General features: G+C 61.3%; 58 protein-coding genes (2 of these 58 running past the window's edge). 20 read left to right on the top strand and 38 right to left on the bottom strand.

What is annotated here, in order from left to right; all coding sequences use genetic code 11:
• The 16 genes from trmB to NBH21_RS14725 form a co-directional block, all read right to left on the bottom strand.
• Positions 1-136: the 5' end (the start) of a tRNA (guanosine(46)-N7)-methyltransferase TrmB gene (gene trmB / locus NBH21_RS14800; RefSeq protein WP_250913945.1), read on the bottom strand. Its footprint begins 566 nt before the window's first position; 136 of the gene's 702 nt are visible here — the first part of the coding sequence; it begins with the start codon at positions 134-136; the stop codon falls past the left edge of the window.
• A 7-nt stretch (positions 137-143) separates the two neighbouring features.
• Positions 144-1,406 carry a methionine adenosyltransferase gene (gene metK, locus NBH21_RS14795; protein ID WP_250913946.1) on the bottom strand — a complete coding sequence of 421 codons (1,263 nt, stop codon included), beginning with the start codon at positions 1,404-1,406 and terminating at the stop codon, positions 144-146.
• A 163-nt stretch (positions 1,407-1,569) separates the two neighbouring features.
• On the bottom strand, positions 1,570-1,989 hold the full coding sequence (locus NBH21_RS14790) for a helix-turn-helix domain-containing protein (protein ID WP_099056392.1): 420 nt from the start codon (positions 1,987-1,989) through the stop codon (positions 1,570-1,572).
• Between the two features lie 146 nt (positions 1,990-2,135).
• Entirely contained in the window at positions 2,136-3,728 is a 1,593-nt protein-coding gene (lnt, locus tag NBH21_RS14785) for an apolipoprotein N-acyltransferase (protein ID WP_250913947.1), read from the bottom strand.
• A 90-nt stretch (positions 3,729-3,818) separates the two neighbouring features.
• The gene (locus NBH21_RS14780; protein WP_250913948.1) at positions 3,819-4,988 is read right to left on the bottom strand and encodes a hemolysin family protein; all 1,170 of its coding nucleotides are present in this window, start codon (positions 4,986-4,988) and stop codon (positions 3,819-3,821) included.
• Positions 4,989-5,000: 12 nt separating this feature from the next.
• Entirely contained in the window at positions 5,001-5,507 is a 507-nt protein-coding gene (gene ybeY, locus NBH21_RS14775; RefSeq protein WP_250913949.1) for an rRNA maturation RNase YbeY, read from the bottom strand.
• A 17-nt stretch (positions 5,508-5,524) separates the two neighbouring features.
• Complete coding sequence (locus NBH21_RS14770) at positions 5,525-6,580, bottom strand: PhoH family protein (protein ID WP_250913950.1); 1,056 nt, start codon at positions 6,578-6,580, stop codon at positions 5,525-5,527.
• Between the two features lie 40 nt (positions 6,581-6,620).
• Positions 6,621-8,027, bottom strand: coding sequence for a tRNA (N6-isopentenyl adenosine(37)-C2)-methylthiotransferase MiaB (gene miaB, locus NBH21_RS14765; protein WP_250913951.1), 1,407 nt, complete (start codon positions 8,025-8,027; stop codon positions 6,621-6,623).
• A 43-nt stretch (positions 8,028-8,070) separates the two neighbouring features.
• Positions 8,071-8,874 carry a lyso-ornithine lipid O-acyltransferase gene (gene olsA / locus NBH21_RS14760; RefSeq protein ID WP_250913952.1) on the bottom strand — a complete coding sequence of 268 codons (804 nt, stop codon included), beginning with the start codon at positions 8,872-8,874 and terminating at the stop codon, positions 8,071-8,073.
• A gap of 29 nt (positions 8,875-8,903) precedes the next feature.
• Entirely contained in the window at positions 8,904-9,332 is a 429-nt protein-coding gene (locus tag NBH21_RS14755) for a Fur family transcriptional regulator (protein ID WP_099056385.1), read from the bottom strand.
• Positions 9,333-9,478: 146 nt separating this feature from the next.
• A complete protein-coding gene (locus NBH21_RS14750) occupies positions 9,479-9,976 on the bottom strand; it encodes a GNAT family N-acetyltransferase (protein WP_250913953.1) in 498 nt (165 codons plus the stop codon).
• Positions 9,977-9,995: 19 nt separating this feature from the next.
• A complete protein-coding gene (gene tsaB / locus NBH21_RS14745) occupies positions 9,996-10,646 on the bottom strand; it encodes a tRNA (adenosine(37)-N6)-threonylcarbamoyltransferase complex dimerization subunit type 1 TsaB (RefSeq protein ID WP_250913954.1) in 651 nt (216 codons plus the stop codon).
• A 22-nt stretch (positions 10,647-10,668) separates the two neighbouring features.
• Entirely contained in the window at positions 10,669-11,232 is a 564-nt protein-coding gene (locus NBH21_RS14740) for a NifU family protein (protein WP_250913955.1), read from the bottom strand.
• Positions 11,233-11,388: 156 nt separating this feature from the next.
• Positions 11,389-11,880 carry a universal stress protein gene (locus tag NBH21_RS14735; protein ID WP_099056381.1) on the bottom strand — a complete coding sequence of 164 codons (492 nt, stop codon included), beginning with the start codon at positions 11,878-11,880 and terminating at the stop codon, positions 11,389-11,391.
• An 84-nt stretch (positions 11,881-11,964) separates the two neighbouring features.
• Complete coding sequence (gene trpS, locus NBH21_RS14730; RefSeq protein ID WP_250913956.1) at positions 11,965-13,029, bottom strand: tryptophan--tRNA ligase; 1,065 nt, start codon at positions 13,027-13,029, stop codon at positions 11,965-11,967.
• A gap of 102 nt (positions 13,030-13,131) precedes the next feature.
• A complete protein-coding gene (locus NBH21_RS14725; RefSeq protein ID WP_250913957.1) occupies positions 13,132-13,527 on the bottom strand; it encodes a VOC family protein in 396 nt (131 codons plus the stop codon).
• Between the two features lie 217 nt (positions 13,528-13,744).
• On the opposite strand from NBH21_RS14725, the gene NBH21_RS14720 reads away from it, so the two are divergent.
• Entirely contained in the window at positions 13,745-14,212 is a 468-nt protein-coding gene (locus NBH21_RS14720) for a YcbK family protein (RefSeq protein WP_250913958.1), read from the top strand.
• Between the two features lies 1 nt (position 14,213).
• On the opposite strand, the gene murJ is transcribed toward NBH21_RS14720, so the two are convergent.
• The 3 genes from murJ to mutS form a co-directional block, all read right to left on the bottom strand.
• Complete coding sequence (murJ, locus tag NBH21_RS14715; protein ID WP_250913959.1) at positions 14,214-15,803, bottom strand: murein biosynthesis integral membrane protein MurJ; 1,590 nt, start codon at positions 15,801-15,803, stop codon at positions 14,214-14,216.
• Position 15,804: 1 nt separating this feature from the next.
• Positions 15,805-18,627: a [protein-PII] uridylyltransferase gene (locus tag NBH21_RS14710; RefSeq protein ID WP_250913960.1), complete on the bottom strand. Its 2,823-nt coding sequence runs from the start codon at positions 18,625-18,627 to the stop codon at positions 15,805-15,807.
• Positions 18,628-18,723: 96 nt separating this feature from the next.
• Entirely contained in the window at positions 18,724-21,459 is a 2,736-nt protein-coding gene (gene mutS / locus NBH21_RS14705) for a DNA mismatch repair protein MutS (protein ID WP_250913961.1), read from the bottom strand.
• 115 nt (positions 21,460-21,574) lie between these two features.
• Here mutS and NBH21_RS14700 point away from each other — a divergent pair, with 115 nt between their 5' ends.
• A complete protein-coding gene (locus NBH21_RS14700; protein WP_250913962.1) occupies positions 21,575-23,857 on the top strand; it encodes an NADP-dependent malic enzyme in 2,283 nt (760 codons plus the stop codon).
• Here NBH21_RS14700 and NBH21_RS14695 read toward each other — a convergent pair.
• Positions 23,854-24,798, bottom strand: coding sequence for a LysR substrate-binding domain-containing protein (locus NBH21_RS14695; RefSeq protein ID WP_250913963.1), 945 nt, complete (start codon positions 24,796-24,798; stop codon positions 23,854-23,856). The two genes, NBH21_RS14700 and NBH21_RS14695, sit on opposite strands and share 4 nt — an antisense overlap.
• Before the next feature lie 114 nt (positions 24,799-24,912).
• Here NBH21_RS14695 and NBH21_RS14690 point away from each other — a divergent pair, with 114 nt between their 5' ends.
• Positions 24,913-25,083 (top strand): hypothetical protein, encoded by a 171-nt coding sequence (locus NBH21_RS14690; protein WP_250913964.1) that lies wholly within the window; start codon positions 24,913-24,915, stop codon positions 25,081-25,083.
• A gap of 59 nt (positions 25,084-25,142) precedes the next feature.
• Here NBH21_RS14690 and olsB read toward each other — a convergent pair whose 3' ends face one another.
• The 6 genes from olsB to NBH21_RS14660 form a co-directional block, all read right to left on the bottom strand.
• Positions 25,143-26,021, bottom strand: a complete 879-nt coding sequence (gene olsB / locus NBH21_RS14685; protein WP_250913965.1) for a l-ornithine N(alpha)-acyltransferase — start codon at positions 26,019-26,021, stop codon at positions 25,143-25,145.
• A gap of 148 nt (positions 26,022-26,169) precedes the next feature.
• A complete protein-coding gene (gene lspA, locus NBH21_RS14680; RefSeq protein WP_250913966.1) occupies positions 26,170-26,661 on the bottom strand; it encodes a signal peptidase II in 492 nt (163 codons plus the stop codon).
• On the bottom strand, positions 26,658-27,518 hold the full coding sequence (locus NBH21_RS14675; protein WP_250913967.1) for a TrmH family RNA methyltransferase: 861 nt from the start codon (positions 27,516-27,518) through the stop codon (positions 26,658-26,660). The genes lspA and NBH21_RS14675 overlap by 4 nt, the downstream gene beginning before the upstream one ends.
• A complete protein-coding gene (locus tag NBH21_RS14670; RefSeq protein WP_280925192.1) occupies positions 27,515-28,663 on the bottom strand; it encodes a class I SAM-dependent methyltransferase in 1,149 nt (382 codons plus the stop codon). The genes NBH21_RS14675 and NBH21_RS14670 overlap by 4 nt, the downstream gene beginning before the upstream one ends.
• A gap of 113 nt (positions 28,664-28,776) precedes the next feature.
• The gene (locus tag NBH21_RS14665) at positions 28,777-29,121 is read right to left on the bottom strand and encodes a DUF1049 domain-containing protein (protein ID WP_250913969.1); all 345 of its coding nucleotides are present in this window, start codon (positions 29,119-29,121) and stop codon (positions 28,777-28,779) included.
• 93 nt (positions 29,122-29,214) lie between these two features.
• Entirely contained in the window at positions 29,215-29,517 is a 303-nt protein-coding gene (locus tag NBH21_RS14660) for an integration host factor subunit beta (RefSeq protein ID WP_099056368.1), read from the bottom strand.
• A 329-nt stretch (positions 29,518-29,846) separates the two neighbouring features.
• On the opposite strand from NBH21_RS14660, the gene lptC reads away from it, so the two are divergent.
• From lptC to ptsN, 6 genes are all read left to right on the top strand, one after another.
• Positions 29,847-30,512 (top strand): LPS export ABC transporter periplasmic protein LptC, encoded by a 666-nt coding sequence (lptC, locus tag NBH21_RS14655; RefSeq protein WP_250913970.1) that lies wholly within the window; start codon positions 29,847-29,849, stop codon positions 30,510-30,512.
• A gap of 14 nt (positions 30,513-30,526) precedes the next feature.
• Complete coding sequence (locus NBH21_RS14650; RefSeq protein ID WP_425340432.1) at positions 30,527-31,090, top strand: LptA/OstA family protein; 564 nt, start codon at positions 30,527-30,529, stop codon at positions 31,088-31,090.
• 82 nt (positions 31,091-31,172) lie between these two features.
• The gene (gene lptB, locus NBH21_RS14645; protein WP_163906044.1) at positions 31,173-31,919 is read left to right on the top strand and encodes an LPS export ABC transporter ATP-binding protein; all 747 of its coding nucleotides are present in this window, start codon (positions 31,173-31,175) and stop codon (positions 31,917-31,919) included.
• 155 nt (positions 31,920-32,074) lie between these two features.
• Positions 32,075-33,628, top strand: a complete 1,554-nt coding sequence (gene rpoN, locus NBH21_RS14640; RefSeq protein ID WP_250913972.1) for an RNA polymerase factor sigma-54 — start codon at positions 32,075-32,077, stop codon at positions 33,626-33,628.
• A gap of 237 nt (positions 33,629-33,865) precedes the next feature.
• Complete coding sequence (gene hpf / locus NBH21_RS14635) at positions 33,866-34,450, top strand: ribosome hibernation-promoting factor, HPF/YfiA family (RefSeq protein WP_250913973.1); 585 nt, start codon at positions 33,866-33,868, stop codon at positions 34,448-34,450.
• A 73-nt stretch (positions 34,451-34,523) separates the two neighbouring features.
• Positions 34,524-34,988 carry a PTS IIA-like nitrogen regulatory protein PtsN gene (gene ptsN, locus NBH21_RS14630; RefSeq protein WP_099056363.1) on the top strand — a complete coding sequence of 155 codons (465 nt, stop codon included), beginning with the start codon at positions 34,524-34,526 and terminating at the stop codon, positions 34,986-34,988.
• 67 nt (positions 34,989-35,055) lie between these two features.
• Here ptsN and grpE read toward each other — a convergent pair whose 3' ends face one another.
• Both grpE and hrcA read right to left on the bottom strand, forming a co-directional pair.
• Complete coding sequence (grpE, locus tag NBH21_RS14625; RefSeq protein WP_425340431.1) at positions 35,056-35,715, bottom strand: nucleotide exchange factor GrpE; 660 nt, start codon at positions 35,713-35,715, stop codon at positions 35,056-35,058.
• A 72-nt stretch (positions 35,716-35,787) separates the two neighbouring features.
• Positions 35,788-36,876 (bottom strand): heat-inducible transcriptional repressor HrcA, encoded by a 1,089-nt coding sequence (gene hrcA, locus NBH21_RS14620; RefSeq protein WP_250913975.1) that lies wholly within the window; start codon positions 36,874-36,876, stop codon positions 35,788-35,790.
• A 171-nt stretch (positions 36,877-37,047) separates the two neighbouring features.
• Here hrcA and rph point away from each other — a divergent pair, with 171 nt between their 5' ends.
• From rph to hemW, 4 genes are read left to right on the top strand one after another with little or no spacing between them, the layout of a single operon-like run.
• Positions 37,048-37,764 carry a ribonuclease PH gene (gene rph, locus NBH21_RS14615; protein ID WP_250913976.1) on the top strand — a complete coding sequence of 239 codons (717 nt, stop codon included), beginning with the start codon at positions 37,048-37,050 and terminating at the stop codon, positions 37,762-37,764.
• A gap of 23 nt (positions 37,765-37,787) precedes the next feature.
• Positions 37,788-38,204 carry a VOC family protein gene (locus NBH21_RS14610; protein ID WP_250913977.1) on the top strand — a complete coding sequence of 139 codons (417 nt, stop codon included), beginning with the start codon at positions 37,788-37,790 and terminating at the stop codon, positions 38,202-38,204.
• 11 nt (positions 38,205-38,215) lie between these two features.
• Complete coding sequence (gene rdgB, locus NBH21_RS14605) at positions 38,216-38,860, top strand: RdgB/HAM1 family non-canonical purine NTP pyrophosphatase (RefSeq protein ID WP_250913978.1); 645 nt, start codon at positions 38,216-38,218, stop codon at positions 38,858-38,860.
• A gap of 8 nt (positions 38,861-38,868) precedes the next feature.
• Positions 38,869-40,050: a radical SAM family heme chaperone HemW gene (hemW, locus tag NBH21_RS14600; protein ID WP_250913979.1), complete on the top strand. Its 1,182-nt coding sequence runs from the start codon at positions 38,869-38,871 to the stop codon at positions 40,048-40,050.
• Between the two features lie 42 nt (positions 40,051-40,092).
• Here hemW and NBH21_RS14595 read toward each other — a convergent pair whose 3' ends face one another.
• On the bottom strand, positions 40,093-41,010 hold the full coding sequence (locus NBH21_RS14595) for a DMT family transporter (RefSeq protein WP_250913980.1): 918 nt from the start codon (positions 41,008-41,010) through the stop codon (positions 40,093-40,095).
• Positions 41,011-41,203: 193 nt separating this feature from the next.
• On the opposite strand from NBH21_RS14595, the gene gcvA reads away from it, so the two are divergent.
• Positions 41,204-42,136 (top strand): transcriptional regulator GcvA, encoded by a 933-nt coding sequence (gene gcvA / locus NBH21_RS14590; RefSeq protein ID WP_250913981.1) that lies wholly within the window; start codon positions 41,204-41,206, stop codon positions 42,134-42,136.
• Here gcvA and NBH21_RS14585 read toward each other — a convergent pair.
• From NBH21_RS14585 to mutM, 5 genes are all read right to left on the bottom strand, one after another.
• Positions 42,115-42,696 carry a class I SAM-dependent methyltransferase gene (locus NBH21_RS14585; protein WP_250913982.1) on the bottom strand — a complete coding sequence of 194 codons (582 nt, stop codon included), beginning with the start codon at positions 42,694-42,696 and terminating at the stop codon, positions 42,115-42,117. The two genes, gcvA and NBH21_RS14585, sit on opposite strands and share 22 nt — an antisense overlap.
• Before the next feature lie 68 nt (positions 42,697-42,764).
• A complete protein-coding gene (gene dnaA / locus NBH21_RS14580; protein WP_250913983.1) occupies positions 42,765-44,324 on the bottom strand; it encodes a chromosomal replication initiator protein DnaA in 1,560 nt (519 codons plus the stop codon).
• A gap of 817 nt (positions 44,325-45,141) precedes the next feature.
• Positions 45,142-45,408: a 30S ribosomal protein S20 gene (gene rpsT, locus NBH21_RS14575; RefSeq protein ID WP_099056353.1), complete on the bottom strand. Its 267-nt coding sequence runs from the start codon at positions 45,406-45,408 to the stop codon at positions 45,142-45,144.
• A gap of 191 nt (positions 45,409-45,599) precedes the next feature.
• Positions 45,600-46,373 carry an enoyl-CoA hydratase gene (locus tag NBH21_RS14570; RefSeq protein ID WP_250913984.1) on the bottom strand — a complete coding sequence of 258 codons (774 nt, stop codon included), beginning with the start codon at positions 46,371-46,373 and terminating at the stop codon, positions 45,600-45,602.
• Between the two features lie 22 nt (positions 46,374-46,395).
• Positions 46,396-47,286, bottom strand: a complete 891-nt coding sequence (mutM, locus tag NBH21_RS14565) for a bifunctional DNA-formamidopyrimidine glycosylase/DNA-(apurinic or apyrimidinic site) lyase (RefSeq protein WP_250913985.1) — start codon at positions 47,284-47,286, stop codon at positions 46,396-46,398.
• Between the two features lie 146 nt (positions 47,287-47,432).
• Between mutM and ubiE the strand changes: the two genes are divergently transcribed.
• The 4 genes from ubiE to NBH21_RS14545 all read left to right on the top strand — a co-directional run bounded on the left by ubiE (position 47,433) and on the right by NBH21_RS14545 (position 51,606).
• Positions 47,433-48,209 carry a bifunctional demethylmenaquinone methyltransferase/2-methoxy-6-polyprenyl-1,4-benzoquinol methylase UbiE gene (gene ubiE, locus NBH21_RS14560; protein WP_250913986.1) on the top strand — a complete coding sequence of 259 codons (777 nt, stop codon included), beginning with the start codon at positions 47,433-47,435 and terminating at the stop codon, positions 48,207-48,209.
• A gap of 5 nt (positions 48,210-48,214) precedes the next feature.
• A complete protein-coding gene (ubiB, locus tag NBH21_RS14555; protein WP_250913987.1) occupies positions 48,215-49,789 on the top strand; it encodes a 2-polyprenylphenol 6-hydroxylase in 1,575 nt (524 codons plus the stop codon).
• Positions 49,790-49,870: 81 nt separating this feature from the next.
• Positions 49,871-51,091: a bifunctional phosphopantothenoylcysteine decarboxylase/phosphopantothenate--cysteine ligase CoaBC gene (coaBC, locus tag NBH21_RS14550; RefSeq protein ID WP_250913988.1), complete on the top strand. Its 1,221-nt coding sequence runs from the start codon at positions 49,871-49,873 to the stop codon at positions 51,089-51,091.
• Positions 51,088-51,606, top strand: a complete 519-nt coding sequence (locus tag NBH21_RS14545; RefSeq protein WP_250913989.1) for a GNAT family N-acetyltransferase — start codon at positions 51,088-51,090, stop codon at positions 51,604-51,606. The genes coaBC and NBH21_RS14545 overlap by 4 nt, the downstream gene beginning before the upstream one ends.
• Before the next feature lie 7 nt (positions 51,607-51,613).
• Here NBH21_RS14545 and NBH21_RS14540 read toward each other — a convergent pair whose 3' ends face one another.
• Positions 51,614-52,426, bottom strand: a complete 813-nt coding sequence (locus NBH21_RS14540; protein ID WP_250913990.1) for a class II glutamine amidotransferase — start codon at positions 52,424-52,426, stop codon at positions 51,614-51,616.
• Between the two features lie 268 nt (positions 52,427-52,694).
• Between NBH21_RS14540 and NBH21_RS14535 the strand changes: the two genes are divergently transcribed.
• The gene (locus tag NBH21_RS14535) at positions 52,695-53,606 is read left to right on the top strand and encodes a pirin family protein (RefSeq protein WP_250913991.1); all 912 of its coding nucleotides are present in this window, start codon (positions 52,695-52,697) and stop codon (positions 53,604-53,606) included.
• Positions 53,607-53,757: 151 nt separating this feature from the next.
• A complete protein-coding gene (locus tag NBH21_RS14530) occupies positions 53,758-54,288 on the top strand; it encodes a flavin reductase family protein (protein ID WP_250913992.1) in 531 nt (176 codons plus the stop codon).
• Here the strand turns inward: NBH21_RS14530 and thiD are convergent.
• The 3 genes in view from thiD to thiM are tightly spaced (each overlapping or abutting the next) and all read right to left on the bottom strand, a layout consistent with a single transcriptional unit that may run on beyond the window.
• Positions 54,263-55,093, bottom strand: coding sequence for a bifunctional hydroxymethylpyrimidine kinase/phosphomethylpyrimidine kinase (gene thiD / locus NBH21_RS14525; protein ID WP_250913993.1), 831 nt, complete (start codon positions 55,091-55,093; stop codon positions 54,263-54,265). The genes NBH21_RS14530 and thiD overlap by 26 nt on opposite strands.
• Positions 55,090-55,725 carry a thiamine phosphate synthase gene (gene thiE / locus NBH21_RS14520; RefSeq protein ID WP_250913994.1) on the bottom strand — a complete coding sequence of 212 codons (636 nt, stop codon included), beginning with the start codon at positions 55,723-55,725 and terminating at the stop codon, positions 55,090-55,092. The genes thiD and thiE overlap by 4 nt, the downstream gene beginning before the upstream one ends.
• Positions 55,722-55,843, bottom strand: partial view of a hydroxyethylthiazole kinase gene (thiM, locus tag NBH21_RS14515; protein ID WP_250913995.1) — the 3' portion only. It continues 682 nt past the right edge of the window; the window shows 122 of its 804 coding nt (coding positions 683-804); the start codon falls outside the window, past its right edge; it ends in the stop codon at positions 55,722-55,724. The genes thiE and thiM overlap by 4 nt, the downstream gene beginning before the upstream one ends.

Genomic DNA, 55,843 nt, shown 5'->3' with positions numbered 1-55,843 from the left:
CTGGCCCTTCGGGGTCGACACGGAGTTCCGGCAACAGGTGCGTCATGCGCTCGACCTGAAGCTCGCGGAGAGGTTTTCCCTTGCGGCGACCGAAAAAGGCTTCGGTCGCGCGGCTGCGTCGTTCGGTCGGCGTCATTCCGAGATCAAGCCTTGATGGCGTCCTTGAGCGGCTTGACGAGGTCGAGACGCTCCCAGGAGAAGGAACCATCGCGACCCGCCTTGCGGCCGAAGTGACCATAGGCCGACGTCTTGGCGTAGATCGGACGGTTCAGGTCGAGATGACGGCGGATGCCGCTCGGCGACAGGTCCATGGTCTTGCGGATAGCGGCTTCGACTGCGTCTTCCGTCACCTTGCCGGTGCCATGCAGATCGACGTAGATCGACAGCGGCTGGGCAACGCCGATGGCGTAGGAGATCTGGATGGTGCAACGATCGGCAAGACCGGCAGCCACGACGTTCTTTGCAAGGTAGCGCGCAGCGTAGGCTGCCGAACGGTCGACCTTGGTGGTGTCCTTGCCCGAGAACGCACCGCCGCCATGGGGAGCTGCGCCGCCATAGGTGTCGACGATGATCTTGCGGCCGGTGAGGCCAGCGTCACCATCCGGGCCGCCGATGACGAACTTGCCGGTCGGGTTGACGTACCACTTGCAATCGTCGGCGATCTTGAGGTCGCCGAGAGCTTCGCGGATGTAGGGCTCGACAACCGAACGAACCTTGGCCGAATCCCAGCTTTCATCGAGATGCTGGGTGGAGAGAACGATCGAGTCGACTTCCGACGGCTTGCCGTCGACATAGCGCACAGTCACTTGGCTCTTGGCGTCAGGGCCGAGCTTGGCTGCATCACCCTCGCCCTTCTTGCGGGCAGCGGCGAGAAGCTGAAGGATCCTGTGCGAATAGTAGATCGGAGCCGGCATGAGGTCCGGAGTCTCGCGGCAGGCGTAACCGAACATGATGCCCTGGTCGCCAGCGCCTTCGCTGTTGCCGTGGTCAGCAGCCTTGTCGACGCCCTGGGCGATATCGGCCGACTGCGCGTGCAGCAGAACGTCGATCTTCACCTTCTTCCAGTGGAAACGGTCCTGCTCGTAGCCGATATCCTTGATGGCCTTGCGCGCAGCGGCCTTGAACTTCGCCGGATTCACTGCCGGATCGCCATAGGCATCCTTGGCCACGGAACCGTCCTTGTCCTTCTTCAGAAGGCTTACCGGCAGACGGACTTCTCCGGCGATCACCACACGATTGGTGGTTGCCAGGGTCTCGCATGCGATACGGACGGTCCAGGGATCGACGCCGGTCTTGGCGGCTTCGCGATAGACGAGGTCCACGATTTCATCGGAGATACGGTCACAGACCTTGTCCGGATGACCTTCGGAAACGGATTCACTGGTGAAGAGATAATTAGCGCGCATTCGGGATTCCCCTCAAAGAACAAGCCTCGATCTTGTTAGTGAGTTCGTCGCCGAAAAACAAGCGCACAACGACATAAATATATCTTTATGTGAGCAATCCGATAGCACAGACGGAAAAAAGCGGCCTCAAGGCCGCTCTCTTCAAGACGACTGAAGCTCAAGCTCAGTCGGCATCTGCTTCCGCGGCAAGCGCCTTCACCAGATCCACGATCTTGCGGCGAACCTTGGGGTCGGAAATCTTGACGAAGGCACGGTTGAGCTGGAGGCCTTCCGAGGAGGAGAGGAAGTCAACCACGTAGTTGGAGCTCGATGCTTCCGCCATGCCCGTCGGACCGGCAGACTGCTCGCCGGGGGCATCTTCGAAGAAGAAGGAAACCGGGACGTTGAGAATACTGGAAATATTCTGCAGACGGCTCGCGCCGACACGGTTGGTGCCCTTCTCGTATTTCTGAATCTGCTGGAACGTGATGCCCAGGCTTTCGCCCAGCTTTTCCTGGCTCATGCCCAGCATCGTGCGGCGAAGGCGAATCCGACTACCCACATGGATGTCGATCGGGTTCGGCTTCTTCTTATTCTCGATCATGTTTTGACCCTGATGATGTTTGCATAACGACCATAACCCTTAACATTCCCACGGCCATAACGACACGTTGTATTCGCAATCGCGGAACTGTAAGCATACGTAGAGACTTACGGCCGTTTCCACTATGCAATTTTAGGGGTTTTCGGTCAATTCTTTCCGAAAATAAAACCTGCGCGTGAAATCATTGCTACCAATGCGATTCCAAGAAACACGTACCAAAAGTTGTTTTTTGTCGAAATTCTGCCACCATCGACCGTCGATCCAACACTTATGGTTGAATCGACGATACCCCGGGAATTCAACGCCAGGCCGGAAAGGATGCGTCCATAGGGGTCAACTACCGCAGATATGCCATTATTTGCGTCCCGAACCAAGGGGAGACCGGTCTCAATGGCCCTGATCCGGGCCTGCAGGAAGTGCTGATACGGCCCGGGCGTCGAGCCGAACCAGGCGTCATTGGTGATGTTCAGCAGGACCCCTGCCTTGCCCAGATCATCCATCCATTCGTTCGGGAAGATGATCTCGTAGCAGATCAGCGGATAGAGGCTGACCCCGGAGGGCAGTGCCAGCGGGGAGCGACGGGATGCCGCCGAAAAGCCGCCCGGCAGGCTGATCAGATTGTCGAAACCGATGCGCCGCAGGATGTCCTCATAGGGCACGTATTCACCAAAGGGTGTCAGGTGCACCTTGTCGGAAGCGGCGAGGATCTGCCCCTTGTCGTCGATCATGTAGATCGAGTTGTAGTAGCGTGGGGCGTGACCGGCCCCGCCGTCCTCCGAACGGACAGCCCCCGTAATCAAAACCTGGCCGTCCTGCAGCATGTCGCCGATGCGGGCAAGTGCATCTGGATTTTCGGTCAAGATGAAAGGTATCGACGTCTCCGGCCAGACAATGATGTCCGGCCTTGGCTTTCCGGGTGCCGGGGGCTGGGCGGACAGCGCAAGATGCTCGTTGAAGATCTCGATACGCTCGCCGTTTTCGATCTTCTTCGCCTGATCGATGGCGGGCTGCACCATTCTAATGTTAAGGCTGGTCGCCGAACCGGTATCGGGCGGCAGAAGCAGGCGCCAGGCACCGTATCCCAGGTGAGCAGCAAACAGCAGACCGGCTATCGTCAGGCCCGGCACGATTCCCTTGCGCGTACCGATCAGCGCTGGAGCGGAGAAGACGAAGACGGCAAGTGTCGTGACGCCAAGCACGCCGATGACATGGGTCGACTGCATCATCACCGGGATGGGCATTGCTCCGTAGCCGATGGCATTCCATGGGAACCCCGTCGCGACGAAGCCGCGGAGCCATTCCGCAAGCCCGAAACCGGTAGCGAGGGCCGCAAGGCGGCCCCACCCTTCGGACCAGAGAAGGCGGGCGACGACCGTTGCAAAGCCATAGAAGATAGCAAGCACCGCCGGCAATCCGAGGATCGCAAGCGGAAGCGCCCAGGCAAATTCATCGGCCTCCACCAGCAGGGCGCTGCCAAGCCACCACAACCCGGCAACGAAATAGCCGAAGCCGAAAAGCCAGCCCGTCATGAAGGCGGAACGAAAGCCCCAGGAGTGGCTTTTATCAGGGTTTCCGGTGGCGCCATCCAGCAACCAGACGAGTAGCGTGAACGAGACGAAAAGCGCCGCGAAAAAACCTACAGGCGGCAAAGCCAGAGCCCCGATTGCACCGGCGAAGGCCGCCAGCAACGCTCGCCTGACACCCCAGAGCAGCATGATCCTGCCCGCCAGTCCCTCCATGGATTCTCCTTGCCTTACGCCGCGCGAATCACGACGGGGGCAGTCTTCCAAAATTCGGAGGACTTGTCCCGCGCATTGACGGCAGAAGGCTCAGGATGCGACGCTGTTGTCGGGCGCCGACGCTTCCGTGGTCTGCAGGGCACCGTTCGCCTTCACCGGCGCGGCCACTCCATCCGCATCCGCCTTGGCGCGTCGCCTTGCCTGCGGACGTTTGCGGGTGATGCGCACCCGTTTGATGCGGCGTGGGTCAGCATCGAGGATCAGGAATTCGAAGCCCGGCAAGGCCTGCACGACTTCGCCACGGACGGGTATCCGGCCAAGCGCGGAAAAGAGCAGCCCGCCGAGCGTGTCGACCTCGTCGATCTGGTCGCGCACGTCGAAGTCATCACCGATGGCCTCTGCGATTTCCTCAAGTTCGACACGCGCATCGGCGACGAAAACATCGTCGGACGTTCGGGTGAACATGGCTTCGTCGTTGTCGTGTTCGTCGTCGATGTCACCGACAACCATTTCGACGATGTCCTCGTGGGAAACGAGGCCGTCGGTGCCGCCATATTCATCGATGACCAGCGCGATCTGGGTGCGCGCCGCCTGCATGCGGCTCAAGAGATCGGAGGCCAGCATCGACGGCGGAACGAACAGGATCGAACGCACGATCCCCGCTTCGGCCACGGTCCTGGAAAGATCCACGCGGCCAAGATCGAAATCGGCCTTCGCCCCGCGCGCCGGCTTTTCGGCCTTCGCAGAGGTATCGGCAGCAATCTGCGCCGATCCGTTGCCGGTGCGCCGCTTGGCGCGGGCCTCTTTCGTTACATAGGAAAGAAGGTCGCGGATATGCACCATGCCGCGCGGATCATCCAGCGTCTCGCTATAGACCGGCATGCGCGAGCGACCGGAAACCTCGAAGATGGTCATCAGTTCGCCGATGCTCACATTCTGGTCCACGGCCTCGATATCGGCACGCGGCACCATAACGTCTTCAACGCGGACTTCCCGGAAGCGAAGGATGTTGTTCAGCATCGCCCGTTCGTCGGGGGTGAACACATCGCTGGTGGCGGCGTCTTCCTTCAACGCATCCGTCAGATCCTCTCGCAGGCTCGATGCCTGGTTCGGCTTCAGGATGCGGACGGCGCGCGCCCAGATTGAGCTACGTTGTCGGCCGGGCGTCTCCGGCCGCGAAGGACTACTGCCTTCGTCCGAAGAGGAACCCTCCGACCCTTCATCGGCCTCTGCGGCCACTTTCGTCGAAAAATCGTTCATTGGTCCTGACTATCAAAGCGGGTCCTGCCCCGCATAGGGATCAGATAAGCCAAGTGACGCCAAAATGCGAGTCTCAAGCGACTCCATTCTTTCCGCCTCCTGCACTTCCATGTGATCATAGCCGAAGAGATGCAGGAAACCATGCACCAGAAGATGCGTCAGGTGTTCCTCGAAGCTCTTGCCGAGATCGACTGCTTCCCGCGCCACGGTTTCGCGCGCAATGATGATATCGCCCAGCATCGGTCCGGGCTTGCCACCTGGCACCAGCGGGAACGCCGGGAAGGACAGAACATTGGTCGGCTTGTCCTGGTTGCGCCATTCCGCATTGATATCCTGAATGGTAGCATCATCGCAGAAGACCAGCGAGACCTCCACCGGCATGCCGGGGAAAGGCTGCTTTTCCTCGTCGCGCAGGAAATCAGCCGCCGTACCCAGCACGCGTGAGGCCATGACCTCCAGCACGTCTTCCGCCGACCAGCCTTCCGTTTCGATAGAGATCTGTATGTCCAGTAGTTGCATCGGATTTCGTTTCGACCTCAACGGTCGATCTTTTCGCTTTCCTCGTGCACCACATACTGGGCATCATAAGCCTTGACGATCCGTCCGACCAGAGGATGGCGCACGACATCGACGTCCTTGAAGCGGACGACCGAAACGCCCTCGACGCCCTTCAGGATCTGAAGGGCCTCGACCAGACCGGAGGTCACGCCACGCGGCAGGTCCACCTGGCTTGGGTCGCCCGTCACGATCATCCGGGCATTTTCGCCGAGACGGGTCAGGAACATCTTCATCTGCATCGACGTGGTGTTCTGGGCCTCGTCGAGGATGACGGCAGCGTTGGAAAGCGTACGGCCACGCATGAAGGCCAGCGGCGCGATTTCGATGACACCCGCGGTGATGGCACGTTCGACCTTGTCGCCCGGGATCATGTCATAGAGTGCATCATAGAGCGGCCGCAGATACGGATCGACCTTTTCCTTCATATCGCCGGGCAGGAAGCCCAGACGCTCGCCGGCTTCGACAGCCGGGCGCGACAGCACGATCCGGTCGACCAGGCCGCGCTCCAGCAACTGGGCGGCATGCGCCACAGCCAGATAGGTCTTGCCGGTACCGGCCGGGCCGACGCCAAAGACCAGCTCGGAGCGCTCCAGCGCCCGCATGTAGGCATCCTGAGTCGGCGTGCGAGCGGCAATGGTCTTCTTGCGCGTGGAAATCTGCGCCATTGTCAGCTTGGCCTTGCGCTCCAGCGTCGGCAGCGTCAGCTGATCGTCGGCGGCAACCGCCATGCGTATCGCACCTTCCACATCGGAGATTTCAACAGAGCCGCCGCTCTGAAGCCGGGCATAGAGGAAATCCAGAGCCCTGCGTGCCTGATTGGTGGCAACGAGATCCCCCGAAATGGATACGGAATTGCCCCGCGCCCGTGCGTCGATATGAAGACGCTGCTCCAGCAATTTGAGGTGCTGATCGAACTGCCCGAACAACTCGCTGGCAAAGCGATTGTTCTCGAACGTCAAGATGAAGTGATTGGCGTCGGTCGCAGCGGTTCGGGTATTGCGCGAAGGTGAAGAAATCACTTCTTGTGCGTTCAAGCGATAAGGCTCCTGTTCGATCAGGTATCAGGCCCTCACTCTAACCCTCTGCCACCTCGGCAAACAAGCTGTTTGGGCCGGCTGCGGTGATTCGTACATTTATAATGTCACCGATTTGCGATGACTTTGCATCAACATTCACAGACTGCAGCCATGGAGAGCGTCCTATCAACTGTCCCGGCAGCCGTCCCGGCTTCTCCAAAAGTAGGTCGATTGTCTCGCCAATCAAGGATCGAGCGAATTCCTGCTGCTGCCGAAGCAGCAATTCCTGCAATCTGGCAAGCCTTTCGGTCTTCACATCCTCCGGAACCTGATCCGGCAGATCGGCTCCGGGCGTGCCCGGACGGGTCGAATATTTGAACGAATAAGCCTGTGCATAACCCACCGCGCGGACCAGTTCGAGCGTCGCCTCGAAGTCCTCATCCGTCTCACCTGGGAAGCCGACGATGAAATCGCCTGATAGGGCGATGTCTGGACGGGCCGCACGAATGCGCTCGATCAGGGCGATGTATTCAGCAGCCTTGTGACGGCGGTTCATCGCTTTCAGGATACGGTCCGACCCCGATTGCACCGGAAGGTGCAGGTACGGCATCAGCATCCTGAGATCGCGATGCGCCTCGATCAACCGGTCGTCCATGTCGCGGGGATGGCTGGTGGTGTAGCGCAGGCGGGCAAGGCCCGGAATGTCCGCCAGCCGATAAAGAAGATCGCCAAGGCCGAGTTCCTGTCCCGCGGCATCGACGCCATGCCAGGCATTGACGTTCTGGCCGAGCAGGGTGAGTTCGCGTACACCCGTGGCAACGAGCTTTTCCGCTTCTCCAACGATCTGCGCCAGCGGCCGGGAAACCTCGGAACCGCGCGTATAGGGAACGACGCAGAAGGTGCAGAACTTGTCGCAGCCTTCCTGCACGGTCAGGAACGCGGTAACGTTGCGCGGGCCGGTCTTTGCCTTTTTCGGATCGGGAAGGTGCTCGAACTTGTCTTCCAGCGCATATTCGGTATCGACCACACGCTCGCCGGTGCGGGCGCGTTTCAGGGCCTGAGGCAACCGATGATAGGTCTGCGGCCCGATCACCACGTCTACGGCCGGTTCACGGCGGGAGATTTCCTCACCCTCGGCCTGGGCGACGCAACCGGCAACGCCGATCATGAACTCGCGGCCTTCGGCAGCACGCGCCTTCTTGGTCTCGCGCAGGCGGCCAAGCGCGGAATAGACCTTTTCCGCCGCTTTTTCGCGGATGTGGCAGGTGTTGAGCAGGACGAGGTCTGCCTCTTCCATTTCCTCGGTCGCGACATAGCCTTCGGCTGCCAGCGCATCGGTCATGCGGCCGGAGTCGTAGACGTTCATCTGACAGCCGTAGGTCTTGATGAAGACCTTGCGCGATGCTGTGGCTGCACCGGCGGCCGGCAGGTCGGATGCTGAAGAAATGGCGATGTCTTGGGTCATGCGGGCTATTTAGTGGTTTTTGAGCGCCGATTAAACCGAAAAATCACAGGTCCTTAGGAGGACGTCCGCGCAGGTGGCCGAGCAGCATCCTGCGCATGCGGCTTTCGACGAAGGCCGCTAGATGCTTGCGGTTGCTGCCCTCAGCGTAATCATAGGTCTCGCCGAAGCTCACATCCACATCAAGAGCACCCGCTTTCAATATACCCATAAGATGCGGCAGGAGCGTTATATCACCCGGCCAGCCGGCAATCGGGCGATGATAGCGTCCCATCGGCAGGCCATGGACGCGCGTATAGGCGATCGCCACGGGCTGCACGTGCACGACCCCTTCGGGCGCCAGCGGCAATGCCGCCGCAGCGGCGCCAAACAGCGAGGTCTTGACCTCGAGCACCCGGTTACCGTCGGATGTCGTGCCTTCCGGAAAAAGCACGACGATCTCGCCATCGGCCATGCGGGAGGCGATTTCGTTGACCTGGTCGCCGGTGCGTCGTCGCTCCTCGCGCACCACGAAGATGCTCTTCTGCAGTTTCGCGAGGGTTCCGAAGACCGGCCATGATGCGACCTCGGTCTTGGCGATGAAGACGACATCGGCCAGCGCGCCCAGAACCAGAATGTCCTTCCACGACGCGTGATTGGCCGCCAGCATCAGCGGCCGACGATGGTCAAGACCGCCATGCACATGGATGCGGATGCCAAGCATGCGACAGGCGACACGATGCCAGAGCCTCGGCAGGCGTCGGCGAAGCCTCCAGTCGAAGACGAGGGCGAGAACCTGAACGGGCGCAAGGAGGATCGTCACGATCGCCAGAATGGTCATGTTGACGACAATGCGCAGCCAGTTGATCAAGCCGCAGCCTCCGGAAGAGAGGTCATCGTTCAGCCTTCATCCTTGCCGATCGGAACACCATAGAGTTCCAGACGATGGCCGACGAGCTTGAAGCCGTGTTCGCGGGCGATACGTTCCTGCAGGGCCTCGATTTCGGGCGAATGAAACTCGATGACATCACCATTCTTCAGGTCGATCAGGTGATCGTGATGCTCCTCGGGAACCGTTTCATAGCGCGAGCGGCCGTCGCGAAAATCGTGACGCTCGATGATGCCGGCATCTTCGAAGAGCTTCACCGTGCGGTAAACCGTCGAGATGGAAATGCGGCTGTCGATCTTTACCGAGCGCCGATAGAGTTCCTCGACATCGGGATGATCTTCCGATTCTTCCAGAATGCGCGCAATGACGCGGCGCTGCTCGGTCATGCGCATGCCCCGCTCGGCGCACAACGCTTCCAACGATTTCGGAGTATCGGTCATGGCCCCGGCATCTCTTCAGATAAGGCTGACGCGCGTCGCGATCTTTTCGGATCAGCTCCTGCGCTTCAGATTCTTGTTCTTACGGTGTCATCGTCACAAAAGCGATGCGCAGATTTGCGCGGCGCGCTTCGGACAGTGAAACCGAACTAGCGAAGATCACGCCGCATGACAAGCGCCGACGACCGCCGCCCCTTTTCATCCGCATAATATGCCGGGCGTTCTCCCGCCTTCTCGAAGCCGAGCTTCCGATAAAGGCCAAGGGCCGGCACATTGCCGTCATCGACTTCCAGGAACATGGTTTCCCCGCCCCGGCTTCTCGCCTCGCGCATCGCGGCCTGCATCAGCCTCCATCCGAGACCGAAGCGGGCGCATTTTTCACTCACGGCAATCGTCAGGATTTCTGCCTCGCCGGCGACCTCGCGAGCCAGCACGAAGCCGGCAAGCGGCGCCTTGAAGATCAGCGTATTGGTCTGCCGCATGACGAAGCCGAAGGAGTTCGGCTGCAGAAGCAGGCTCAGGAACTCGCCGTCGTTCCACGGCCGCGCAAAGCGCAGGGTATGGAGCGCGGCCACCTCTGCGCAATGCTCCGCAGTCATCGGGACGATTTCGAATTCGGGCTGACGGGAAAAGTAGGTATCGCGCATTATCTGATGCCTTGGTATTTCATGCTCTGGCAACCGCAAACCCTGCCTGCGGCTTGGCATCGGGGCCACGCAGATAGAGCGGTTTCGGCGGGCTTGTCGTTTCGACCTCCGCACCGAGGCGAGCCACGATCCCGATAGGAAAGTGATCCGGTGGCGTGACGGCCTGAGGATCGGCAAGCAGGACTTCCGCCGAACCCACGACGCGATAGGCTTCGTCCTGAACGAGGGCAGCAAAGCCGGAGAGGTTTTCGATGCGCGGTTCGCCGAGCGGGGTGCCCGTGGCCGAAAACGGCTGAAGATAGATTTCCTCGCGCTTGGCATCCATGGCGGCGAGCACAGGCATGTCAGTCACTTCCACCGCATTCGCCAATACCGAAAGCGTCGAAACGCCGACAGCCTCGACACCAAGCGCCAGCGCAAGACCGCGCGCGGTCGCGACACCCACACGGATACCGGTGAACGAACCCGGGCCGATCGTGACCGCGATACGCTCGACATCATCGAGAGAGAGCGAAGCCTGTCCGAGCGCCTCATCAATCATGCGCATCAAATGCTCCGCGTGACCACGACCGAGGGTTTCGGTCGCTGCGCCCAGGAGCTTGTCCTTGCTGCTGTCATAGATCGCGGCGGAGCAATCCACGCCCGCCGTATCGATCGCCAGAACGATCATCCCCTCCCCCTGCCGGTCCGTATCAGACCGCCTCGACTTCCTGCACTTCCGGCACGAAGTGCCTGAGCAGGTTCTGCACGCCATGCTTCAGCGTGGCGGTCGAGGACGGGCAGCCGGAGCAGGCGCCCTTCATGTTGAGATAGACCTTACCATCCTTGAAACCGCGGAAGGTGATGTCTCCGCCATCCTGGGCAACGGCGGGGCGGACGCGCGTTTCGAGAAGTTCCTTGATAGTCGCGACGATGTTCTCGTCCCCGGCATCGAAGAACTCTCCATCCGTATCGGCTTCCTCGGAGGTCGCACCGGATCCCATGACCTTCGCGCCGCTCATGAAGTGTTCCATGATCGTGCCGAGAATGGCCGGCTTCAGGTGCTGCCATTCCGGACCGTCCTTGGTGACGGTCACAAAATCGTAGCCGAAGAAAACGCCTGTTACGCCGGGGATATCGAAGAGCCGGCTGGCGAGCGGGGACACCGCGGCACTTGCGGCATCGCGAAACTCGGCGGTGCCGCTTTCCATCACCACCTTGCCCGGCAGGAACTTCAAGGTCGCCGGGTTCGGCGTGGATTCCGTCTGGATGAACATCTGAACCTCCGGGCGACCTCTCATTCGTCGCCAACAAAATTAGAATTCTTCAAAAGAAGATAGGCCCGATGGGAGGCCGCTTCAAGTGAGATTTGACGATTGCCATCTTTGCTGGAGCGCGTTTAGGTATATTTTCACTCCAGTCGAATTATGTTCTTAGCAAAGCGCGTCGATTTCCTCGTCGGTCAGTGAATCCGGCAACACCGTCACCGGAATGGGAAACGCAGCGCCGCGTCCTGCGATCATCGAGACGAGCGGACCAGGGCCTTCCTTGGTCGAACCGGCCGCGAGAACGAGAATGGCGATATCCCGATCCTCCTCGATGAGCGAATTGATCTGCGCTGCGGAACTGCCTTCGCGAATGACGATCTCGGGCTCGATGCCGATCGTCTCGCGCACGGTCTGCGCCGCCTTCGCCATGATGGCCTCGGCCTCTTCACGCGCCTCGGCCCGCATAATTTCCTCGACGCCGAGCCATTGCTGGAAGTCGCCTTCCGGAATGACGTAGATCAGCACCAGGCCGCCATTGGAATTCTTCGCACGGCGTCCGGCATAGTGCACGGCGCGCGAGCATTCCGGCGTATTGTCGATCACCGCCATGAACTTGCGGCGGTGACCCTCAAGGCGTGAAAGCCGTGTTGAAACCATACAGGACCCCGCCGCCGGATCAGTTTATCTTTCACCCTGTCCGCGGCCGGCTCCGGTCGAACGGCCGCGTGACTCGTCGGGACTTTACTTCACGAAGCCGATAATGTCGCGGACTTCGTTCATGGTTTTCTCGGCCCGTGCTCGTGCCCTTTCACCGCCATCGCGCAGGATGCTGTCGATGTGGGCGGGATCGGCCATCAGCTTGCGCATCTCGGCGCTGATCGGCGAAAGCACTTCGACCGCAAGCTCCACGAGCGCCGGCTTGAAGACCGAGAACTGCTGGCCACCGAAGTCCTTCAGCACGTCTTCCTTGGACTTGTCGGCCAGTGCCGCAAAGATGCCGACGAGGTTGTCGGCCTCGGGGCGTCCCTTCAGGCCTTCGGTCTCGCTCGGAAGCGCGTCTGGATCGGTCTTCGCCTTGCGGATCTTCTTCGAGATCGTCTCGGCATCGTCCATCAGGTTGACGCGGGAGAGGTCGGACGGATCCGACTTCGACATCTTCTTGGTACCGTCCTTCAGGCTCATGACGCGCGGCGCCGGGCCATCGATCAACGGTTCCACCATCGGGAAATAGGCATGCACGGGCTCGTCACCGACGGTGATATCGATGCCCTGGCCGGCGCGGCGAATATGCTCCATGAAGTCGAGATTGAACTTCATGGCGATATCGCGGGTCAGCTCAAGGTGCTGCTTCTGGTCCTCGCCCACCGGGACGTGGGTGGCTCGGTAAACCAGAATGTCCGCCGCCATCAGGCTCGGATAGGCGTAAAGGCCGAGCGAGGCCTGCTCGCGGTCCTTGCCGGCCTTGTCCTTGAACTGCGTCATGCGGTTCATCCAGCCGATACGGGCGACGCAATTGAAGATCCAAGCGAGTTCCGCATGCTGCGGCACAGCCGACTGGTTGAAGACGATATGGCTCTTCGGGTCGATGCCACTTGCCAGGAAGGCTGCCGTGATCGAACGGATCTGGCTGGCCATGTCTTCGTGAACGAGTTGCGCGGTCAACGCATGCAGGTCGACGACGCAATAGATGCAGTCGTTGTTTTCCTGCAGGGCCACGAACTTCCTGATGGCGCCGAGATAGTTACCGAGATGAAGATTGCCGGTCGGCTGAACGCCGGAGAAAACCAGCGGCTTGAACTCACCCATGATTGTCCTCAACAGGCTGGTGGAGGGCCCGATCTGTCGATCGAAATACGTTGGGCTTATGCACCGCCGACAGCCAGCAATCAAGGGGTTCGTTCGCCGCAGTCAGCCTGCGGGTTCCAGGAGATCCCAGCGGTTTCCGTAAAGGTCGCGGAAAACGGCAACCGTGCCGTAGGGCTCGTATCGCGGCGCTTCGAGAAAGGTCACTCCGGCGGCGACAAAGGCTGCGTGATCGCGGGCAAAATCGTCCGTCTTCAGGAAGAAGCCGACACGGCCGCCCGTCTGGTTGCCTATCGCGGCAAGCTCGGCCTCACCATCCGCCTGCGCCAGCAACAGGGCCGCACCCTCACCGCTCCCCGGCTTCACCACAAGCCACCGCTTGGCGTCAGGCAGATCCTTGTCCTCAAGGCATTCGAAGCCCAGACAGCCGCAATAGAACGCCTTGGCGCGATCATAATCGTCAACGACGATGGTAACGAGAAAGACAGACTGGCCAGCCATGGGAAACTCCGGAACGGGACGGCGAACCATGCATCATCAACGGCTCTCCGACAACTCTACATAGCCTGTCTCGGTAAGAGACTGACTTATCTTGATACAAGAAATAGTTAATCCTAATTAATGGCATTGTATTCCACATTTTCTCCTTAATCTGAAATGAAATTGCCGCCTCCGAAATCGGCTTCCGTTCACGGACGCCATTTTTCAGGGGGATGCCATGCGCACAGCCATTCGCGTCATGCTTGCCTGCCTTATGACGCTCACTACGCAAGTCGAGGTCAACGCCGGGGAAACCCGGAAAAACCGTACCGCCACACTGAAACAACACGACTATACGGCCGCCTACACGCTGCAGCGGATCGGCGTACGGGCCAGTTGCTTTCCGATAGGTCTCAGGATCATTCTCGCACACATCGCCAGACAGACCGGGCGGCGACTGGTGATTACCTCGGGGCACCGGCCCCATTCCGGCCGGTCGCAGCACACGCGCTGCTATGCGGCGGATTTCCGGATACCCGGCGTTTCGGAAAGGCGAATTCTCGCGGCTGCGGCCAGCGCTCCCGGTATCGGCGGCATCGGCCGATACTGCAACGGCCTTGTGCATGTCGACATAGGGCCCAAGCGCCGCTGGGCTCACTGCGGCAAGGGCAGTCTCGCCAACCTCAAGCCCCGCACGAAGTCGTGACTCAGGCCTCTGGAGGTGACGTGGCCGCGCTCGGCTTCCGCTTGAGGTTACGGCGCAGCATGCCGAGATTTGCTCCGCCGATGGCGAAGGCGACACCGAAATAGACCGCCATGGCAACGGCAATCAGGCCGCCGAGAGCGGTGACCTGCGTCAGAAGCGACGACTGCGGCGTAAGCCACGCGGACCACTGGTCCGAAAGATAGACCAGCACGACCGCCATGACGGCAGCGGCCGCCACGAGCCTCAGCGCGCGTCCGACAAGCGGCCATTCCCATTCGAGATGGCCGCGCCGGTAAAGGGTTGCGCCCAGTAGCAGCGTGTTCGTCCAGCCGGCAGCGGCTTCGGCAACAGCAATGCCGCGTTCCGCGATCAGCGGGAAAAGGCTGACCGCGAGAGCCGTATTGATGACCACGGAAATGCCGGTGAACCGCATCGGCGTGCGGGTATCCTCGCGCGCATAAAAGCCGGGCTGCAGGGCCTTGATCAGGACGAATCCGGGCAGACCGAGACCATAGATCGCAAGGATGCCGGCGACGACGGAGGTGTTCTGCTCGGAGAAGGCGCCGCGTTCATAAAGCACGCGGATGATCTCGTCGGAGAGAACCCAGAGTGCGGCGGCGGCCGGCAGCGTCAGGAACAGCACAAATTCGATGGAGCGGTTCTGAGTATTGGCGGCTTCCTTCATGAAGCCGGCCTTCAGCGCCCGCGCGAGTTCTGGAAGAAGAACGACGCCGACGGCAACGCCAACCACGCCGAGCGGCAGTTGGTAGATACGGTCGGCATATTGCAGCGCCGCGATGGCACCTTCCTTGCCCGATGCGATCGCCTGCCCGATCATCTGGTTGATCTGGGTAATGCCACCGGTGACGGCGGCGGGAACGGCCAGAACCAGCAGGCGCTTCACATTGGGCGTGAGGCGCGGGAACTTGAAGGCAATGCTCATGCCGGCATGGCGAACACCGGCATAGACGACGGCAAGCTGGAGAACACCCGCGCCGAGCACCGACCACGAAAGATACCAGGCCGTCACCTCCGGATCGGAGCCGGTATAGAGAGCCCAGAACAGCGCGCCGATCATCATCACGTTGAGGAAGACCGGCGCAATCGCGGCCGCGAAGAAATGGTGCAACGAGTTCAACATGCCGCTCAGCATTGCCGTCAGCGACATGCACATGAGGTAGGGGAACATCACCGCGGCAAGGCGTACTGTGAGCGAGAACTTGGCGTCATCGCCGACAAAGCCCGGCGCGATGATCCACGACACCAGAAGCGGCATGGCAAGTTCCATGACGATGGTAATCAGCATCAACACGGAGAAAAGGACGCCGAACACCTCTTCGGAGAACCGTTTTGCACCGTCCACGCCGTTGGCCTCGATCTCTTTGGCGAAGAGCGGCACAAAGGCGGCGTTGAAGGCGCCTTCCGCAAAGAGCCGACGGAAGAGGTTCGGAAACCGGAAGGCGGCGTAGAACACATCCGCCATCGGCCCGGTGCCGAGGGCGGCGGCCATCAGCGTTTCGCGGGCGAAGCCGAAGACGCGGCTGCCAAGCGTGGCGCCGCCAACGGTCATGAATTTCTTGACGAGGCTCATCTCAGGCCCGGGCCTTCTTCGGCAGCGGCTGCGGTTGGGCAGGAGGCGCAAGGGCCACGGTGGCGCGTTCGCGCGGTTCCTCCGCCTGCTCGGCCATGACGGCCTTCAGCCGGTTGGCGATGCTTGCCTGCCTGTTCTCGTTGGTCACCTTCTGGCCAACCAGATCGGTGACGTAAAAGGTATCGATGACCTTTTCACCGAATGTGGTGATGCGCGCCGAGTGAATGTCGAGCGACAGGTCCGCCAGCCCGGCCGTGATCTCCGCCAGAAGACCTATGCGGTCAAGGCACTCGACCTCTACGACGGTGAACTTGTTGGAGAGCGTGTTGGCAATGGTGACGTGCGGCTGCACGGGGAAGGTCTTGTTCTTCTTCTTGCCCTTGCTGCGGGTGGCGATCACCTCCGGCAGACGCTTCTTTCCCGAAAGCACGTCCTCGATCATCTTGCTGATGGTCGCGGCGCGCCGCATCTCGTCCTCATCGATCGGGAATTCGCGATTGACCATGATGGTGTCGAGCGCACGTCCGTCGGAGGTCGTGAAGATCTGCGCGTCGGCGATGTTTGCACCGGCAGCGGCACAGGCTCCGGCAATGATCGAGAGCAGGCGCGGATGGTCAGGCGCCAGAACGGTGATCTCGGTGATCGCATGGAAGGAATCCGTGCGTACCATGGTCGCGAGCGCCTGACCTGCCTTGTCGGCCTGACGAATGAAATGCGCGTGCCGCACCTGATCCTCGAGAGCTACCGACAGGAGATAGGGCTCGTAATGCAGCTTGGTGTAGCGCTTCTGGTCCTTCTGGCTCCAGCCACCGAGCGCGTGGGCGAGCTGTTCCGCCGCGTGGCGGGCGCGTTCCTTGCGCGGCACCTGCGAGAAGCCGCCGGACAGGAGCAGTTCCGTTTCGTAATAGAGCGTGCGGAGAAGCTGACCCTTCCAGCCGTTCCAGACGCCGGGGCCGACGGCGCGAATATCGCACACGGTCAGCACCAGCATCATGTTCAGCCGATCGAGCGACTGGATCTTCTCGGCGAAGTCGGTGATCGTCTTGCGGTCGTGCAAGTCGCGGGTCTGAGCGACCATCGACATCAGGAGATGCTGCTCGATGAGCCAGGCGACGAGTTCCGTCTGCTTCGGGTTCAGGCCGAAACGCGGGCAAAGCTTGCGCGCAACCCTTGCGCCGGCGATCGAGTGATCCTCCTGCCGCCCCTTGGCTACATCGTGAAACAGGACCGCAACGTAAAGCGCCTGTCGTTCCTCGATGGCGGGCATCACCTTGGCGGCCAGCGGATGAAGCTCCTCGGCCTTGCCCTTGTCGATCTCGGACAGAACCTCGACCGTGCGGATCAGGTGCTCATCGACGGTGTAGTGATGATACATGTTGAACTGCATCATCGAGACGATCTTGCCGAATTCCGGAATGAAGCGACCGAGAACGCCTGCCTCGTTCATGCGGCGCAGGATGAACCCCGGATCGCGGCGGGAGGTCAGCACATCGAGGAAAAGGCGGTTTGCCTCCTCGTTTTCGCGGAAATCATGGTCGATCAGCGAGAGAGACCGCGTAACCGCCTTCAGGGCGTCCGGGTGGAATTCCAAGCCATTGAGATCGGCGACATGGAACAGCCGCATGATGGCGATCGGATCGCGCTTGAAGACATCCGGCTTGGCGAGCGCGATACGACCCCGGTCGTCGAGGAAGTCGACCGTTCCGGCGATCTTGCGCGGCCGGTGGGCGAAGCGGCCGATAGCCGCCGTGATGCCCGGCGCGGCCTTGGCCTGCTGCTCTTCCAGCGTCGCAGCGAAGATACGGGTCAAGTCCCCGACATCCTTGGCGATCAGGAAGTAATGCTTCATGAAGCGCTCGACCGCCGAAAGGCCGGGGCGAGGCTGATAGCCGAGGTTGCGGGCAATCTCGGGCTGGATATCGAAATAGAGGCGCTCTTCCGGCTTGCCGGTGAGATAATGCATGTGGCAACGCACCGCCCAGAGGAAGTCATCCGCCTTCTGGAAGAGACGCCATTCCTGACGCGAGAGCACGCCGAGGCGCACGAGATCGCCGGAATCGCGAACATGATACTTGTATTTGGCGATCCAGAAGAGGGTCTGCAGATCGCGCAGGCCGCCCTTGCCTTCCTTGACATTCGGCTCGACCAGATAGCGGCTGTCGCCGGCCTTGCGGTGACGTTCGTCCCGCTCGGCAAGCTTCGCCGCGATGAATTCGGGAGCCGTATTGTTCGTCACTTCCTGATCGAAGCGGCGATGCAATTCGCCGACGAGTTCTTCCTTACCGCAGATAAAGCGGGTCTCGAGGATCGCGGTGCGGATCGTCATGTCACCCTTGGACAGGCGGATACATTCCTCGACGCTGCGGGTGGCGTGACCGACCTTGAAGCCCATGTCCCACAGCAGATAGAGCACGAACTCCACCGCCTTGTGCATGGTCCCGGAAAGCTTCTGCGGCATGAGGAACAGGAGATCGATGTCGGAACCCGGCGCCAGCGTACCGCGTCCATAACCGCCGACTGCGGCAACACCGATGCCATCGGCATTATCCGGATAGAGATGGGTGATGGCGATCCCGAAGATCACCGAGATGATTTGATCCTGAATATCGGAAATGCGCCGTGCGCAGTTCAGGCCGCTTCCGTCCTTGAAGAGAAGTTCGCGGGCCTTTTCGCGGCCGTCATTGCTCGCCTTGCGCAGCACCGGCAAGAGGGCGGCGCGCGTCTCCAGAAGATTTCCGGCGTAGGTCCGGGCGATGGCATCGCACTCTGCCTTGAGCGAGGCGATGTCGATCAGATCCGCGTGTTCGTATTCGGGCTTGGCCATTATTGCTGCAGGCTTTCGTGGCTTGCCGGCTTTTTCAAGGCGGCGACGGGAGGCGCTATAGCGCCTTTGCGGCGCACCGGACAAGCATATTAGCGCTCAAGACTTGCCAAGTTGTTTCTTGAGATCATAAAGCGCGTCGAGCGCCTGACGCGGAGTCATATCGTCGAGATCCAGCGTTTTCAACGCTTCCTCCACCTTCGACGGACCGGATTTCAGCGCCTCCTCGCGGCGCACCGCCACCTGGAAGAGGGGCAGATCGTCGATCAGCGAACTTGCCGGGTTCTTGCGGTCAGCATCTTCCAGCCGGGTCAGCACATCGCGGGCGCGAGAAACCACCGAGGCCGGCAGGCCGGCGAGGCGCGCGACCTGAATACCATAGGAACGGTCGGCCGCACCGGGACCTACCTCATGCAGGAAGATCACGTCGCCGTCCCATTCCTTGACCCGCATGGTGACGTTGGAAAGCCTGAGCAGCTTTTCCGACAGCACTGTCAGTTCATGGAAATGGGTGGCGAAAAGCGACCGGCAGCGGTTCACCTCATGCAGATGTTCAACTGCCGCCCAGGCGATCGACAGGCCGTCGAAGGTCGCCGTACCGCGGCCGATTTCATCGAGGATGACCAGCGAGCGGTCAGTTGCCTGATTGAGGATCGCCGCCGTCTCGACCATCTCGACCATGAAGGTCGAACGGCCGCGCGCAAGATCGTCGGATGCGCCGACGCGGGAAAACAGCCGGTCAACGATGCCGATATGGGCCGATCCCGCCGGCACGAAGGAACCCATCTGGGCCATGATGGCGATCAGCGCGTTCTGGCGCAGAAAGGTCGACTTACCGCCCATGTTCGGGCCGGTCAGCAGCCAGATTGCGCCGGTATCATCCGATCCATCGGGCGAAAGGTTGCAGTCATTGGCGATGAAGGGACTTGCCGCCTGACGGCGCAGCGCCTGTTCGACCACCGGATGGCGGCCGGCGACAATCGCAAACATGCGGCTGTCATCGACCAGCGGGCGGCAATAGCCCTGCTCCTCCGCGAGCGTTGCAAGACCTGCCGCGACATCGATGATGGCGAGCGCACGGGCCGCCGCCTTGATCGGCTCGGCCGCGGCAACGACCGCCGCCAGCATGCGGTCGAAGGCTTCAAGTTCGATGGTGAGCGCCTGCCCCGCGGCATTGGCAATGCGGCTTTCCAGATCGGCAAGCTCGGTGGTGGTGAAGCGCATGGCGCTGGCCATCGTCTGGCGATGGATGAAGCGGGCCTTGGCGGCCTCGCCTTCCGTCATCGCGCCAGCATTGCCCGCAGTTACCTCGATGAAATAGCCGAGCACATTGTTGTGCTTGATCTTCAGCGACTTGATGCCAGTCTCCTCGGCATATTGAAGCTGCAGGCCTGCGATGACGCGCCGCGACTGGTCTCTCAGCGCCCTGATCTCGTCGAGTTCGGGGATGGCCCCTTCCCTCAGGAAGCCGCCGTCACGCTTCAGGAGCGGCAGATCGTCCGCCAGCATGGATGCGAGAAGTTCACCGACGGAAGCTGGAAGTGCGGCGAGATCTTCAACGGCAGCCGCCAGTTCATCCGGAAGGAGCATTCCAGCAAGCCGCTCGCCCACCTCCCGGGCCGAGGCAAGTCCATAGAGGATCGCGCCGAGGTCGCGCGGACCGCCGCGATCGAGCGCCAGCCGCGACAGTGCGCGCGGCATGTCCGGCACCCTTTTCAGGGCGTCATGGAGTTGTTCGCACAGCGCGGATTCGCTCAGCATGAAAGCGATGGAATCCTGACGCGCGGAAATGGCAGCGGGTTCGGTGAGCGGCGACATCAGCCGTTCGGCCAGCAGGCGAGCGCCGCCGCCAGTCACTGTGCGGTCGATTGCTTTCAGGAGCGAGCCGTTACGATCCCCTGAAAGGGTCTTCACCAGTTCCAGATTGGCGCGCGTCGCCGGGTCGATGAAAAGCGTGGAGGATGCGCTCTGCCGCTCCGGCAGCCCGAGCGCCGGACGCTCGGAAATCTGGGTCTTTTCGACATAGGCGACAGCTGCGGCAGCCGCGGCAATCTCGGCGCGGCTGAAGGAGCCGAAGCCATCGAGGGTACCAACGCCGAAATAGCGGGCAAGACGTGTTTCGGCCGTGGCACTGTCGAACAGGACGCCCGGCTGCGGCACGACCACGCGTCCCAGAACATCGAAGGCCGGCTTCAGTTCAGGATCGTGGAAGAGCGTATCGGGCACGATCAGCTCGCGCGGCTCGATCCTCAGGATATCGGCGAGCAGGCGGCCCTCATCCGTTTCCGCCAATCGGAAGATGCCGGTCGAGATATCGATCCAGGCGAGCGCCAACAGCGGTGTCGAGCCGCCTCGGATACGGGCGAGCGCCATCAGGTAGTTCGTTTCCGACGGCGACAGAAGCTTCTCTTCGGTCAGCGTGCCGGGTGTCACGAGGCGAACGACATCACGGCGCACGACGGATTTCGAACCACGCTTCTTGGCTTCCGCCGGGTCTTCGACCTGTTCACAGACGGCAACGCGAAAACCGCGCGCAATCAGCTTCTGCAGGTAATCGTCGGCTGCATGAACCGGCACACCGCACATGGGAATGTCGTGACCCAGATGCTGGCCGCGCTTGGTCAGCGTGATGCCGAGCGCCCGGGATGCCTCGACGGCATCCTCGAAAAACAGTTCGTAGAAATCCCCCATCCGGTAGAATAGCAGGCTATCCGGATTGGCCGCCTTGATCTCGATATATTGCTCCATCATCGGAGTCGCAGAGGCGCGACTTTCCTCTGAGGCAAGCTCGGCGGCATTGAAGACTTCATTTGCGGGCGCGGTATTGATTGTCACGGGCCAAAGTTTTCTTGAAAAAGATGTCAGGCAACACTAACGACCTAAGCCGAGCAAAAACAACCACCAAGGACAGCCGCACGCATGGCTGCCCACAACAAGGTTAGAGGGAAACATGCCGAGCAGCGACAATGGCAAGACCGTAAAGACCTCCGTCACCGAACAGGAAGCGCTGGATTTCCACTCACAGGGACGTCCGGGCAAGCTGGAAATCACGCCGACCAAGGCGATGGCCACGCAGCGCGACCTGTCGCTCGCCTATTCGCCGGGCGTCGCGGTTCCGGTCAAGGCGATCGCTGCCGATCCTGCCACAGCCTATGACTACACCACCCGTGGCAACATGGTGGCCGTCATTTCCAACGGCACGGCGATCCTCGGCCTCGGCAATCTCGGCGCGCTCGCCTCGAAGCCGGTGATGGAAGGCAAGTCCGTCCTGTTCAAGCGCTTTGCCGACGTCGATTCCATCGACCTCGAGGTCGATACACAGGACGTCGAAGAATTCATCAACTGCGTGCGCTACCTCGGCCCCTCCTTCGGCGGCATCAACCTCGAGGACATCAAGGCGCCCGACTGCTTCATCATCGAGCAGCGCCTGCGCGAACTGATGGACATCCCGGTTTTCCATGACGACCAACACGGCACCGCGATCATCGCCGCCGCCGGTCTCATCAATGCGCTCGAACTGACGGGCCGCGATTTCAAGACGACAAAGCTCGTCTGCAACGGTGCGGGCGCCGCCGCCATCGCCTGCATCGAACTCATCAAGGCCATGGGATTCAATCCCGAAAACATCATCCTCTGCGACACCAAGGGCGTGATCCATCAAGGCCGCACCGAAGGCATGAACCAGTGGAAATCGGCCCACGCCGTCAAGACGGACCGCCGCACGCTGCAGGAAGCGATGGAAGGCGCCGACGTCGTGCTCGGTCTCTCCCAGAAGGGCGCGTTTTCGGCCGATATGATCCGCTCCATGGCGCCCAACCCGATCATCTTCGCGATGGCCAATCCGGATCCGGAAATCACGCCGGAGGAAGTCGCAGAAATCCGCAAGGACGCGATCATGGCGACCGGGCGCTCTGACTATCCGAACCAGGTCAACAATGTGCTCGGCTTCCCCTACATCTTCCGCGGCGCGCTCGACGTGCGGGCATCCTCGATCAACGACGCCATGAAGATCGCGGCCGTCCGGGCGCTTGCAGCACTTGCCCGCGAAGACGTGCCTGATGACGTGGCCGCCGCCTATCAGGGCCAGCGGCCGCGGTTCGGCGCGCAGTACATCATTCCGGTGCCCTTCGATCCACGTCTTATTTCCTCCATTCCGGTCGCTGTCGCCCGCGCGGCGATGGAGACCGGCGTGGCACGCAAGGAAATCAGCGATCTTGACGCCTATGCGCGCGAACTATCCGCCCGCAAAGACCCGATCGCCGCGACCACCCAGCAACTCTACGAGCGCGTTCGTGAAAATCCGAAGCGCGTCGTCTTCGCCGAAGGTGAGGAAGAGCAGGTGATGCGCGCTGCCATCGCCTTCGCCAACCAGGGGCTCGGCACTGCCATCCTGCTTGGTCGCGATGAGCCGCTCAGGGCAACCGCGGAACGCGCCGGCATCGATCTCGACCGGCCCGGCATCGAACTGGTCAACGCCCGCGTTTCAAAGCGCGTCGAGGCCTATACCGAATATCTCTATTCCCGCCTGCAGCGCAAAGGCTACCTGCACCGCGACTGCCAGCGTCTCATCAACACGGATCGTAACCACTTCGCCGCCTGCATGGTGGCGCTGGGCGATGCCGATGCCATGGTCACCGGCACGACCCGCAACTATTCGACCGCGCTGGAGGACGTCCGCCGTTGCATCGATCCACAGCCCGGCCACCGCGTGATCGGCGTTTCGCTGGCATTGACGCGTGGACGCACCGTGCTGGTGGCCGATACCGCCGTACACGACATGCCGACGGCGGAAGAGCTTGCCGATATCGCCGAGGAAGCCGCCCACGTCGCGCATCGCTTCGGCTATGAGCCGCGCGTCGCTCTTCTGGCCTACTCGACCTTCGGCCACCCGACCGGCGAGCGCTCGGAGCGGCTGCGCGAGGCGGTCAAGATCCTCGACAAGCGCAAGGTCGATTTCGAATATGACGGGGAAATGGGCGCCGATGTCGCGCTCAACGCCCACCGCATGGAGCAGTATCCGTTCTGCCGTCTCTCGGGCACGGCCAACGTGCTCGTCATGCCGGCGATCCACTCCGCGGCAATTTCCACCAAGATGCTGCAGGAACTCGGTGGTTCCACCGTGATCGGGCCGCTTCTGGTGGGTCTCGAAAAATCCGTCCAGATCACCCAGATGGGCGCCAAGGACACCGACATCGTCAACATGGCAATGATGGCGGCCTATAACGCTCTCTAAGCCTTGGCGCTTTCGTCCGGATCGATACCCGTCGACCGGACGAAACCTTCGAGAGCCGCCATGTCCGCAGCCAGCGCCTCGCGCAACCAAGCCCCGAAGGCCTCGACCTTCGGATCGTGGGGCGCGTTTTCGGCCGTGACCAGATAATGTCCGTCGCCGGTTGCGGCGAAGGGTCCGAAGGGCACGACAAGCTGTCCACTCTGGATCGCATGGGATGCAAGCGTCTGCCATGCCAGCATGACGCCCTGGCCTGCGATCACCGCATCAAGACAGAGCGACGCCTCGTTGAACACATGCCGCCCCGTCACCCGACCGACGGGCAATCCCGCACATTCAAGCCAGACATCGCGTGAAAACAGAGCGCGTGCATCCACGACCCACGGCATGTCCAGAAGATCCGCGGGCGAAGCAAGACCGGCAGCGAGCGCCGGCGTACAGACGGGAAAGACGCGCTGCTGCAAAAGAAGGTCGGCCCGCACGCCCGGCCAGCGTCCCCTTCCAACCCGAATACAGAGATCGACATCACCGACATTCGGATCGGCGAGACGGTCGGTCGCGTCGAGCCGGATGCGGATATCCGGATGACGCTCGGCAAAGCGGCCCAGCCTGAACACGAGCCATCGCGCGGCAAAGACGGGTGCGACCGAGATCGTCAGGACGTCATCGCGCTCGTGGCGCACTACTTCCACTGCGCGGGAAATTCCGCCGAACGCTTCTGTCAGGCGCGCCACGAAATCGCGCCCGCCCGGCAGCACCACGAGACCGCGCGGCTCCCTTGCGAAAAGGGTTCGCCCCAGTTGTGTCTCGCACTTGATGACCTGCTGGCTGACGGCGCCGATGGTGACGCCGAGTTCATCTGCGGCAGCCTGCAACGAGCCGAGGCGGGCGACCGCCTCCACCGCCCGCAAGCCATTCAGGGTGATCACATTCAGGTTGCGCATGTAGAAAATCTACATACCTCTGCGGAATACATCAATGGATGGGGCCTGTATCCGGGATTATACCGCTGAAATCTCGCAATTTTTTAGCATCCGCCGGGAATGGGAGGCCAAAGTATGCTCAAGATATTCTTGAATTTCCTCAACCTCTTCCGCAGTCCGGAACAGAGATTGGAATTCTGTGCGGAGGGGATCCGCGACCCGCTCGGCCATCCGCAGATTGCAGTCATGGACGAGCGCCGCAGGGCAGACCTGCCGTTCGATCCTCGTGCGATCCCGCCGGAATGATTGATGAAGGGGATTCGCCCGCGGCTATTTCCTGGAGGGATCCAGCGGGCGAAAGGCCGTCAGCTCGAGAAACGGCCAGCGTCGGCGCCGTAGTAGTTCACGTAGCGGCCGGAAATGCTGGCGATCGGAAGTACGATCAACACATCGGTGGTGTTGAAGGCGTGATCCACGACCGCGCCATTGCCGACCATGGCGCCGAGGCGCAGATAGCCCTTGATCAGCGGCGGCATGGCAGACAGGGCCTTGCGTGCATTGATCGCCTCGACCGGCATCAGGTCCATTTCACGGTAAAGCTCGGGCTTTGCCGAAACCGTCCACTCGCCGCGAACGCCGGTATTGTGGTGCAGGAAGGAAAGGGCAAGCGCATGCTCTTCGGGGCGTACGCCCGGGAAGGACCCGCAACCGAACATGGCGTCGGCACGATGCTGCAAGGCATAGGCCCAGCAGCCCTGCCACAGGAGTTCGACAGTGCGCTTGTTGCGATAGGCGGGCAGAACGCAGGAACGGCCAAGCTCCATGAAGCGTTTTTCCGGATGGCGGGCGACAAGGTCGCTGATCGCGAATTCGGAGTCGGAATAGAAGCCACCATGCATCATCGCGACCTCATGGCGCAGCAGGCGGTAGGTGCCGACGATCTGGTCTTCCGGATCGCCTTCGATCGAACGGTCGACCACCAGAAGGTGATCACAGACGGCATCCCAGGAATCGACGTCACGCTGGAGCCGGGCGGCTTCCGGAGCCACCTGAGCCTTCATTTCCTCGACGAACACCCTGTAACGTACGGCCTGGGCGGCGTCGATCTCGCGCTCATTGCGGGCGAGGCGCGTTTCCAGCGAGCCGATGCGGCCGTAAAGGCCCTCGGAAATGGACTGGTCGGGAGCGGCGGACGCAGAGCCGCCCTCAAGCAGGGACTTTCGATCCAGAAGTTCAACGCTCATCGCGACTCGTCCAGGTTAAGCTAGGGGTCATAAACCACGGCTGTACGACAGGAAAGTGACAGGAATTGTCACACAATTCGGGCGTCTGCCCGTGAAAAACTCACCCCGATACCGCCACTTCGTATCCCATTTGCGGCACCGGTAAAACCTACTCTTTCGAACGTCTGTGGGCCAACACCTCATCCAGCAGAATAAACCCGGCACCGATGGTGATCAGGCTGTCGGCAAGGTTGAACACCGCGAAAGACCACGTCCTCGTGTAGAAGAGTATATAGTCGATAACATGACCGTAAACAAAGCGATCAATCAAATTACCGAGCGCACCGGCGATAATCAGCGCGAAACCCAGATGGGCGAGATGGTGTTCACGGCCGGTACGATGCCACAGCCACAGCACGAAGGCTACGATGGTGAGCCTGAGGGTGACGATGAACCAGCCACTCGTATCCGACAGCATGGAGAAGGCGACGCCGAGATTGTAGGTGCGATAGAGCGCCAGCATCGGCACGACATGCACGGCTTCGTTCAGCGGCAGATAAAGCTCCACAGCATACTTGATCGCCTGATCGAGGATCAGCATCAGAACGATCAGCATGAAGGCTGGGAACGGCCGTGTCAGTCTTTCCAGAAATGTGGTCATCGGCTTCCGTCGAGGGTGAGGAGATGGCGCCGCACCTCGAACAGCATGACACCGGTCGCAACGGCCAGATTGAGCGAGTCGGCACGCCCGGTCTGCGGTATGCGCGCCAGCGCGTCCGCCGCACCCGCGAGATCGTCCGGCAGGCCCGACTGCTCGTTGCCCATCATCAGGATCACCGGCTTGCTGCGGTAATCGATGGTGCGATAGTCGACGGAACCGGCCAGATGGGTCGCAACGAGGCGCGCGCCGCATGTGCCCTTCCATTTGAGGAAATCCGTGGAGCTCGCCCGCACCAGTGGAACCGCAAACAATGAACCCATCGTCGCGCGGACGGTTTCCAGCGAAAACGGATCGGTGCAATCGCCGACCAGGATGACGCCGGAAGCGCCAGCGGCATCGGCCGTGCGGATAATGGTTCCGAGATTGCCGGGATCGCGCACGCGGTCGAGCGCGACCCAGGTCTCGCTGCCGGTCGGCTTCACATCCTTCAGGGCTTTCCAGCGCTGGTCGAAAATGCCCGCCACCATCTGCGGATTGTCACGCCGGGTGATCGCCGACATGACTTTTTCGGAGACCTCCAGCACCAGTCCGCCCGAGGCCACCGTGCGGGCGGCAACTTTCTCGACCAACGGCTTGCCCTTGGCGGCCTTGGAATAGACGAACGTGCGGATCGTCCAGCCGAGGTCGAGCGCATCGATCACGAGCTTCAGGCCTTCGGCCATGAAGGTCTTCGTTTCGTCGCGCGCCTTCTTGAGCGCAAGCGCCTTGATGTCCTTGACGATCGGGTTGGCAAGGCTGGTGATTTCCTTCACCTGGCCCACGCGCCTTGCGCCTTCGTTCCTGAAATCGTCGTTCATTTCGGCACCCAGCGGCTGAAAAGTGAGGTGGAAAGCGCCCTGCCCGGCGTCTTACCGTCAAGACCGGCTTCGCGGATCACCAGTTCGCCGGATTCGACGATGCCGCGCTTGCCGCGCATAGTTTCGCGCATCAGTTCATGGATCGAGTAGAAGCTGGCGCGGATCGAATAGGCTGTCAGCACCAGCCCGACCGCCTTCGGCGACAGCAGTTCCCGGCAAATGTCGAGCATCAGCGGCAGGTGATCGAAAAGCTGCCAAACCTCGCCATTGGGACCGCGTCCGAACTTAGGCGGGTCGGTCAGGATGATGTCGTAACGGCTGCCGCGACGTTCTTCCCGCTGGATGAACTTCATCGCGTCTTCGCAGATCCAGCGGATCGGCGCCCTGTCCAGACGGCTCAGTGCCTGATTTTCGCGCGCCCAGCCGATTGCCTTCTTCGAGGCATCGACATGGGTAACCTCGGCCCCCGCGGAAGCGGCGACAAGGGAAGCGACGCCGGTATAGCCGAACAGGTTCAGCACCTTGAGCGGCCGTCCAGCCTGTTCGACCTGCTGCTTCATCCATGTCCAGTGAGCGATCTGCTCGGGGAACACGCCGACATGACGGAACGAGGTGAAGCGTCCGAGAAAATCGATGCCGAGCAGGGATAACGGCCAGGTTTCGCCCAGCATCTCGCGAGGGAAGCGCCAGCGGCCCATGCCGTCTTCATCGGTGTCACCAGTAAAAATGGCGTCCGCGCGTTCCCATACATGCGCTGGCAGCGCCTTCGGCCAGAGCGCCTGCGCCTCGGGGCGAACGATGCGGTAGGGACCGTATTGCTCGAGTTTCAGGCCTTCGCCGCTGTCGATCAGGTGAAAATCGCCGGCGCCGGGAGATTCGAGGATCAGGGGCACACGCTCGGCGGGGCGCTCCCCGGTGCGAACGATCAACGCGCGCGCCGGCTCGGACGCCACCTTGGTGGAAGGGGCTTCAGCCTCGGCCCGCGGCTGGCGTTTTTCGGCGGCGCGAGGCCGTTCGTCCCGTCCCTTGCCGGTTAAACCCTTGGCCGTATCCTTGCCGCCGCGCGAACCCGGCCGGGTCAGACCCGAGGAGGAGCCGCCCGGTCCACTGCGCATCGGTCGGCGGTCCCTGTTCTTCACGCCCATATCCTATGTCTTGTCGTTTTGCCCGTACTCAAGCGCCGGGCCATAGCACTCCGGGAGAGCGCGCGAAAGCGCTTTCGTTGCAAACGACCGCGAGAGCGCTACCGATTGCAAGCCTACTTGGCCTGAATCCGCGGAAGGGTGCTGCCGGCGATTTCCTCGGCGCGGGTCTTGTGCCGGTCGGCTTCAGCCTGCCAGCGCACAGCCGAACGGGCTTCGTTGCGCGCACGCTTGCGATACTTGCCCTGGGAAAGCCAGGTGACGGCCGAGCCGAGCAACAGGCCCAGGATCACGGCAGAGAAGATAAAGACGAAGAACGGTGCGGAGACGGACAGCATCTGATCATCAGGCTGAAAGGGATTGAGCGCAAGCCGCACCATTTCCCTGTTGGCCACGGACAGGACGATAAGCACTATGCCAAGCGGTACCAAGATAACCAGACCGACGATTTTCCTGACCATCGCAGACTCCCGGCGCATGACCGCCCTGTATTTACATTATATTTGCGACCGGCCGGACTAACCCTTTTGTCGGGTTCACGGACCAGCCCGCACTCAGTCGTCGCCTTCATCGGCCATGCCGGGGTTGAGGCGCTCACGCAATTCCTTGCCGGTTTTGAAAAAGGGAACCCACTTCTCCTCAACAAAGACGGTTTCGCCTGTGCGCGGGTTCCTGCCGGACCGGGAGGGGCGATTCTTGACGGAGAATGCGCCGAACCCACGCAGTTCCACACGGTTTCCGGACGCGAGTGCGTCGGTGATCTCGTCGAGGACTGCATTGACGATGTTTTCGACATCGCGATGATAGAGATGCGGATTACGCGCTGCGACTATCTGCACCAGTTCCGACTTGATCACGCCTGCCCCCTCGAAAACCTTTTTGAAAATACGGACGTTCCAAGGGTGCCAAACCCAAAAAGGACCGTCAAGGAACAACTTAGCGCAGCCAGACGCCGCCGCAAAGCCGTGCTAAGACATCACAATCGTCGCGGATAATCAACCTCGCCACGATCTTGCCTTCGCATCGAACGAAAGGCGCCCCCATATCGGCGAAGTCTTGCGTCACAGGGGGCGAGCTTGTATCTCCAGCCGGAATTTCCATATTGGCAAGCATATGCGATAATGCGAAACATCTTTCCGGATTCCGCGATAGCGCTTACGGAAATCACACCGAACAGGCTTCACACATGCTGAAACGCACCGACGATAACGCGACGCCAGCCGGCCGCCAGCCGGAAGACGCTGCCTATCGTGCGGCATTGAGCCATTCGGCACGCGTGCGCCGCCTGAAAGTGCTCCTGCCGGTTTCAGCTTTCGTGATCTCACTTGCCTTCGTCGGCGTCTCGGTGGTCCGGGCCTACCTGCCGGAAGAACTGAAAATCGAATCGGCCAAGATCGAAAACGGCAAGGTCGTGATGGAAAAACCGGCGATTGCTGGCCGCAATTCGGATGGCATCAATTATTCCATGCGCGCCGAACGGGCGCTGCAGGATATCAAGAATCCCAACATCATCGCACTCGAAACCATTGCCGCCGCCGTTCCCCTGAACGAGAACACGGTCGCCATGGTCAAGGCGCTCAGCGGGATCTTCGATCGCACCTCCGATCTCCTCGATATGGACAAGCCCTTCACCATCAAACTCAGTTCCGGGCTCGAGGCGACCTTCAACTCCGCCCACCTCAATATCAAGGGTGGCTCGATGGAGACCACCGATCAGGTGACCATCAAGGCGAATGAAGCGGCAATTGTTGCGCAGGCGCTCAAGATAACGGATAAGGGACGCGTTATCAGTTTTTCAGGAGGTGTTCGGGTAAACCTCGATCCCTCCACTATTCACAAAACGGACAAATGAGAGCCGGACCAGTCATGCATTGCTGCAGTATTTACAAAACGCTCACCCTGGCTGGCCTGCTTGTCGCGACGGGCCTCATTCCGCTTGCGGCGCCGACAGGCGCACTCGCCCAGGCGACCAAGAGCAAGATGGACGGGCTGAAGCTCTCCAACGATCAACCGATCCAGATCGAAAGCGACCAGCTCGAGATCCGGGAACAGGACAAGACGGCCCTGTTTTCGGGCAACGTCAAGGTTGTGCAGGGCACGACCACGCTGCAGTCCGGCAACATGACGGTCAAGTACCGCGGTGAAGGCACCAGCGTGACGAGCGGCAATGCCGACATCGAGAACATCGATGTGACGGACAAGGTCTTCCTGTCTTCAGGCACGCAGCAGGCAACCGCCGATCGCGGGCATTTCGACATGGATAGCCAGGTCTTCACACTCGAGGGTGACCGGGTCGTGCTGTCCGAGGGCCAGAACGTCTTCGTCGGCTGTAAGCTGACGGTGCAGATGAATTCCGGGGAAGCCAAACTGGATGCTTGTGGCGGGCGTGTCCAGATCCAGCTCGACCCGAAATCCCAGAAAAAGCAATAGTATCGGCCCGGACGTGAAAATTCCCGCTCTCTCAGGCTTGCTCGGCAACGGTCGCGCAGAACAGTCGCAGTTCGACGCCGAAATGCGTCGTGACAAGACACGCTACGAAGGCACGCTGATCGCCCACGGCCTGACGAAGACCTACAACAACCGACGGGTCGTAAACGGCGTATCACTCGTCGTGCGGCGCGGCGAGGCCGTCGGCCTGCTTGGCCCCAACGGCGCCGGCAAGACCACCTGTTTCTACATGATCACGGGGCTGGTGCCCGTCGATGTCGGAACCATTGCGATCAACGGCAATGACGTTTCCGGGATGCCGATGTACCGGCGCGCGCGCCTTGGCGTCGGCTATCTGCCGCAGGAGGCCTCGATCTTTCGCGGGCTTTCGGTGGAGGACAACATCCGCGCAGTTCTCGAGGTGCACGAAAAGGATCGCAAGAAGCGCGAAGCCAAGCTCGACGAACTGCTTGCGGAGTTTCACATCGAGAAGCTGCGCAAATCGGCTGCCGTTGCCCTATCGGGCGGTGAACGCCGCCGCCTCGAAATCGCCCGGGCGCTCGCGACCGACCCGACCTTCATGCTGCTCGACGAACCCTTCGCCGGCGTCGACCCGATTTCGGTGTCGGACATCCAGAATCTCGTTCGCCACCTGACGGCGCGCGGCATCGGCGTGCTGATCACCGACCACAATGTTCGTGAAACGCTCGGCCTCATCGACCGCGCCTACATCATTCATGCCGGCGAAGTATTGACCCATGGCCGCGCCAACGACATCGTCAACAATCCCGACGTGCGTCGTCTCTACCTTGGCGACAAGTTCAGCCTCTGATAGGCTCAGCCGTCAAGAAATTCTCCTGCCGACCATAGTTCGGCTTGACCAAACCCAATAAAAAAGCAATTTTTGGGCCAGTTGGAAATTCCCCAGCTGCCGCGGCCTGCGGCGCGGGGAATCCGGAGGGATTGTAGGGGAGTTTCGCGTCCGCCATGGCTTTGTCAGCCAATCTTTTCCTGCGCCAGAGCCAATCGCTCGTCATGACTCCGCAACTGATGCAATCCATCCAGTTGCTGCAGATGACGCATATCGAACTCATCCAGTTCATTTCCCAGGAAGTCGAAAAAAATCCGCTGCTCGAATTAGCATCAGATGATGCAGATTTGGGCGCCGGCTCCTCGTCTGGAGGCGAACCGGAGGCGAATGTAGAGACTGCAAAAGCGGACGACGGATCGTCCTCCGCCCTCGCCAGCGACTGGTATGAGCCGGGGCAGGCAAACAGCCTGAACGAACGTCTCGATTCCAATTTCGATTCCGCACTTTCCGACGAAGCCTCCGCCACTCGCGCCGATGCACCCGAGCTGCTGGGGCAGTGGAAATCGATGCCGGGCAGCACCGGCGAAAGCGGCGAGGCCTACGACCTCGATGATTTTGTTGCCGGGCAGGTGAGCCTCCGCGACCATCTGAACCAGCAAATTCCCTTCGCGCTCGTCAATGCGGGCGACAGGCTGATTGCGGCGGCCCTTCTCGACCATCTCGATGAAGCCGGCTACCTGAGGGCCGATCTCGATGAGATCGCGACACGGCTCGGCAACGAACTCGCGGATATCGAGGCCGTGCTGGAAGTGCTGCAGACGCTCGATCCGCCGGGTGTCTTCGCCCGCTCTCTCAGCGAGTGTCTCGCGGTCCAGCTGAGGCAGCGCGACCGGCTCGATCCGGCCATGGCCGCCCTCATCGACAATCTCGAACTTCTAGCCAAGCGCGACTTCAACATGCTGAAGAAGCTGTGCGGCGTCGATGAGGAAGATCTCATCGACATGCTGGCGGAGATCCGCAAGCTGCATCCCAAGCCGGGTAGCGGCTTCGAAGGCGGTTCTCTCGAAACCGTGATCCCCGACATCGTCGTGCGTCCAGCATCCGACGGCGGCTGGCGTGTCGAGCTCAATGCCGACGCCCTGCCCCGGGTGCTGGTCAACCAGAACTATGCGACGGCAGTCGGCAAGAACGGCGCCACCACGGACGCCGACCAGGCATTTCTTTCGGAATGCCTGCAGAATGCCAGCTGGCTGACCCGCAGCCTCGACCAGCGGGCAAAAACCATCATGAAGGTGGCAAGCGAGATCGTGCGCCAGCAGGACGCCTTCCTGCAGCACGGCGTCGATCACTTGCGTCCGCTGAACCTGAAGACCGTCGCCGACGCGATCAAGATGCACGAGTCGACCGTCAGCCGGGTGACCTCGAACAAGTACATGCTGACGCCGCGCGGCCTGTTCGAACTCAAATATTTCTTCAGCGTATCAATAGGTTCGGCCGAAGGCGGCGACAGCCATTCGGCCGAGGCCGTCCGTCACCGTATCAGGATGATGATCGCCCAGGAGAGCCCCGAAGCTGTTCTTTCGGATGACGATATCGTGCTCAGCCTCAAGTCCGGTGGCGTCGACCTCGCCCGCCGGACTGTGGCAAAGTATCGCGAGGCCATGAACATTCCATCCTCCGTCCAGAGGCGCCGTGAAAAGCGGGCCATGGCGAAGGCTACGGCAATCTAAAGGTGTATGGACACCTCTATAAGTTGATGCAACATTAAGAGACTGTTGACTTTTGCCAGAGGCGCGGCTAGAAGCCCGCCCCGATCGATACGGGTTCACAATCACTCAATCTTATCCCCGACAGAGGCCCGGTACACGGGATAGAGACCGACAATACCGCTTGAAGAGCTTGGATGCGTGCGTCGCTTGGCGTAAACTGACGCCTGCAAACCAACTATAAGTATGAAGGGAAACTCCATGAGTGTGCGTGTATCCGGCAAACATATGGAAATCGGCGACTCCTTCCGTCAGCGGATCGGAGAGCGGATCGGAGAAGCGGTCACGAAGTACTTCGACGGAGGGTATTCCGGCCAGATCACCGTAACCAAGTCCTCTGCGGCTGCAGCGCAGTTCGTGGCGGATTGCGCGGTTCATCTGGACGCCGGCGCCAACCTCCACGCGACCGGTTCGGCCAATGATCCGCAGATCGCCTTCGACGTCGCCGCAGACCGCATCGAAAAGCGCCTGCGCCGATACAAGCGTAAGCTCAAGGATCACCATCCCGTCGGTGCGGCCGCATCTGCCATCGAGGTGCCCTATACCGTCATGGACACCCTGTCCGACGAGCATGATGAAGTGCCGGAGGACTATGCGCCCACCATCGTGGCAGAGAGCACCAAGAAGCTTCGCACGATGACGGTCGCATCCGCCGTTATGGCGCTCGACATGACCGATGAACCGGTTCTGCTGTTCCGCAGCCCGGGCAAGGATGAACTTAACATCGTTTACCGCCGCAACGACGGCAATATCGGCTGGATCGATTCCGCCAATATCAAAGCCTGATAAGCACTGTGCAAGCGGCGGCCAACGCCGCCGCTTGTCCCATTCTTGTCTCGGCGACACGAAGGATTATGAAATGGCCTTGGCAGATTTGCTGCAACAAGATGCGGTCGTTCCCGCCCTCAGGGTGAACTCCAAGAAGCAGTTGCTTCAGGAACTTGCGGCCAAAGCCTCCAAGCTCACCGACATCCCGGAACGCGAGATTTTCGACGTCATCCTGCAGCGGGAACGTCTGGGATCGACCGGCGTCGGCAACGGAATCGCCATTCCGCATGGCAAGCTGAACAACATTACCGCCATCACAGGCGTGTTCGCACGGCTTGAAACACCCGTCGATTTCGAAGCACTCGATGACCAACCGGTCGATCTCGTGTTTCTGCTGCTGGCGCCCGAAGGCGCCGGTGCCGACCATCTCAAGGCGCTTTCGCGCATCGCCCGCGTTCTCCGAGACCAGGATCTCGTCGCCAAGCTGCGCGCCACGGATTCGGCTTCTGCCATCTACGCTTTCCTCAATGAGGAACAGGCATCCACAGCCGCCTGACCTGTCATCTTGATGCATAAAAAAAGCGCCCTTTCGGGCGCTTTCATGACATCCGGAAATTTTGTTTTCAGCCGTTCTTTTCGGCCGCCTGCTCGGCTGCCGCGTCAGCCTTCGGGCCGCCCTTGGCAACGCCCACCATGGCCGGGCGCAGAACCCGGTCCCCGATCGCATAGCCGGCCTGAACAACCTGCACGACCGTGTTGTTCGGCACTTCGGGATTAGGGATTTCGAACATCGCCTGATGGAAGTTCGGGTCGAACTTCTGGCCTTCGGCCTCGATCTTGCGAACGCCGTGACGCTCGAGCGTCGCAAGCATGCCACGTTCGGTCATCTCGACGCCTTCGACGAGGGCTGCAAGCCCGGCATCCGCAGCCGCGCGAGCTTCTTCCGGAATGGTGTCGAGCGCACGGCGCAGGTTGTCGGAAACGGCAAGCATGTCGCGCGCAAAGCTGGTCACCGCATAGGACTTCGCATCCTTCACGTCGCGCTCGGTGCGGCGGCGCAGGTTGTCCATTTCGGCAGCAAGGCGCAAGAAGCGGTCGCGAAGCTCGGAATTTTCCGCCTTCAGCGCTTCCACGGGATCGATCACGGCCTCCGCTTCAGTCGCGGCCTCCGGTGCCAGGTTTTCGGCTGCCGTCGTGTCGGTTTCGTTCTTCTTGGTGTCGTCGGTCATGACGTCCTCCGAGTGATTTGCGTTTCGAACTGTTTTCGAATTTGTGCCCGATATCAGGGTTTGCCGTGGAAAAATCAAGACTTGCAGTCCAACAAGCCGGAGATCGGCCCGACATGCGTCGTTAAGTCAGCGTCCTGATCGCGAAAGCCGCGCCATCAACTGCGCGGTATAGTCCACCATCGGCACGATGCGGGAATAGTTGAGCCGGGTCGGCCCGATGACGCCGACGGCGCCGACGATGCGATCTTCTCCATCCCGATAGGGAGCGACGATCAGCGATGAGCCGGAGAGCGAAAACAGCTTGTTTTCGGAGCCGATGAAAATCCGGACACCAGAGCCGCTCTCGGCGAGATTGAGGATCTCGACCAGACTTTCCTTGCGTTCGAGGTCATCGAAGAGAAGCCGCAGGCGGTCGATATCATCCGTGCCTGCCAACCCTTCCAGAAGGTTTGCCCGCCCGCGCACGATGAGCCGCGTCGGCTTCTCCTCGTCCCTGCCGCCAGACCAGACGGCAAGGCCCCGTTCCACGAGATCCTGGGACAGAACGTCGAGTTCGCCCGCCACCTGCTGCTTGAGCTTTTCGATCTGGTTGCGCAGTTCGACAAGCGTCTGACCGGCGAGATTGGCGTTGAGGAAATTCGCCGCTTCGGTTAGCTGCGAGGCGGTGATGCCCGCCGGCAGGTCAATGATGCGGTTTTCGATCTGGTTATGCTCACCGACCAGTACGGCAAGCGCCTTGGTCGGCTCCAGCCGGATGAACTCGACATGCTTGAGAACGGGATCGCTCTTGGCCGCGATCACAAGGCCTGCGCCTCGCGAGAGCCCGGAGAGCATCAGGCTTGCTTCCGTCAGCAGGTTTTCCATCGGCTGGTCCGGACCGGACGGACGGATCTGGCGCTCGATGCTGCCACGCTCTTCCGCCGAGAGATCGCCGACCTGCATGAACGCATCGACGAAGAAGCGAAGGCCAAGCTGGGTCGGCAGGCGGCCGGCACTGACATGCGGCGCATAGATGAGGCCGAGATCTTCCAGGTCGCTCATCACATTGCGGACCGACGCAGGCGAAAGCGACATGGGCAGAAGGCGTGACAGGTTGCGGGAGCCGAGCGGGTCGCCCGATTCCAGATAGCTTTCCACGATACGTCGGAAGACCTCCCTGGAGCGATCATCCAGTGACGCCGTCACGTCCTTGAACGGTGTCGTCGTTGGTGTCATCAGCCGCGCGAAATCTGTGTGTCTGTCATCGGGACGAAATATAGCCACTCAAAGCCCAATCACAAACCGGAAAAATAGGACAATTCCGGACATGCCAAGGCTTTCATGCTTTTTCTTTGCAAATCGTAAGCGCGGACCTTAGAAGGCCTTTGGGCATCCAAGGAGAACGCAATGCGGCCATCAGGCAGAAAAACCGACCAAATGCGCAAGGTCTCGTTCGAGCGCAATTTTTCCAAGCATGCGGAAGGCTCCTGCCTCGTCAAATTCGGTGATACCCACGTGCTCTGCACGGCGAGCCTTGAAGACAAGACGCCGCCGTGGCTGCGCAACAGCGGCAAGGGCTGGGTCACCGCGGAATACGGCATGCTGCCGCGCGCGACCGGTGATCGCATGAAGCGCGAGGCCGCGTCCGGCAAGCAGGGTGGCCGCACGCAGGAGATCCAGCGCCTCATCGGCCGTTCGCTGCGCGCCATCGTCGATCTTGAAGCACTCGGCGAACGTCAGATCACCATCGACTGCGACGTGATCCAGGCCGATGGCGGCACCCGCACGGCATCGATCACCGGCGCATGGATTGCCCTTTACGACTGCCTGAAGTGGATGGAAGCCCGCAACATGGTGAAGGTGGAGAAGGTCCTGAAGGATCACGTCGCCGCCATTTCCTGTGGTATCTTCGCCAACCAGCCGGTCATCGACCTCGACTATCTGGAAGACTCCTCCGCCGAGACTGACGCGAACTTCGTCATGACCGGCACCGGTGCCATCGTCGAGGTTCAGGGAACCGCCGAGGGCGTTCCGTTCTCGGAGGAGGAATTCCTGACGCTGATGCGGCTTGCACGCAACGGCATCGGCGAACTGGTCAACCTGCAGAAACAGGCGATCCTCTAAGGGTCGCCTCCACGGAGAGAAGGGTGAGCGACGCACTGGAAGGCATTCTCGAGACTGCTCTCTATGCATCCGACCTCGATGCCGCCGAGGCCTTCTATGGAGATGTTCTCGGGCTTGAAAAGATCAAGCGGCAGGGCGACCGTCACATCTTCTACCGCTGCGGCAAGGGGATCCTGCTGATCTTCAACCCGGCGGAAACGATCAAGCCGGTCGCCGCGGGAGCCTTGCCGGTTCCGAACCATGGAACCAGCGGTCCGGGACATGCCTGTTTCCGCGTATCGGGCGAAAACCTCGACCGTATCGCGGATCGCCTTGTTACCGCGGGAATCGCAATCGAAGCGGATTTCCGCTGGCCCAACGGCGCTCGCTCGATCTACTTCCGCGATCCGGCGGGCAACAGTCTCGAATGCGCCGAACCTCGGCTCTGGGATATCGAATAGGATTTTTGTAAATGCGCAAGCTCGACACCCGCACCATCGTCGTCGCCAGTCACAATGCCGGCAAGATCGCCGAGATCGCCGATCTGATCGGTCCCTTCGGCTTTTCCGCCAAGTCGGCGGCCGAGCTGAAGTTCGAGGAACCGGATGAAACCGGCACGACGTTCGAGGAAAACGCCGCGATCAAGGCGCTGGCCTCGGCCAAGGCCGCCGGCATGCCTGCACTTTCCGACGATTCCGGTCTGGTGATCGACGCGCTGGACGGCGCGCCTGGCGTCTATACGGCCAATTGGGCCGAGCGTGAGGACGGCAGCCGCGACTTCGCCATGGCGATGGAGAAGGTCGAAAAGGCGCTTGCCGAACGCGGTGCAGCAAGCCCGGAGCAGCGCACCGGCCGTTTCGTCAGCGTGCTCTGCCTCGCCTGGCCGGACGGACATACGGAATTCTTCCGCGGCGAGGTCGAAGGCACGATCGCCTGGCCGCCGCGCGGCACTGCCGGCTTCGGCTACGATCCGGTGTTCCAGCCGGAAGGCTATGACACCACCTTTGGCGAAATGACCGCCCAGGAAAAACACGGCTGGAAGCCCGGCGATGCGGAAGCGCTGTCGCACCGCGCGCGCGCCTTCAAGCTCTTCGTCGAAACCTGCCTGGAGGCTTGATCCCGCCGATGGCCGAAGCGACGCCGATCCTCCTTCCCGATACCGGTGAACCGGGCTTTGGCGTCTATGTGCATTGGCCGTTCTGCGCGGCCAAATGTCCCTACTGCGATTTCAACAGCCATGTCCGCCACCAGCCGGTCGACCAACCGCGTTTCGTTTCAGCCTTCCTGCGTGAAATGCAGGAAATGCGGCGCCTCAGCGGCCCGAAGACGGTCACCAGCATCTTCCTCGGCGGCGGCACGCCTTCCCTGATGGCGCCGGAGACAGTTGATGCCATACTGAACGGCATCGCGCGCCACTGGCACGTACCAGACGGCATCGAGATCACCATGGAGGCCAACCCCTCCAGCGTGGAGGCGACGCGGTTCCGGGGTTACCGCTCAGCGGGCGTCAACCGTGTCTCGCTCGGGGTGCAGGCGCTCAACGATCCCGATCTGAAGTTCCTGGGACGACTGCATGACGTTGCGGATGCGCTGAAGGCAGTCCGACTTGCCCGCGAGATCTTTCCGCGCATGTCGTTCGACCTGATCTATGCGCGACCGGGCCAGACCGTCGAGGCGTGGGAAAAGGAGTTGCGCGAGGCTATCTCCTACGCCGTCGACCACCTGTCGCTCTACCAGTTGACCATCGAGGAAGGCACCGCCTTCTACGGCCTTTACAAGGCCGGCAAGCTCATCACATTGGATGAAGAGCAATCCGCCGTTCTCTATGAAGCCACACAGGAAATCACGGCGCGTGAGGGCCTGCCGGCCTACGAGGTTTCCAACCATGCTCGGCCGGGCGCGGAAAGCCGTCACAACCTGACCTACTGGCGTTATGGCGACTATGCCGGCATCGGCCCCGGCGCCCATGGGCGCCTGACGCGCGGGCGCGACAAGATCGCCACCGCTACTGAACGCGTTCCGGAAGCCTGGCTTGCCGCCGTCGAGGAAAGAGGTCACGGCATGGTGGATCAGGAGATCCTCGACCTCGATGAACAGGCCGACGAACTGCTGCTGATGGGGTTGAGGCTGCGCGAAGGCGTTGACCTTGCACGCTGGCAGCAGCTTTCCGGCCGCGATCCCGATCCGGAAAAGGAACAGTTTTTACTGGAACACGGTTTCATAGAGCGCCTCGGCAATTCGCGCCTGCGCTGCACGCCATCCGGCATGCTGGTGTTGGATGCAGTGGTGGCCGATCTCGCCTGCTAAAGCGTTTCGGACCACCATCGCAATCAACGCCAATCGAGTGGCTCAGGCTCCGCGGGCGATGAAACGACGCCAGAGACGTCCGTCGATCGACACCAGCCCCAGCGCGATCAGCACCATGCCGAGACCATGGCGAAGCTCGAGCTGTTCGCCCAGCACGAGAGCGCTTAACACCACGGCGCTTGGCGGGATCAGGATCGTCACTAGCATCAGGTTCGTCACGCCGGCCGTTGCGAGAATGCGGAAGAACAGAACATACGCAAAGGCCGTAGACAGAAGCGCAAGCCCGAGCAGGGCGGCGATGGCTTCGGCACCGGGGGCAGGCAGACTGAATGGCCTGTCGACGATGAGGGCGACGGGCAGCAGCAGGAACGCCGACATCGTCACCTGCCCCGCCGCCGGCAACAGTGGCGGCATGCCCATGCGCTTGAACCTGCGGCCGAACACGCCTGCGAAGGCATAGCTCAAGGCTGCGCCGAGAACCGCAAGCTCGCCCCAGACGTCATTGCCGACATGCCCCAGCACGGACGGCCCCATCATCACCGCGACACCACCAATGCCGATCAGCAGACCGGCGACCTTGTTGGCCGTCAGCTTCTCGTCGGGCGTCAGGGCGTGCGCCACCAGAACGCCAAACAGCGGTGTCGTGGCGTTGAGGATCGCCGCAAGGCCGCTGGCGATATGGGTCTGGCCCCAGACGATCAGGGTGAAGGGGATGACATTGTTGAGGATGCCCATGCCGAGAAAGGCGAGCCAGGCTTCCCGGCTTCTTGGTATAGCGAGGCCGGCAAGGCGCACGATGATCCAGAGAGCGATCGCGGCGAGACCGACACGCGCGGTGACGATGGTGACAGGGGGCCAAGCCTTCACCAGAATACCATTGAAGAGGAAGGAACCGCCCCACAGCAGCGACAGCGCCCCAAGCATCAGCCATTCGCTTTTCGCCATTTCCTTCTGCGCCATTCCGCACCTCCCTCAAGACCGAAGACCGAGTCAGGGCGAAACTCTTCCGTGACCTTTCAGTCTTCAAGACATCGATTTATAATCGTAATAACTTTTCGAACGACCATTACGTGGCCTGTATAGATCTGTTATTTCTTGCCTATACCGATGACAAACGAGACGATCTCGACCTATGAGCGAGTTTTTCTAAATCATGAACGAAACGCTCCCTTCCCTTTCCGGCCTTCGCGCGTTCGAAGCCACGGCGCGGCATCTGAGCATGACACTTGCCGCGGAAGAGCTGCATGTGACACCGGGCGCTGTCAGCCTGCAGGTGCGGGAGCTGGAAACGACGCTCGGCCTTGCGCTTTTTGAACGGCATCCGCGACGGCTTTCGCTGACTGAGGCTGGTGCCGATTACTTCTCGACGCTCAGGATCGCCTTCCGGCTGATGCGCGAGGCAACTGGCGCAATCAGACGGAGGCTTCAGCCTGACGTCGTGACGTTGAGCTGCACCACGGGTTTTGCGATCCAATGGCTGATGCCGCGCCTGGAGGAATTCCAGACGGCGTTTCCGGATATCGATCTTCGGATCGGCACGACGGGAAGGCTCGTCGATTTCCAGAAGGACGGCGTCGATCTCGCCGTGCGGCACGGGCTCGGCGCCTATCCGGGACTTGCGAGCGAAAGGCTGATCGCCGACGGCCTGATTGCGGTCTGCTCGCCGACACTTGCCGCCACTCTCGGCCCGGACCCCGCGCCATCACGATTGAGGGCGCAGATGCTGATCCATGATGTCGATCGCAACGATTGGCGGCTGTGGCTCGAAGCCGCCGGTGCGACGGATATCGACTGGCGCAAGGGGCCGGTGATCGCTCCCGACAGCAACGGTGCGCTGGAAGCGGCGCGGGCCGGCCTCGGCCTTGCCCTGCTGCGGCGGGGTTTTGTCGAACATGATCTGAAACAAGGGCGGCTCGTCAGCCCCTTCAGCACCGCCATCCGCAGCCGTTTCGCCTATTATCTCGTCTATCCGTCGCTGGCACTTGAGCGATCAGCCGTCGCAACCGTCCGGCAATGGCTGGTCGAAGAAAGCAGGAAGGCGGAGGATCCCGCCGAAACAGGCTCTCACGCTGTCGCGGTCACATGAAGCCATTCGGTCGGCTCGCCGTCATAACCGCCACCCTTAGCATGCTCGATCGAAAGCTCCTGCCAACCGGCAGTGCGATAGGTCGCGGAAAGCCAGTCGGACGAAGGTCGGTTGTAGTATCGACCGAAACGGTCGGAACCTTCCGCGTCGCCTGCCTTGTAACTCGCATAGAAAATCCCGCCCGGCCTTAGCGCGCGACGAATGCGCGCCAGCACATCGGAAAGATCGGCCCGGGGTACATGCAGCAGGCAGGCGCTTGCCCAGACACCGTCGTAGACATTCTCCTCGGCAAGCTCATCGAAACGCATCACGCGAACGGGACGGCCGAGCCGCTTTTCCGCTTCTGCGGCCATGCCAGACGAACCGTCCGTCGGCGTAACGACGAAACCTTTTGCGGTCAGCCACTCGCTATCCTCGCCAGCTCCGCAGCCGAGCTCAAGGACAGCGCCGCCTGCCATGACCCGCCCAGCGAAGGCCTCGATACGGTCGACCGCAAGCGTTCGCGACCGACCGGCATAGGTCTCGGCATTTTCATCGTAGAAGGGGATTGCTCGATCCATGGAGGGGCTCGCCGTCAGGTTCGCATTACCCAAAAGAAAAGGCCGGTATCGCTACCGGCCCAGTCTCATCAGGCGTTATTTTCGTTGATCAGCCGCTTGAGAAGTTCGATCTCGTGGCTAAGCTTCGTGTCCTCGGAGACCAGTTCCTCGATCTTGCGCACGGCGTGAAGCACGGTGGTGTGGTCACGGCCGCCAAAGCGTCGGCCGATTTCCGGGAAGGAACGCGGGGTCAGCGTCTTCGACAGATACATCGCGATCTGGCGCGGCTTGACGATGACGCGGGTGCGACGGTTGGAGACAAGCTCCTGACGCGAGACATTGTAGTGGCGCGCGACGATACGCTGGATATCCTCGATACGGACGCGCTTCTGCTCGGACGCACCGACCAGATGGGCCAGCAGTTCATCGACACGTTCAACCGACAGATTGGGCTCGAAGGAGCGTCGGAAAATCAGCTGGTTGAAGGCACCTTCCAGATCGCGGCCGCTGCTCGCAACGTTGCGGGCGACGTGTGACAGGATCTCCTGCGGAATATCCAGGGACGAGTCGTCCTTCTTGGCGGCGTCCAGGCGGGTCTTCAGCATCTCGAGGCGCATGTCGTAGTCAGGCGCCTCCATTTCGATTGCCACACCACCCTGAAGGCGGGACCGGACGCGGGGATCCAGCGATTCCAGCTCCCACGGCGCACGGTCGGCAGCGACCACGACCTGCTTGGCGCTGTCGAGCAGCATGTTGAGGAGATGGCAGAACTCGTGCTGGATCATCTTGCCCTGCAGGAACTGCATGTCATCGATGATCAGGAGGTCGATCGCCCGCAGCGAGTCCTTGAGCGTCAGTGCGTCGTTGTCGCGGATCGCGGTGGCGAAACGCCACATGAAGTATTCAGCCGTCAGGTAGACCACGCGAGGCGCGCGCGGGCTCTGGATCGCCGCATTGGCAATGGCCTGCAGGAGGTGCGTCTTGCCGAGGCCGACGGAAGAGTGAATGAAGAGCGGATTGAAGCGAACGGCGCCGGCACCGGCTTCGGCAATCGTCTTTGCCGCGGCAAGGGCAACACGGTTCGAAGCGCCTTCGATGAAGCCATCAAAGGTATAGCGAGAATCGAGTGGCGAACCGAAGAGCGGGCCATTCGTCGCAACGCGTGCAGCGGCGGCATTGCCGGATACGGGAGCGATCTGGCCGACAGGCTGGGCCAAAGACTTGCGCGCCGGTGCAGCCGGAGCAGCATCCACGGCGGGAGCGCGATCTTCGACAGTGGGGCTGCGCGTGGTGTTACGGCTTGCGCTGCGCACGAGGATCTCGACCTTCAGGATCGCCGGATCTTCCTGCCGGAAGATGCTGGTGATCAGATCGAGATAGCGATTGTTGATCCAGGACTTCAAGAACGTGGTCGGAACCGTGAGGCGAATTTCGCTCTTCGATGCCGAATGAAGCTTGAGCCGACCGAACCAGCTCGCATAGACGTCCGGACCGACCTGAGCCTTCAGCCGCTGGCTGAACCGCTCAAACAGGACATCACGCTTCATTTCAGTATTTTCTCCTGCTCCTTCAGAGCGCACGGCGCCTACCGCCGTGTGTGCGTGGTCCCCGTTTACCACCGCACCGGCCGTCACAGTATTCATTTGCATTTTGCCGCCTTCCAAAACTTATCATTTGCGCCGGGCGTCTTTGTAACGCGCCCGGCAACTGCCTCAGCCCCGCGCCACAGATCACATCGCATCATGCGATGGATCCGGCGCCCCCATTGTCGTGCACGACCACCCCAGCCACTGGGTCATCCGCCATGCACCACGAGCCTCCGGTCGTTCATCCTCGACATGAACCCCGGCGGCTGCCGTATGCTCCTTCTTCGCACTATCGCCGGCCTGAACGGCCGGCACACAAGACAAAACCACTCCGGCACGGAAACCATGGGCTCCCGGCGTAAAATCGACACTGTCTGAAAAAACGGAATACCGGGATTCCGCCCAGGGAACGGTGAGTGTCTCGACCGCCAGCTTTGCCGGCTAAGACTGCTCAGGAGACTGGCTCCGCGCGCCCTGTTGGAGAGCATTAAGGCAGGATCAAAAGCCAAGATCAACAGTGAATTTTACGCAAAATTAAGAGCCGGGCATTGACTCCTAGGTCTCGATTTGAGCGTCACATTTCCGCATGAAAAGAATCGCTTTTGAATCAACGGGATTCCGAAATGGCCGAAGTTACGCCACAAAAAAACAACCCGAAAATAAAAATTCCTTGACTCGAAAGCGGGGCCGCCTGCCCTTAAGTAAAGCGCTCCCCTCGCAAAGATCCTCCGATAACCATTTGAAATTAAACGATTTTTTATGTCACCTCAGTGACATGCAATCGTCAAACGATACAACCGGAGGAGATAGTTAGCCGGACAGCAGAAAAAGCCCGGCTTTCCAGCCAGGCTTTTTCAAAATGTCAAAATTGCGTCTGGAATTAGGCGGACAGAGCCTTCACGCGCTGGGCAAGACGCGAGATCTTGCGCGAAGCGGTGTTGGCGTGAACGACGCCCTTGGTGGCTGCGCGCTGCAGTTCCGGCTGAGCAGCCTTCAGTGCGTCCTTGGCGAGCGTTGCATCGCCGGAGGCGATTGCTTCTTCAACCTTGCGAATGAAACCACGTACCCGCGAGCGGCGAGCCTTGTTGACTGCAGTGCGGCGAGCGATCTTGCGGGTCGCCTTCTTCGCCGAAGTTGTATTGGCCATGGATGCCTCTCTTCGAATTCAAACCTATCTCCTCCAACGCCGCGTCGGGTCGTTGCGACCTGCCAATTCAGCTATTGGGGAGCTCATTTCGGAAAAGCCAGCGACTTTTCCAACCGTGGGCGGGCATATAGCGGGAAAGCGGGGTTCCGTCAACGCGCAATTTCAACGAAATCGCCTTCCCGCCCGATCCGTCAGCGGTTCCGGAAGTCCGCCTTCCGCTTCTCCACGAAAGCGGCCATGCCTTCCTTCTGGTCTTGCGTTGCAAAGAGAGAGTGGAACAGGCGCCGTTCGAAGCGCAGCCCCTCGCCCAGCGTCTGCTCGAAGGCCCGGTTGACGGCTTCCTTCGCCATGCGGACGGCCGGCTGGGAAAAGCCCGCGATCTTCTCGGCGGCGGCGACCGCCTCCTCGACCAGCCTTTCATATTCCACCACGCGGGCAACGAGCCCCGCGACTTCAGCCTCATGCGCGTCCATCATGCGACCGGTCAGGCAGAGATCCATGGCCTTCGCCTTGCCGATGGCCCGCGTCAGGCGCTGGGTTCCGCCCATGCCGGGAATAACGCCCAGCGTGATTTCCGGCTGACCGAACTTCGCCGTCTTCGATGCGATGATAAAGTCGCACATCATGGCGAGTTCGCAGCCACCGCCGAGCGCAAAGCCGGAGACGGCCGCGATCAACGGCTTGCGGAAGCCCGCAATGTCATCCCAGCCGCTGATGAAGTCACCGAGATAGGCATCGACGAAATCGAGCCCCTGCATTTCCTTGATGTCAGCGCCTGCGGCGAAGGCCTTTTCCGAGCCGGTCAGCACCACGGCACCGATGGCATTGTCGGCCTGGATCGCCGCCAGCGCCTGGCGCAGTTCGTTCATCACGGTCGAGTTCAGCGCATTGAGCGCCTGCGGGCGGTTGAGCGTGATCAGCGCAACCCGACCGCGGGTTTCCAGCAGTATCGTCTCGTAACTCATCGACATTCTCTCCCTTGTTTCCTCATTTCTGGCAGACACGGCAATAGAAACTCGACCGTCCCGCCTGCGTGATACGCTCGACGGTACCGCTGCAGTCCGGCGTCCGGCAGGATGAACCCTCCCGGTCGTAGACGCTGAAACTGTGCTGGAAATAACCGAGGGTTCCGTCCGTCTGGATATGATCCCGCAGCGAGGAGCCGCCGGCGGCGATGGCATCGGCGATGACGGCGCGGATCGCCTCCGTCAGCACCAGCAATTGCTGCTTCGGCCGGCCCGTGGGCGTCACCAGCGTGGCGGCTGCGCGTTCAGGCGAAAGATGCGACCGCCACAGCGCTTCGCAGACATATATATTGCCGAGGCCTGCGATCACCTTCTGGTCGAGCAGCGCGCTCTTCAGCGGCTGCTGCTTGCCGGCAAAGCGGCCGGCGAGGTAGTCCGCCGAAAGCGCGTTTCCGACCGGCTCCGGCCCGAGATCACGAAAGGCCGGATAGATATCCAGTTCGTTGCGCGTGGTCAGGTCCATGAAGCCGAAACGGCGCGGGTCATTGTAAATGACTCGGGAGCCGCCATCCGCCCCGTCCAGATGAAAGATCACGTGATCGTGTTTCTCGTCCTTGGAGCGCGGATGATGGAAATCTCCGGGCATGGCGCCGGTCTCCCCGGCCTCGATGCGGAACGAACCCGACATGCCGAGGTGGGCAATCACGGTCGCACCGTCGTCGAGATCGATCAGGAGGTACTTGGCGCGGCGCGACAGCGCAATGATCCGCCGGCCTGCGAGGCGTGCGGCAAAATCCCGCGGCAGGGGAAAGCGCAGGTCGGGCCGGCGCAGCTCCAACTGGCGGATGACGGCGCCTTCCATGGTTGGTGACAATCCCCGCCTGACCGTTTCGACCTCTGGCAATTCCGGCATTGAGACCCATCTTTCTGTTTGAACGGCGGCCTTAACGGTCTATAGACCAGCGCAAAGGCTCCGCCGCCGATAGCAGGCCCGGAGATAGCGCGCCTGCGGCGTTTTCGCTATGGTCTTTTCGACCAAGAATGAGATGGAGTGAATTGATGGCCGAGAGTCGGACTTCCGCCGAAGGCGGCATGGAAACCTCCTACGGCTTCCGCGAGGTCGCGGATGGCGAAAAGCAGGGTCTGGTCAACGACGTCTTTCACAAGGTCGCCAAGCGCTACGACATCATGAACGACGTGATGTCCGCTGGCCTGCATCGGGTCTGGAAAGATGCGATGGTTGCTGCCGTCAATCCGCGCAAGGACCCGACCTACCGGTCTCTGGACGTTGCCGGCGGCACCGGCGACATCGCCTTCCGCATCGTCGAGGCCTCCGGCCGGCTTGCCCATGTCACGGTGCTCGATATCAATGGCTCCATGCTCGGCGTGGGTGCCGAGCGGGCGGCCAAGAAGGGGCTCTCCGAGAACCTGACCTTCGTCGAGGCGAATGCCGAAAGCCTGCCTTTCGAGGACAACAGCTTCGACGCCTATACGATCGCCTTCGGCATCCGCAACGTTCCCCATATCGACGTAGCGCTGAAGGAAGCCTATCGCGTTCTGAAGCGCGGCGGCCGGCTGCTGGTGCTGGAATTTTCCGAAGTGGACATGCCGCTTCTCGACCGGGTCTATGAAGAGTGGTCGTTCAAGGCGATCCCGCGCTTCGGCCAGATGATCACCGGCGACGCCGAGCCCTACCAGTATCTGGTGGAATCGATCCGCAAGTTCCCCAACCAGCGCGATTTCGCAGCGATGATCTCGAAGGCCGGCTTCTCGCGCGTCACCTTCACCAACTATACCGGCGGTATCGCCGCGCTGCATTCCGGCTGGAAAATCTGATCTTCATGAGCACCATCGGAGCATATTTCCGCCTCGCGCGGGTGGGCTGGGTGCTGGTCAGGGAAGGCGTGGTCTCCGCCCTTCCCTCAGATGGGCTTCCTGCCATGGTGGGCGTTGCCAAATCGGCAGCAAGCCTCCTCACACGCAAGCGGGCGAGACAGGAAGAGCGCTCCGACCGGCTGGCCCGCGCCGTCGAACGGCTCGGCCCCTCCTACGTGAAGATCGGCCAGTTTTTTGCCACCAGACCGGACGTGGTCGGCGCGGATTTTGCCGAAGACCTCTCCGGCCTGCAGGACCGTATGGCCTTCTTCCCGACGGAGGAGGCCAGGACCTCTATCCGGGAATCGCTCGGACGCACGGTCGACGATCTCTACGTCACCTTTAACGAACCGATCGCCGCGGCATCCATCGCCCAGGTGCATCCCGCCGAAATCGAGACGCCGAACGGCCGCAAGAAGGTCGCCGTCAAGGTGATCCGGCCAGGCGTGCGCAAGCGTTTCGCCGCCGATCTGGAGGCCATGTACCTCGTCGCTCATCTTCAAGAGCGTTTCCTGCCGCTTACGCGCCGTCTGAGGCCCGTCGAGGTCACGAAGACGCTGGAACAGACGACCAAGGTCGAGATGGACCTCAGGCTTGAAGCTGCGGCCCTTTCCGAGATTGCGGAAAACACCCGCGATGATCCCGGCTTCCGCGTACCCGAAGTCGACTGGGAACGCACCGGCCGCGATGTCGTGACGATGGAATGGATCGACGGCATCAAGATGTCGGATGTCGAAGCGCTGAGGGCCGCCGGGCACGATCTCAACCATCTGGCCGATACGCTGATCCAGTCCTTCCTGCGCCATACGCTTAGGGACGGCTTCTTCCATGCCGACATGCATCCCGGCAATCTCTTCGTCGCGCCCGATGGCACCATCGTCGCGGTCGACATGGGCATCGCCGGCCGGCTGGGCAAGAAGGAACGGCGCTTCCTAGCCGAAATCCTCTATGGCTTCATCACCCGCGACTATATGCGCGTCGCGGAAGTGCATTTCGAAGCCGGCTACGTACCTTCCCACCACGATATGGCGAGCTTTGCGCAGGCGATCCGCGCCATCGGCGAGCCGATCCATGGCCAACCGGCCGAAACCATCTCCATGGCCAAGCTTTTGACGCTGCTCTTCGAGGTGACTGAGCTCTTCGACATGGAGACCCGTCCCGAGCTCGTCATGCTGCAAAAGACGATGGTAGTGGTCGAGGGCGTATCGCGCATCCTCAATCCACAGTTCAACATGTGGAAGGCTTCCGATCCGGTCGTCTCAGGCTGGATCCGCGACAATCTCGGCCCGAAGCGTATCGCGACCGATCTCAAGGACGGCATGAAGGCCGCCTTCCGGCTTGCCGAGGCGCTTCCGGAAATCGCCGCGAAGACGGAGAAATTCCACAGTGAAGTCATGCAGATGAGCGAACACGGCCTGCGCTTCGACAAAGCGACCGCCGAAGCCATCGGCAAGGCCGAAGCACGTCACAGCCGTCTTGGCAGGCTGGCGCTCTGGATCATCGCCATCGCGCTCGTCGCCATCGCCATCCAGATCGGTTGACGACGCCTGCCGTCGCTGCTTCCAAAACGTCGGGCGATGATCTAGGTTCGCCGGAAACACGGCCGGCAGTCGAGGCATTTCATGAGCTTAACCGGGAAACGCATCCTTCTCGTCATCTCCGGCGGCATAGCCGCCTACAAGAGCCTCGACCTGATCCGCCGTCTCAGGGAGCGGGGAGCATCGGTTCGGCCCGTGATGACGGAGGCCGCCCAGCAATTCGTGACGCCGCTTGCCGTCGGCGCGCTTTCGGCAAGCCATGTCTATACCGATCTATTTTCCCGCGAGGATGAGCAGGATGTCGGCCACATCCGGCTGGCGCGCGATTGCGACCTGATCGTCGTCGCCCCCGCCAGCGCCGACCTGATGGCGAAGATGGCGAACGGGCTTGCCAACGATCTCGCCTCCGCGGTGCTGCTTGCAACAGAGCGGCCGATCCTCCTGGCACCGGCCATGAATCCGAAGATGTGGGCGAATGCCGCGACCCGCCGCAACGTCGCGACGCTTCGCGGCGACGGCGTCGGCTTCATCGGTCCGCTGGCCGGGGAAATGGCGGAAAGCGGCGAGAGCGGGCTTGGCCGCATGGCGGAACCGCTCGACATCGTCGCAGCCGTCGAGGCGCTGTTCGATGCCGGCCCCAAGCCTCTAGCCGGCCGAAAGGCCATCGTGACGTCGGGACCGACGCATGAGCCGATCGATCCGGTACGCTACATCGCCAACCGTTCCTCGGGACGGCAGGGCCACGCGATCGCGGCCGCACTGGCGAAACTCGGCGCCGAGGTCACGCTCGTTTCCGGTCCTGTGACGATCCCCGACCCGGCCGGCGTCACGACGCTTCACGTTGAGCGGGCGGAAGAGATGCTGGATGCGGTGATCTCGCATCTGCCCGCCGATATCGCCGTCATGGTCGCCGCCGTTGCCGACTGGCGCGTGGCGACATCGGCCGACCAGAAGATCAAGAAGAAGCAGGGAGAAGGCCCCGCCCCCCTGCAATTGATCGAAAACCCCGACATATTGAAGACCGTGGGCCACCATGAGAGGCGGCCGAAAATCGTGGTCGGCTTTGCGGCCGAGACCCAGGATGTCGAGCAAAACGGCCGCATCAAGCTTGAGAGGAAGGGCGCCGACCTGATCGTCGCCAATGACGTTTCCGCCGAAACCGGCATCATGGGCGGCACGCGCAACAGCGTTAAGGTCATTTCCTCGACCGGCATCGACGTCTGGCCGGACCTCGCCAAGGACGAGGTGGCCGACCGTCTGGCAGCATTGATCGCCGAAAAGCTCACCGAGGGAGCGGGGTCGTGACATACAGCCTGCGTCCGGCGCATGTTTGCGACGCGGCGAAGCTGCCGGATGTCGAGCAGGCAGCAAGCGAACTCTTTCGGACAATGCCCGAACTCGGCTGGCTGGCTGATGCCGGCAATATTCCGGAAGACCTTCATCGCGCCCGCATTCCGGAGGGCACGACCTGGGTCGCAGAGGGCGCGGACGGTGAGATCCTCGGCTTTCTCAGTGCAGAAGCCACGCCTGACACGCTTCATATCCTCGAGCTTTCCGTCCTGCCAGCGCATCACCGCCAGGGGATCGGCACCGGCCTCATCGAAACGGCAACGGCCTTTGCACGAGAGAAGCAACTCGCCCGGGTCACGCTCACCACCTTCCGCGATGTGCCCTGGAACGCACCATTCTATGCACGAATAGGCTTTTCGATGATCGAAGACGTCAATCTCGACGCCTATCTGCGCGGCCATCTCGATGACGAGGCGACGCTTGGGATGCCGCGCGAGCGGCGATGCGCGATGGAACGGGCGATCCGATAACAGGCGCTTACTCGGCGGCCTGCGTGTTGACGTCGATTGTGGCCATGTCAGGCTCGAACGCCACGGCGTCGAGCCCGTCCTCGCTCAAAATCACGGCGCTACCGTCGGGGATTTCGACCCAGGTGTCGGTTTCGTCGTTCAGCGGTTCCGAAACGAGGCAATAACCACCCTTGCCACCCATGGGCGCCGCATAGAGGGTCGGCGCCTGGGCATCCGTCGCATAGCGCACCGCGTAGAGTGTACGGCCATCGGAAAAGGCGGCGGTAAAGCGCACTCTAGCGGCTCCCGTCAGATGCCGGCTCATATGCTCGACGAAACCCACCGCCTCCGCCATTGCCGCCAGCGGACGTTCCCGCAGACCGAATTGCAGGGCGAGCAGGAACAGAAGTTCGGAATCGGTGGTTCCGGCGCGAGCGTGGAAATGCTCGTCGTCGAGCATGGTTTCCATGGGACGCCGCAGCCGGTCGAAATGGTCGATCTGGCCGTTATGCATGAACGTCCAGTTGCCGTTGACGAAGGGATGGCAGTTGTCGCGGCGGGTTGCGCCATGGGTCGCCGCCCGCACATGGGCGAGGAACAGCGGCGAGCGGATCTGGCGGGCGAGGCTCTTCAGGTTACAGTCGGACCATGCGGGCAACACGTCGCGGAAGCGGCCCGGCTCGGGCCGGTCGCCATACCAGGCAAGGCCAAAACCATCGGCATTGGTCGCCGTCTTGGCGCGCGTGGCGCAATGGGACTGTTCGATCAGGGAGTGGGCGGGAGAGGTGACCAGCTCTTCAAGATAGATGGATTCTCCGCGGTAGGCTGCCCAGCGACACATTCTTCCTGTACTCCATGGACCGCCGGCCAGAGCGGTTGCCGTTGCGAAAAGACGGGCATATCGATCCCATCAGTTTTCGCTTGAATAGTTAGCGAAGTATAAACACCTGCATTATTGATGACAGAATTCTGACAGCGTCGGCAATCACTTTTTGCACTGCGGCATTTCGTTTTGTGAACACTGCGTTCCCGCCGCACCTCTTCGGAGCAGCCAAGGTTCGACTATATTGGACGCCAAGTGAGAAACGCGCCCCAAAGGAGCAGGAACAATGTCCATTCGCCCCGTCAAGCATGAGAGCCGCGCCACGCCCACCATGGAAGGCGCCGGCGTGAAGCTGCATCGCGTCTTCGGTTTCGGCGACCCGTCGATGACCGACCCCTTCCTGATGATGGACGATTTCAGGAACGACAATCCGTCGGATTATATCCGCGGCTTCCCCTGGCATCCGCATCGCGGCATCGAGACGATCACCTATGTGCTCGCCGGCACCGTCGAGCATGGCGATAGCCTCGGCAACCAGGGCCTGCTCGGCGCAGGCGACCTGCAGTGGATGACTGCCGGCAGCGGCATCATGCACCAGGAAATGCCGAAGGGCGATTTCGCCGGCAAAATGCACGGCTTCCAGCTCTGGGCCAACCTGCCCTCGTCGCTGAAGATGACCGCGCCGCGCTATCAGGACATCAAGTCGGCGGATATTCCCGTCGTGGTCGATGACGACGGCACGTCCGTCCGGGTGATCTCCGGCAGTTTCTGGGGCAAGAGCGGCCCGGTCGACGGGATCGCCGCGGAGCCGGTCTATCTCGATATTTCCGTGCCGCCGGGCAAGCGCAAGAGCATTCCTGTTGACACCTATCGCTCGGCTTTCGCTTATATCTTCGCGGGGTCCGGCACCTTCCGCGACGCCTCGAAGCCCTTCGGCGTCAAGGTCGAAAAGGAGTATCAGGGAGAGGAGCTGAATATCCGCGATCTCTCGGGCAACCGGACGCTCGTGGTCTTCGACACCGGCGACGAAGTGACCGTGCAGGCCGGCGATGAGGGCATCCGCTTCCTGCTCGTGACCGGCAAGCCAATCAAGGAGCCGGTCGCATGGCATGGTCCGATCGTGATGAACACGCGCGAAGAACTGATGCAGGCGATGCGCGAGCTGCAGAACGGCACCTTCATCAAGGCCGACCACTAACGTCTCGTCACGAAAACATCCATGTCCAATGCCGGACCTTGTGTCCGGCGTTGCGGCATTTTCGGCCGTCGACAGCCTGAGACGCAGAGTCTAGTCTGTCTCATGTGAGGCTCGCAAACCGTACCGGCACAGAGCCGCCAGAGGTGCCGCGATGAAGGAATTCCCGCTTTCCAAGGTTTATCAGCTGATCGAGCCGGGTCCTGTCGTCCTGCTCACCACAAGCTACGACGGCAAAGCCAATGTCATGACGATGTCGTGGCACATGATGATGGAATTCACCCCGCCGCGGACCGCGTGCATCGTCAGCGGCGCCGATTACAGCTTCATCGCACTCACGAGGACGGAGGAATGCGTGATCGCCATTCCTTCCGCGGACATGGCCGAGAAGGTGGTGGCCATCGGCAATTGCTCGGGACGCGACACCGACAAGTTCGCGGACATCGGGCTGACGGCGCTTCCGGCGGCGAAGGTTTCCGCACCCCTTATCGCCGAATGCTTCGCCAACCTCGAATGCAAGGTCGTCGATCAGGATTTCGTCAAACGCTACAACCTCTTCGTTTTGGAAGTAGTGAAGGCTTGGCACGATCCGGCCAGACCTTCACCGAAAACCATTCACCACAAGGGTTACGGCACCTTCGCCGTCGATGGCGAGGACATCACGCTCGATTCCAAGATGCCGTAGGTCTTTCCTCCCAGAGCACATGAAAATGATGCACCGGCCCGTGGCCGGAGCCGACGGAAAGCTCGCCCGATGCAGCAACCGCTCCAGCGAGCCAGGATTTCGCGGCGGCGACGGCCTCGACTGGAGACAATCCCTTGGCGAGACCGGCGGCGATTGCACTCGATAGCGAGCAACCCGTGCCATGGGTGTTCTTCGTTACGACGCGCGGCGCCTCGAACCAGTGCGTTCCCTCCCTCGAGACGAGAACATCCGGGCTTTCCGGCCCTTCGAGATGCCCGCCCTTGACGAGGACGGCAGCGGGACCAAGCGCAAGCAGAGCCGCCCCCTGTTCCGCTATGGCCATTCGATCGAGGGCTTCTCCCACGCCAAGCAGGGCCGCAGCCTCCGGCAGGTTCGGGGTCAGTAGCGTCGCCAGCGGCAACAGGCATTCGGTCAAGGCAGTGACCGCCGATACGTCGAGCAAGGCCGCACCACCCTTGGCAATCATCACCGGATCGAGCACCACTGGCACATCAGGATGATCCGCCAGCACGCCGGCGACCGCGCGGGCAATGCCGGCATTGGCGATCATGCCGATCTTGACCGCATCGACCCGCACGTCGGCAAAGACCATGCGGATCTGCTCGGCCACGAATTCCGGCGGCACGGCATGCACGCCAGAGACGCCCGTGGTGTTCTGGGCCGTCAGCGCCGTCAACGCGGCCATGCCGTAGACGCCGCAGGCGGAAAAGGCCTTGAGGTCAGCCTGAATGCCAGCTCCGCCCGAAGGATCTGAGCCAGCGATGGACAGCACATTGCGGATCATCTACGCGCCCTCCGGATCGCCTCTGCAAGCTCCATGGTCGCCGATGCGGAGTCCGGCTGGCCGCAGATGGCAGAGACGACGGCAAGGCCGGCCGCGCCCGTTGCAAGCGTATCGGCGACATGCTGGAGTTTCAGCCCGCCGATGCCGACGACCGGCACCGGGCTTGCCGCAGTGACTGCCGCAAGTCCTTCGAAGCCGATAGCCGGGGGATGGCCGGGCTTGGTCGAGGTCGGGAAAACAGGCCCGACGCCGACATGATCGACAACCGACGGATCGAGCGCATTGGCCAGTTCGACACTGCCGATGGAAAGACCGAGAATCATCTCCGGCCCGATCAGCTTACGGACCTCGGCAACCGGCATGTCGTTCTGGCCGACATGGACACCGTCGGCGCCGATGGCAATCGCTGCCTCGACATCGTCGTTGACGATGAGCGGCACGCCCGAGCCGGCGAGAGCGGCCTTCAGCGCCCGGCCGGTCTCGATCATCTTGTGCGTCGTCGCCTTCTTGTCGCGCAGCTGCACCAGCGTCGCGCCGCCGGCAACGGCGAGCCGTGCCGTTTCCACCATGCCGATCGGCTCGCAGAGAACGGGGTCGAGAACGAGATAGAGGGAGAGATCGACGTTTCTCATAGCCGTTCGATCCTTGCTTCGGCATCCAGAGCCTGCGGAGTGAGGGCGGCTAGCGCATCGACGAAGCGCCAGCCAAACGAACCCGGACCATCCGATCCCGAAGCCGCCCTTTCACCAG

Origin of the sequence: Ciceribacter sichuanensis, assembly GCF_024055605.1 — a bacterium.
Classification (GTDB): Bacteria; Pseudomonadota; Alphaproteobacteria; order Rhizobiales; family Rhizobiaceae; genus Allorhizobium; species Allorhizobium sichuanense.
The sequence above is the reverse complement of the archived record's forward strand: the minus strand, read 5'-3'. Positions and strand labels throughout refer to the sequence as shown.

Coding starts and splice junctions, on each gene's coding strand:
- metK (WP_250913946.1), bottom strand. CDS start 1,406: ATGCGCGCTAATTATCTCTTCACCAGTGAATCCGTTTCCGAAGGTCAT.
- NBH21_RS14790 (WP_099056392.1), bottom strand. CDS start 1,989: ATGATCGAGAATAAGAAGAAGCCGAACCCGATCGACATCCATGTGGGT.
- lnt (WP_250913947.1), bottom strand. CDS start 3,728: ATGGAGGGACTGGCGGGCAGGATCATGCTGCTCTGGGGTGTCAGGCGA.
- NBH21_RS14780 (WP_250913948.1), bottom strand. CDS start 4,988: ATGAACGATTTTTCGACGAAAGTGGCCGCAGAGGCCGATGAAGGGTCG.
- ybeY (WP_250913949.1), bottom strand. CDS start 5,507: ATGCAACTACTGGACATACAGATCTCTATCGAAACGGAAGGCTGGTCG.
- miaB (WP_250913951.1), bottom strand. CDS start 8,027: ATGACCCAAGACATCGCCATTTCTTCAGCATCCGACCTGCCGGCCGCC.
- NBH21_RS14755 (WP_099056385.1), bottom strand. CDS start 9,332: ATGACCGATACTCCGAAATCGTTGGAAGCGTTGTGCGCCGAGCGGGGC.
- NBH21_RS14750 (WP_250913953.1), bottom strand. CDS start 9,976: ATGCGCGATACCTACTTTTCCCGTCAGCCCGAATTCGAAATCGTCCCG.
- tsaB (WP_250913954.1), bottom strand. CDS start 10,646: ATGATCGTTCTGGCGATCGATACGGCGGGCGTGGATTGCTCCGCCGCG.
- NBH21_RS14740 (WP_250913955.1), bottom strand. CDS start 11,232: ATGTTCATCCAGACGGAATCCACGCCGAACCCGGCGACCTTGAAGTTC.
- NBH21_RS14735 (WP_099056381.1), bottom strand. CDS start 11,880: ATGGTTTCAACACGGCTTTCACGCCTTGAGGGTCACCGCCGCAAGTTC.
- trpS (WP_250913956.1), bottom strand. CDS start 13,029: ATGGGTGAGTTCAAGCCGCTGGTTTTCTCCGGCGTTCAGCCGACCGGC.
- NBH21_RS14725 (WP_250913957.1), bottom strand. CDS start 13,527: ATGGCTGGCCAGTCTGTCTTTCTCGTTACCATCGTCGTTGACGATTAT.
- NBH21_RS14720 (WP_250913958.1), top strand. CDS start 13,745: ATGCGCACAGCCATTCGCGTCATGCTTGCCTGCCTTATGACGCTCACT.
- murJ (WP_250913959.1), bottom strand. CDS start 15,803: ATGAGCCTCGTCAAGAAATTCATGACCGTTGGCGGCGCCACGCTTGGC.
- NBH21_RS14710 (WP_250913960.1), bottom strand. CDS start 18,627: ATGGCCAAGCCCGAATACGAACACGCGGATCTGATCGACATCGCCTCG.
- NBH21_RS14700 (WP_250913962.1), top strand. CDS start 21,575: ATGCCGAGCAGCGACAATGGCAAGACCGTAAAGACCTCCGTCACCGAA.
- NBH21_RS14695 (WP_250913963.1), bottom strand. CDS start 24,798: ATGCGCAACCTGAATGTGATCACCCTGAATGGCTTGCGGGCGGTGGAG.
- NBH21_RS14690 (WP_250913964.1), top strand. CDS start 24,913: ATGCTCAAGATATTCTTGAATTTCCTCAACCTCTTCCGCAGTCCGGAA.
- olsB (WP_250913965.1), bottom strand. CDS start 26,021: ATGAGCGTTGAACTTCTGGATCGAAAGTCCCTGCTTGAGGGCGGCTCT.
- lspA (WP_250913966.1), bottom strand. CDS start 26,661: ATGACCACATTTCTGGAAAGACTGACACGGCCGTTCCCAGCCTTCATG.
- NBH21_RS14675 (WP_250913967.1), bottom strand. CDS start 27,518: ATGAACGACGATTTCAGGAACGAAGGCGCAAGGCGCGTGGGCCAGGTG.
- NBH21_RS14670 (WP_280925192.1), bottom strand. CDS start 28,663: ATGGGCGTGAAGAACAGGGACCGCCGACCGATGCGCAGTGGACCGGGC.
- NBH21_RS14665 (WP_250913969.1), bottom strand. CDS start 29,121: ATGGTCAGGAAAATCGTCGGTCTGGTTATCTTGGTACCGCTTGGCATA.
- lptC (WP_250913970.1), top strand. CDS start 29,847: ATGCTGAAACGCACCGACGATAACGCGACGCCAGCCGGCCGCCAGCCG.
- NBH21_RS14650 (WP_425340432.1), top strand. CDS start 30,527: ATGCATTGCTGCAGTATTTACAAAACGCTCACCCTGGCTGGCCTGCTT.
- lptB (WP_163906044.1), top strand. CDS start 31,173: ATGCGTCGTGACAAGACACGCTACGAAGGCACGCTGATCGCCCACGGC.
- rpoN (WP_250913972.1), top strand. CDS start 32,075: ATGGCTTTGTCAGCCAATCTTTTCCTGCGCCAGAGCCAATCGCTCGTC.
- hpf (WP_250913973.1), top strand. CDS start 33,866: ATGAGTGTGCGTGTATCCGGCAAACATATGGAAATCGGCGACTCCTTC.
- ptsN (WP_099056363.1), top strand. CDS start 34,524: ATGGCCTTGGCAGATTTGCTGCAACAAGATGCGGTCGTTCCCGCCCTC.
- hrcA (WP_250913975.1), bottom strand. CDS start 36,876: ATGACACCAACGACGACACCGTTCAAGGACGTGACGGCGTCACTGGAT.
- rph (WP_250913976.1), top strand. CDS start 37,048: ATGCGGCCATCAGGCAGAAAAACCGACCAAATGCGCAAGGTCTCGTTC.
- rdgB (WP_250913978.1), top strand. CDS start 38,216: ATGCGCAAGCTCGACACCCGCACCATCGTCGTCGCCAGTCACAATGCC.
- hemW (WP_250913979.1), top strand. CDS start 38,869: ATGGCCGAAGCGACGCCGATCCTCCTTCCCGATACCGGTGAACCGGGC.
- NBH21_RS14595 (WP_250913980.1), bottom strand. CDS start 41,010: ATGGCGCAGAAGGAAATGGCGAAAAGCGAATGGCTGATGCTTGGGGCG.
- gcvA (WP_250913981.1), top strand. CDS start 41,204: ATGAACGAAACGCTCCCTTCCCTTTCCGGCCTTCGCGCGTTCGAAGCC.
- NBH21_RS14585 (WP_250913982.1), bottom strand. CDS start 42,696: ATGGATCGAGCAATCCCCTTCTACGATGAAAATGCCGAGACCTATGCC.
- dnaA (WP_250913983.1), bottom strand. CDS start 44,324: ATGCAAATGAATACTGTGACGGCCGGTGCGGTGGTAAACGGGGACCAC.
- rpsT (WP_099056353.1), bottom strand. CDS start 45,408: ATGGCCAATACAACTTCGGCGAAGAAGGCGACCCGCAAGATCGCTCGC.
- NBH21_RS14570 (WP_250913984.1), bottom strand. CDS start 46,373: ATGAGTTACGAGACGATACTGCTGGAAACCCGCGGTCGGGTTGCGCTG.
- mutM (WP_250913985.1), bottom strand. CDS start 47,286: ATGCCGGAATTGCCAGAGGTCGAAACGGTCAGGCGGGGATTGTCACCA.
- ubiE (WP_250913986.1), top strand. CDS start 47,433: ATGGCCGAGAGTCGGACTTCCGCCGAAGGCGGCATGGAAACCTCCTAC.
- ubiB (WP_250913987.1), top strand. CDS start 48,215: ATGAGCACCATCGGAGCATATTTCCGCCTCGCGCGGGTGGGCTGGGTG.
- coaBC (WP_250913988.1), top strand. CDS start 49,871: ATGAGCTTAACCGGGAAACGCATCCTTCTCGTCATCTCCGGCGGCATA.
- NBH21_RS14540 (WP_250913990.1), bottom strand. CDS start 52,426: ATGTGTCGCTGGGCAGCCTACCGCGGAGAATCCATCTATCTTGAAGAG.
- NBH21_RS14535 (WP_250913991.1), top strand. CDS start 52,695: ATGTCCATTCGCCCCGTCAAGCATGAGAGCCGCGCCACGCCCACCATG.
- NBH21_RS14530 (WP_250913992.1), top strand. CDS start 53,758: ATGAAGGAATTCCCGCTTTCCAAGGTTTATCAGCTGATCGAGCCGGGT.
- thiD (WP_250913993.1), bottom strand. CDS start 55,093: ATGATCCGCAATGTGCTGTCCATCGCTGGCTCAGATCCTTCGGGCGGA.
- thiE (WP_250913994.1), bottom strand. CDS start 55,725: ATGAGAAACGTCGATCTCTCCCTCTATCTCGTTCTCGACCCCGTTCTC.